General features: G+C 53.4%; 56 protein-coding genes (2 of these 56 cut by a window edge). 5 read left to right on the top strand and 51 right to left on the bottom strand.

The annotated features are described in order from the left end of the window. The 5 genes from DL346_RS17745 to DL346_RS17725 form a co-directional block, all read right to left on the bottom strand. Window positions 1–919, bottom strand: the 5' portion of a protein-coding gene (locus DL346_RS17745) for an ROK family protein (RefSeq protein WP_112883483.1). Its footprint begins 59 nt before the window's first position; the window shows 919 of its 978 coding nt (coding positions 1–919); the start codon lies at window positions 917–919; the stop codon falls past the left edge of the window. Further along, window positions 916–1,548, bottom strand: coding sequence for a D-sedoheptulose-7-phosphate isomerase (locus tag DL346_RS17740; RefSeq protein ID WP_112883482.1), 633 nt, complete (start codon window positions 1,546–1,548; stop codon window positions 916–918). Before DL346_RS17740 ends, DL346_RS17745 begins: the two co-directional genes overlap by 4 nt. A gap of 167 nt (window positions 1,549–1,715) precedes the next feature. Then, complete coding sequence (locus tag DL346_RS17735; RefSeq protein WP_240633307.1) at window positions 1,716–2,969, bottom strand: ROK family protein; 1,254 nt, start codon at window positions 2,967–2,969, stop codon at window positions 1,716–1,718. A gap of 143 nt (window positions 2,970–3,112) precedes the next feature. Beyond that, window positions 3,113–3,514, bottom strand: coding sequence for a hypothetical protein (locus tag DL346_RS17730; RefSeq protein ID WP_112883480.1), 402 nt, complete (start codon window positions 3,512–3,514; stop codon window positions 3,113–3,115). Window positions 3,515–3,628: 114 nt separating this feature from the next. After that, the gene (locus DL346_RS17725) at window positions 3,629–4,519 is read right to left on the bottom strand and encodes a hypothetical protein (RefSeq protein ID WP_112883479.1); all 891 of its coding nucleotides are present in this window, start codon (window positions 4,517–4,519) and stop codon (window positions 3,629–3,631) included. Between the two features lie 68 nt (window positions 4,520–4,587). Here DL346_RS17725 and DL346_RS17720 point away from each other — a divergent pair, with 68 nt between their 5' ends. After that, window positions 4,588–5,580 carry a helix-turn-helix domain-containing protein gene (locus DL346_RS17720; protein WP_165822557.1) on the top strand — a complete coding sequence of 331 codons (993 nt, stop codon included), beginning with the start codon at window positions 4,588–4,590 and terminating at the stop codon, window positions 5,578–5,580. A gap of 67 nt (window positions 5,581–5,647) precedes the next feature. Here DL346_RS17720 and DL346_RS17715 read toward each other — a convergent pair whose 3' ends face one another. The 3 genes from DL346_RS17715 to xylA all read right to left on the bottom strand — a co-directional run bounded on the left by DL346_RS17715 (window position 5,648) and on the right by xylA (window position 10,432). Beyond that, window positions 5,648–7,375 carry a methyl-accepting chemotaxis protein gene (locus DL346_RS17715; RefSeq protein ID WP_112883477.1) on the bottom strand — a complete coding sequence of 576 codons (1,728 nt, stop codon included), beginning with the start codon at window positions 7,373–7,375 and terminating at the stop codon, window positions 5,648–5,650. A gap of 224 nt (window positions 7,376–7,599) precedes the next feature. Next, window positions 7,600–9,099 (bottom strand): xylulokinase, encoded by a 1,500-nt coding sequence (gene xylB / locus DL346_RS17710; protein ID WP_112883476.1) that lies wholly within the window; start codon window positions 9,097–9,099, stop codon window positions 7,600–7,602. A 19-nt stretch (window positions 9,100–9,118) separates the two neighbouring features. Then, window positions 9,119–10,432 (bottom strand): xylose isomerase, encoded by a 1,314-nt coding sequence (gene xylA, locus DL346_RS17705; RefSeq protein WP_112883475.1) that lies wholly within the window; start codon window positions 10,430–10,432, stop codon window positions 9,119–9,121. A 168-nt stretch (window positions 10,433–10,600) separates the two neighbouring features. On the opposite strand from xylA, the gene DL346_RS17700 reads away from it, so the two are divergent. After that, on the top strand, window positions 10,601–11,764 hold the full coding sequence (locus DL346_RS17700; RefSeq protein WP_112883474.1) for an ROK family transcriptional regulator: 1,164 nt from the start codon (window positions 10,601–10,603) through the stop codon (window positions 11,762–11,764). Window positions 11,765–11,771: 7 nt separating this feature from the next. On the opposite strand, the gene DL346_RS17695 is transcribed toward DL346_RS17700, so the two are convergent. The 6 genes from DL346_RS17695 to DL346_RS17670 all read right to left on the bottom strand — a co-directional run bounded on the left by DL346_RS17695 (window position 11,772) and on the right by DL346_RS17670 (window position 19,276). Then, window positions 11,772–12,863, bottom strand: coding sequence for an alpha/beta hydrolase family protein (locus DL346_RS17695; RefSeq protein WP_112883473.1), 1,092 nt, complete (start codon window positions 12,861–12,863; stop codon window positions 11,772–11,774). Between the two features lie 79 nt (window positions 12,864–12,942). Beyond that, entirely contained in the window at window positions 12,943–13,827 is an 885-nt protein-coding gene (locus DL346_RS17690; protein ID WP_112883472.1) for a carbohydrate ABC transporter permease, read from the bottom strand. A 10-nt stretch (window positions 13,828–13,837) separates the two neighbouring features. Beyond that, window positions 13,838–14,725 carry a carbohydrate ABC transporter permease gene (locus tag DL346_RS17685; RefSeq protein WP_112883471.1) on the bottom strand — a complete coding sequence of 296 codons (888 nt, stop codon included), beginning with the start codon at window positions 14,723–14,725 and terminating at the stop codon, window positions 13,838–13,840. Between the two features lie 12 nt (window positions 14,726–14,737). After that, complete coding sequence (locus DL346_RS17680; protein WP_165822556.1) at window positions 14,738–16,060, bottom strand: ABC transporter substrate-binding protein; 1,323 nt, start codon at window positions 16,058–16,060, stop codon at window positions 14,738–14,740. A gap of 203 nt (window positions 16,061–16,263) precedes the next feature. Continuing rightward, the gene (locus DL346_RS17675) at window positions 16,264–17,070 is read right to left on the bottom strand and encodes a helix-turn-helix domain-containing protein (RefSeq protein WP_112883469.1); all 807 of its coding nucleotides are present in this window, start codon (window positions 17,068–17,070) and stop codon (window positions 16,264–16,266) included. Window positions 17,071–17,311: 241 nt separating this feature from the next. Then, on the bottom strand, window positions 17,312–19,276 hold the full coding sequence (locus tag DL346_RS17670; RefSeq protein WP_240633269.1) for a glycoside hydrolase 5 family protein: 1,965 nt from the start codon (window positions 19,274–19,276) through the stop codon (window positions 17,312–17,314). 230 nt (window positions 19,277–19,506) lie between these two features. On the opposite strand from DL346_RS17670, the gene DL346_RS17665 reads away from it, so the two are divergent. Then, window positions 19,507–20,868, top strand: a complete 1,362-nt coding sequence (locus DL346_RS17665; protein ID WP_112883468.1) for an MFS transporter — start codon at window positions 19,507–19,509, stop codon at window positions 20,866–20,868. Between the two features lie 36 nt (window positions 20,869–20,904). Here DL346_RS17665 and DL346_RS17660 read toward each other — a convergent pair whose 3' ends face one another. The 16 genes from DL346_RS17660 to DL346_RS17585 form a co-directional block, all read right to left on the bottom strand. Then, a complete protein-coding gene (locus DL346_RS17660; protein ID WP_240633268.1) occupies window positions 20,905–22,059 on the bottom strand; it encodes a glycoside hydrolase family 88 protein in 1,155 nt (384 codons plus the stop codon). A gap of 8 nt (window positions 22,060–22,067) precedes the next feature. Next, the gene (locus tag DL346_RS17655) at window positions 22,068–22,943 is read right to left on the bottom strand and encodes a carbohydrate ABC transporter permease (protein WP_112883467.1); all 876 of its coding nucleotides are present in this window, start codon (window positions 22,941–22,943) and stop codon (window positions 22,068–22,070) included. A gap of 12 nt (window positions 22,944–22,955) precedes the next feature. After that, window positions 22,956–23,867 carry an ABC transporter permease gene (locus tag DL346_RS17650; RefSeq protein ID WP_112883466.1) on the bottom strand — a complete coding sequence of 304 codons (912 nt, stop codon included), beginning with the start codon at window positions 23,865–23,867 and terminating at the stop codon, window positions 22,956–22,958. Between the two features lie 77 nt (window positions 23,868–23,944). Then, window positions 23,945–25,603 (bottom strand): type 2 periplasmic-binding domain-containing protein, encoded by a 1,659-nt coding sequence (locus DL346_RS17645; RefSeq protein WP_112883465.1) that lies wholly within the window; start codon window positions 25,601–25,603, stop codon window positions 23,945–23,947. 210 nt (window positions 25,604–25,813) lie between these two features. Further along, the gene (locus DL346_RS17640; RefSeq protein WP_240633267.1) at window positions 25,814–28,177 is read right to left on the bottom strand and encodes a helix-turn-helix domain-containing protein; all 2,364 of its coding nucleotides are present in this window, start codon (window positions 28,175–28,177) and stop codon (window positions 25,814–25,816) included. A gap of 98 nt (window positions 28,178–28,275) precedes the next feature. Next, entirely contained in the window at window positions 28,276–29,406 is a 1,131-nt protein-coding gene (locus DL346_RS17635; protein WP_112883463.1) for a cation:proton antiporter, read from the bottom strand. A 719-nt stretch (window positions 29,407–30,125) separates the two neighbouring features. Next, the gene (locus DL346_RS17630; protein WP_112883462.1) at window positions 30,126–30,611 is read right to left on the bottom strand and encodes a CBO0543 family protein; all 486 of its coding nucleotides are present in this window, start codon (window positions 30,609–30,611) and stop codon (window positions 30,126–30,128) included. Window positions 30,612–30,827: 216 nt separating this feature from the next. After that, window positions 30,828–32,147, bottom strand: coding sequence for a glycoside hydrolase family 125 protein (locus DL346_RS17625; protein ID WP_112883461.1), 1,320 nt, complete (start codon window positions 32,145–32,147; stop codon window positions 30,828–30,830). A 19-nt stretch (window positions 32,148–32,166) separates the two neighbouring features. Then, window positions 32,167–33,078, bottom strand: coding sequence for a carbohydrate ABC transporter permease (locus tag DL346_RS17620; protein ID WP_112883460.1), 912 nt, complete (start codon window positions 33,076–33,078; stop codon window positions 32,167–32,169). A gap of 18 nt (window positions 33,079–33,096) precedes the next feature. Next, window positions 33,097–33,987, bottom strand: a complete 891-nt coding sequence (locus tag DL346_RS17615; RefSeq protein ID WP_112884030.1) for an ABC transporter permease — start codon at window positions 33,985–33,987, stop codon at window positions 33,097–33,099. A 127-nt stretch (window positions 33,988–34,114) separates the two neighbouring features. Further along, on the bottom strand, window positions 34,115–35,617 hold the full coding sequence (locus tag DL346_RS17610) for an ABC transporter substrate-binding protein (protein WP_112883459.1): 1,503 nt from the start codon (window positions 35,615–35,617) through the stop codon (window positions 34,115–34,117). Between the two features lie 180 nt (window positions 35,618–35,797). Further along, the gene (locus DL346_RS17605; RefSeq protein WP_112883458.1) at window positions 35,798–37,321 is read right to left on the bottom strand and encodes a response regulator transcription factor; all 1,524 of its coding nucleotides are present in this window, start codon (window positions 37,319–37,321) and stop codon (window positions 35,798–35,800) included. After that, a complete protein-coding gene (locus tag DL346_RS17600; RefSeq protein ID WP_112883457.1) occupies window positions 37,311–39,134 on the bottom strand; it encodes a sensor histidine kinase in 1,824 nt (607 codons plus the stop codon). The genes DL346_RS17605 and DL346_RS17600 overlap by 11 nt, the downstream gene beginning before the upstream one ends. A gap of 149 nt (window positions 39,135–39,283) precedes the next feature. Continuing rightward, window positions 39,284–39,682: a RidA family protein gene (locus DL346_RS17595; RefSeq protein ID WP_112883456.1), complete on the bottom strand. Its 399-nt coding sequence runs from the start codon at window positions 39,680–39,682 to the stop codon at window positions 39,284–39,286. Window positions 39,683–39,704: 22 nt separating this feature from the next. Then, on the bottom strand, window positions 39,705–40,793 hold the full coding sequence (locus DL346_RS17590; protein ID WP_112883455.1) for an alanine racemase: 1,089 nt from the start codon (window positions 40,791–40,793) through the stop codon (window positions 39,705–39,707). A gap of 37 nt (window positions 40,794–40,830) precedes the next feature. Continuing rightward, window positions 40,831–42,438, bottom strand: coding sequence for an alpha-amylase family protein (locus tag DL346_RS17585; RefSeq protein ID WP_206098545.1), 1,608 nt, complete (start codon window positions 42,436–42,438; stop codon window positions 40,831–40,833). A 166-nt stretch (window positions 42,439–42,604) separates the two neighbouring features. On the opposite strand from DL346_RS17585, the gene DL346_RS17580 reads away from it, so the two are divergent. Continuing rightward, window positions 42,605–42,943 (top strand): AMP-dependent synthetase and ligase, encoded by a 339-nt coding sequence (locus DL346_RS17580; RefSeq protein WP_240633264.1) that lies wholly within the window; start codon window positions 42,605–42,607, stop codon window positions 42,941–42,943. Between the two features lie 53 nt (window positions 42,944–42,996). On the opposite strand, the gene DL346_RS17575 is transcribed toward DL346_RS17580, so the two are convergent. From DL346_RS17575 to DL346_RS17490, 18 genes are all read right to left on the bottom strand, one after another. Further along, window positions 42,997–43,362, bottom strand: a complete 366-nt coding sequence (locus DL346_RS17575; protein WP_112883454.1) for a YuzC family spore coat inner layer protein — start codon at window positions 43,360–43,362, stop codon at window positions 42,997–42,999. Window positions 43,363–43,454: 92 nt separating this feature from the next. Continuing rightward, complete coding sequence (locus tag DL346_RS17570; RefSeq protein ID WP_112883453.1) at window positions 43,455–43,739, bottom strand: gas vesicle protein; 285 nt, start codon at window positions 43,737–43,739, stop codon at window positions 43,455–43,457. 14 nt (window positions 43,740–43,753) lie between these two features. Further along, window positions 43,754–44,038: a gas vesicle protein K gene (locus DL346_RS17565; protein ID WP_112883452.1), complete on the bottom strand. Its 285-nt coding sequence runs from the start codon at window positions 44,036–44,038 to the stop codon at window positions 43,754–43,756. 23 nt (window positions 44,039–44,061) lie between these two features. Continuing rightward, window positions 44,062–44,250: a gas vesicle protein GvpJ gene (gene gvpJ, locus DL346_RS17560; RefSeq protein WP_112883451.1), complete on the bottom strand. Its 189-nt coding sequence runs from the start codon at window positions 44,248–44,250 to the stop codon at window positions 44,062–44,064. Between the two features lie 2 nt (window positions 44,251–44,252). Continuing rightward, entirely contained in the window at window positions 44,253–45,044 is a 792-nt protein-coding gene (locus tag DL346_RS17555; protein WP_165822555.1) for a GvpL/GvpF family gas vesicle protein, read from the bottom strand. A 1-nt stretch (window position 45,045) separates the two neighbouring features. Beyond that, window positions 45,046–45,303, bottom strand: a complete 258-nt coding sequence (locus DL346_RS17550) for a gas vesicle protein GvpG (RefSeq protein WP_112883449.1) — start codon at window positions 45,301–45,303, stop codon at window positions 45,046–45,048. Further along, window positions 45,300–46,061, bottom strand: a complete 762-nt coding sequence (locus DL346_RS17545; protein ID WP_112883448.1) for a GvpL/GvpF family gas vesicle protein — start codon at window positions 46,059–46,061, stop codon at window positions 45,300–45,302. Before DL346_RS17545 ends, DL346_RS17550 begins: the two co-directional genes overlap by 4 nt. Then, entirely contained in the window at window positions 46,058–46,972 is a 915-nt protein-coding gene (gene gvpN, locus DL346_RS17540; RefSeq protein ID WP_165822554.1) for a gas vesicle protein GvpN, read from the bottom strand. The genes DL346_RS17545 and gvpN overlap by 4 nt, the downstream gene beginning before the upstream one ends. A gap of 16 nt (window positions 46,973–46,988) precedes the next feature. After that, a complete protein-coding gene (locus DL346_RS17535) occupies window positions 46,989–47,249 on the bottom strand; it encodes a gas vesicle protein GvpO (RefSeq protein WP_240633263.1) in 261 nt (86 codons plus the stop codon). A 66-nt stretch (window positions 47,250–47,315) separates the two neighbouring features. Then, window positions 47,316–47,534 (bottom strand): gas vesicle protein GvpJ, encoded by a 219-nt coding sequence (gvpJ, locus tag DL346_RS17530; protein ID WP_112883445.1) that lies wholly within the window; start codon window positions 47,532–47,534, stop codon window positions 47,316–47,318. 134 nt (window positions 47,535–47,668) lie between these two features. After that, on the bottom strand, window positions 47,669–48,409 hold the full coding sequence (locus DL346_RS17525; RefSeq protein WP_112883444.1) for a glycerophosphodiester phosphodiesterase: 741 nt from the start codon (window positions 48,407–48,409) through the stop codon (window positions 47,669–47,671). 23 nt (window positions 48,410–48,432) lie between these two features. Then, window positions 48,433–49,365: a carbohydrate ABC transporter permease gene (locus tag DL346_RS17520; protein ID WP_240633262.1), complete on the bottom strand. Its 933-nt coding sequence runs from the start codon at window positions 49,363–49,365 to the stop codon at window positions 48,433–48,435. A gap of 16 nt (window positions 49,366–49,381) precedes the next feature. Continuing rightward, the gene (locus tag DL346_RS17515) at window positions 49,382–50,257 is read right to left on the bottom strand and encodes a carbohydrate ABC transporter permease (protein WP_112883443.1); all 876 of its coding nucleotides are present in this window, start codon (window positions 50,255–50,257) and stop codon (window positions 49,382–49,384) included. Continuing rightward, complete coding sequence (locus DL346_RS17510) at window positions 50,254–51,318, bottom strand: ABC transporter ATP-binding protein (RefSeq protein ID WP_112883442.1); 1,065 nt, start codon at window positions 51,316–51,318, stop codon at window positions 50,254–50,256. The genes DL346_RS17515 and DL346_RS17510 overlap by 4 nt, the downstream gene beginning before the upstream one ends. Beyond that, window positions 51,290–52,168: an HAD family hydrolase gene (locus tag DL346_RS17505; protein WP_112883441.1), complete on the bottom strand. Its 879-nt coding sequence runs from the start codon at window positions 52,166–52,168 to the stop codon at window positions 51,290–51,292. Before DL346_RS17505 ends, DL346_RS17510 begins: the two co-directional genes overlap by 29 nt. A 30-nt stretch (window positions 52,169–52,198) precedes the next feature. Continuing rightward, a complete protein-coding gene (locus DL346_RS17500) occupies window positions 52,199–53,554 on the bottom strand; it encodes an ABC transporter substrate-binding protein (protein ID WP_112883440.1) in 1,356 nt (451 codons plus the stop codon). 168 nt (window positions 53,555–53,722) lie between these two features. Further along, the gene (locus DL346_RS17495; protein ID WP_112883439.1) at window positions 53,723–54,349 is read right to left on the bottom strand and encodes a glycerol-3-phosphate responsive antiterminator; all 627 of its coding nucleotides are present in this window, start codon (window positions 54,347–54,349) and stop codon (window positions 53,723–53,725) included. Then, a complete protein-coding gene (locus DL346_RS17490) occupies window positions 54,346–55,203 on the bottom strand; it encodes a metallophosphoesterase family protein (protein ID WP_112883438.1) in 858 nt (285 codons plus the stop codon). The genes DL346_RS17495 and DL346_RS17490 overlap by 4 nt, the downstream gene beginning before the upstream one ends. A gap of 206 nt (window positions 55,204–55,409) precedes the next feature. On the opposite strand from DL346_RS17490, the gene DL346_RS17485 reads away from it, so the two are divergent. After that, window positions 55,410–56,237, top strand: coding sequence for a peptidoglycan-binding protein (locus DL346_RS17485; RefSeq protein ID WP_112883437.1), 828 nt, complete (start codon window positions 55,410–55,412; stop codon window positions 56,235–56,237). Between the two features lie 39 nt (window positions 56,238–56,276). Here DL346_RS17485 and tatC read toward each other — a convergent pair whose 3' ends face one another. The 3 genes in view from tatC to DL346_RS17470 are tightly spaced (at most 12 nt apart) and all read right to left on the bottom strand, a layout consistent with a single transcriptional unit that may run on beyond the window. Next, the gene (gene tatC / locus DL346_RS17480; RefSeq protein ID WP_112883436.1) at window positions 56,277–57,014 is read right to left on the bottom strand and encodes a twin-arginine translocase subunit TatC; all 738 of its coding nucleotides are present in this window, start codon (window positions 57,012–57,014) and stop codon (window positions 56,277–56,279) included. Between the two features lie 2 nt (window positions 57,015–57,016). After that, window positions 57,017–57,232, bottom strand: a complete 216-nt coding sequence (gene tatA / locus DL346_RS17475; RefSeq protein ID WP_112883435.1) for a twin-arginine translocase TatA/TatE family subunit — start codon at window positions 57,230–57,232, stop codon at window positions 57,017–57,019. Between the two features lie 12 nt (window positions 57,233–57,244). Further along, a protein-coding gene (locus tag DL346_RS17470) for a PhoX family protein (protein ID WP_112884024.1) crosses the window boundary here: on the bottom strand, window positions 57,245–57,671 show its 3' portion. The gene runs 1,238 nt beyond the window's last position; only the last 427 of its 1,665 coding nucleotides appear in the window; the start codon falls outside the window, past its right edge; it ends in the stop codon at window positions 57,245–57,247.

The raw sequence follows: 57,671 nt of genomic DNA, 5'->3' as shown, positions 1-57,671 counted from the left end.
CGCCAAGCCCGGCAGGCACAATGGCGCAAGCAGCCAGCGATCCGCCGAGCGCCTCCTTGCGCAGCTCCTCCATCATTACGGGTTGAAGCAGCTCTTGCTGCCTTCCGTAAATGCTCCCGATCACGATCCGCTGCGGATTAAGTATATCGATCAGCATGGCGGCGCCTCGTCCAAGCATCCGGCCGACCTCCCGGAAAATACGCACCGCATCGGGGTCTCCCTGCCGCGCCGCTTCCGCGACGTCCTTGGTCGTAATGCTGTCGCACTCGCCGCGATAGAAGGACGGCAGCTTCCCGCCTGCTTCGAGCCGCTCCGCCGCGACTCGCTGCGCGAGCCTCGCGATTCCCGCTCCGCTGCAGAAGCCTTCGAACGATCCGGCTTTCCCATACCCTGCCGGCCCGTCTTCTGCCAGACGGACATGCCCGACCTCGCCGGCGTTGTCGTTCGTCCCGGCGTAGAGGCGGCCGTCCAGAATGAGCCCCGCGCCCATGCCCGTACCAAACGTCAGAAAAACCATGTTGCGCGTCCCTCGGCCAGCGCCCCACTTCCATTCTGCGAGCGCGCATGCGTTGGCATCGTTTTGCAAGCCGACCGGAACGCCGAAGCGCCGCTTGAACGGCGATACGACATCGATTCGGTCCCATTCCGGCAAATTCGGCGGCGACAGAATCAAGCCCCGCCCGCTGTCCAGCGGTCCCCCGCAGCTGATGCCGATGGCAGTCAGCCGGGCCTTCTCCGCAGGATGCCCTTTCAGCAGCAGCTCCAGCTCCGTGCCAAGCCGCTCGATGGCGGCTTCAGGCTCCGGCGGGGTAGGAAATGAAATCTTATCGATCAGTTCAATCTTGTCGCCGATCGAGCGTCCGATCGTCGCCGCGCATTTCGTTCCGCCAATATCGAGGCCGGCAAACGTCAGCTTCATCCGAAGAACGCCTCCTCCAGCATGATGCAGAGCGTATGGTAAATCGGCAGGTGCCGCTCCTGAATAGCTGGCGTCCCTTCACCGGGCACCGCTATCGTGCAGTCGCAAAGCGCTTTCATTTGTCCGCCTGCGCCGCCGGTCAAACCGATGCTGACCATCCCTTTCGCTTTGGCCACTTGAAGCGCGCGCAAGATGTTGCGGGAATTGCCGGAGGTGCTGATCGCGATCAACGCATCGCCGGGTCGGCCGTAGCCGTATACCTGCTGCGCAAAGACGAGCTCGGCGGACACATCGTTCGCGAACGCCGTCATGAGCGCGCCGTGGCTGACGAGCGAAATAGCGGGCAAAGCGCCTTGCAGGCCGCTGCACAGCGCTTCCCCTTCATCCGGGAACAACTGCAGGACGGTATCCCGGAACGGCTGCGGAACCGGACGCGGCAGCATGAACCCTTTCATCAATTCGCCGACGATATGCTCACTGTCGGACGCGCTGCCGCCATTGCCGGCGACCAGAACCTGACCGCCTTGCCTGTAGCAGGCCTCGAGCAGCTCGAAGCTGCGCCGGATGTCGTCGAGACAAACCGCCAGCTCAGGATACTTGCTGTGGAGCGCATGCAGATGCTGATTCATAATCCATCGGCTCCTTTCGGTGAAGAACGTATTTGTCTAACTTATTAATATGGTATTAAAAAGTGGCGACTATAGTTTACATACTACAGTCGATTCCAGAAAACCGTCAATAATATTTCGCCGACTTTTCAATATTAATTTAAGAATCGAACAAGCAAAGAGCCGCCTTATTCCTGCAGCAGCAGCGGCGGCTCCGATTCAGCCCATTCACTTACGTCTTTGCCGAAGAAATGCTCCAGCACCAGCGTACCCGCGCCGATTGCCCCTCCGAGCATGCCAAGCTCCGCTTTATGAATGCGGACCTTGTCGGCGAAGGCGGCGAAGATCCGGTTCATGGCGATGTCCCTCGTTTGCTCGACATACGGTTGGTAACCGTGCGCAAGCGTTCCTCCGATAATGACGATCTCCGGCATCAGCAAATGAATGACGTTGCCGAGCGCAATGCCGACATAGCGTGCCGATTCCAACAGAAGCTGATTTGACAAGGGGTCTCCGGATTTCGCTTCCTGCAGAATCGTATAGATCGATACGGAGTTCTCATCCGCAAGATAACGTTCCCGGAATGTCGTTTCCGCGCCGCGTCGGATTTCCTCCCCTGCCCGCCGTTCGATCGCGATACCTGACGCGACGGCCTCCAGGCAGCCGTAATTCCCGCAATTGCAGCGGGGACCATCGAGATGAATCGTGCCATGCCCTACCTCGCCGGCGCCGTAGGGAGAGCCGTGATGCAGCTTGCCCCCAAGAATCATGCCGCTTCCGATGCCGATATCGGCATCGAGATAGAATACGTTCTGCTTCCCTTGCGCGGCGCCGTGCCAATATTCCCCGAGGGCAATCAGGTCTGCGTCTTTCTCGATAAAGGTCTCGATGCCAAAATGGTCCGCGATCCGCCGCTTCAGCGGAACGCCCGCAAGCCCCTGCATGTTCGGCGGCGACAGCACGATGCCTTCGAACGGATCAAGCGGCCCTGGGATCGCCATCCCGATGCCGAGTATGCGGCTCCGCTCCACCTCGGACGATCGGATCGCTTCCTCGATACAGCCGATCAGCTGCCCTACGATCGCATCCGATTGCAGCGTATCCGGATCCGTCTCGGTCTCGAAGCGGGCTTTTACGCTGCCTTCAAGATTAAGGACGGCAACATGAATGCGGGAAACGCTGAGGTGCAGCCCGATGGCGTAGAAACGGTCTTCCTTTAATTTATAAAGCAGCGGCTTGCGGCCGCCGCTGGATTCGTCGTAGCCGACCTCGCCGATCAAGCGGCAGGAAACGAGCTCGTCGATCATATTTTTGACCGCCGTGAAGCTGAGGCGCGTATGTCCGGCAATGTCTGCCCTCGAGGCTTGCCCCTGCTTGCGGATATATTGAAGCGCCGCGGTCCGGTTCATGCTCTTGACCGTTCGGTTGTTCGCGCCCCTCATCGAATGCACTGCCATCCGCTCCTTGCCAATTGCTAGATATCGGCATTATAGCATAAATGACGCTCCGTCACGCTCCGCGCACAGCAAAAAAGCCGACCGGCATTGGCTTACCGATCGGCTTTTCAAGCGCAAATACAAATCGCTTACGTATGCACGTCTCCCGAGAAATAACCGTACGACCCGTCATCCGGGATAAAGCTGTCTTCCTGCGGGGCATCGTCATCCCAGTTCCGAAGTCCGCTCTGCGCTTCCTCTTGCGCGATTAAATCTTCGTTGACGACATGCGCCGGAATCGTAATGCTGTCCATATTGTAGGCATTATTCGTGAGCTCGATATCCGGAATGGAGGATTGTACAGCGAGCTGGCCGCCATGGGCTTGAGCGATTTCCAAAGCAGAGGTGAGATCGCTGCCTCTCATGTGAATATGGACGCCGGCATCCTGCTGGATGACAGGATCGTAACCAAGCTCCCGCAGCGTACTGCACGCCAGCGAGGCGGAATTGTTGTCACCGAATTGAAAAAATAATGCAGTATCGTTCTGCATCGATCAGGCACATCCTTCTCAGACTTCAAAATGATCCATCTCCCAATTAGAGTGCCCAATTCGCGCCAAGCCATTCCTGAGTTTCCCATTCCGTTTCAGATCGCATAAAAATCATTAGGCCGCTCGGCGAATGCGCCATTTACGCCAATCAATCGGATGTACCGAATCGAAGCCCGGAAGCGGCTCCTCCCCATCGATCACAAGCTGCGGATGATCGCCTTCGGCCATCCGGTTCAATACAGACCAATACGACAAGTCCCCCATGCCCAGCATCGGCAGCGCTGCCGACACTTTGCCGAACAGCTTGTCCGGGGTCATGGCCTGTTCCGCAGCGAGCGCCCGCAGGGTTTCCCGCTCCACGACGCCCAATCCGTCCGCTGCGAAGGCAGGCAAACGCTCCAGTTCGAAGCGCAGCGCAGCAGCCATGACGGGAAGGACTGAGCCATCCTCGCGAAGCCATGCTTCGATCGCCGATGCGCTCCCGTCCGCGTAAGCCGCCCAAGCCCTGGCTCCGGCCGCTAGCTCCTTCTCGCTAACCGGCTTGCGCTGCGGCCACAATCCGGTCAGCTGCTCCGGCGTCAGCTGACCGAGCCCGCGGAAATCCGGGACGCCTTCGACCGTCTCGGCAATGACCCAGGAGAGCTTCAGAGGCGCCGTTTTTTCCGCTGGCCGATTCAAGCTCCACAACCGATATAGCAGTGCAGCCAGCATGGACTGGTCGAATAAATCGTATTCGAACCAAAGCATAAGCTCCTCGCCGGCCGCAGCGCCTTGAACCAGCTCGGCGTGCTGCTCGCGGCACTGCGCGATGTACCGTGCCATCGGGACGCCGAACTCCCGCTCAAACCAAGCGGCGCGTGCTTCGGCTTCTTCCGCCTCCCACCACCTCAACGGCCTGGGCCCATCAATCCAGCTTTCCCGCCAGGGGATAACGCGATGCGATGCCGCAAAGCTGCACCTCCGAAGCAATTCAGCAGCCGCATCGCCGTTTGTGATAAGTTTCATGACATCCATTCCCTTCCATAATGTTTACTGCTATAATGGACAAACAACAAGAGCAGGGGTGCATGAACGTGGAGGAATTATTTTTTTATTATACCGACGCCATTATGATCATCCGGCAGCAACAAGACAAGCGTACCATAACCAGAATCAACCGTGCATTCACCAATGTATCCGGATTTTCGTCCGAACAACTGGTCGGCCGCAATTTGGCTGACTTGTCCAGCCTTTATCCATGCGAGCTCTGGGAGCTGATCGACAGGCTGTGCAGTTCGATAACAGACAATCAGTTCACCGTCAATGCCGAGCGTAAACTAACCGTATACGAGAATAAACCGATTTACGCCGAGCTCTATGTAACGCGCATCAATCAATCGGAAGGCATGAAATACACGGTCACGCTGCATGACCGAACAGAGTATAAGTGGATCGAACGTGCGGATAAGAAGAGCATTTTGAGCTCCGCGATTTTTACGAGCACCGGATTGATGAAATCACTGCGTTATTACCATGCGGAGCCTCCCTTCGATAGAAGCCGGCTTTCATTATTGAACCGGAGGGAAATGCTGGCCCAAGAGGATTACGACCGCGTCCGCGGTTTCATGCTTTCGCTACGAGATTCGCAGGAATCCGGTCAAATCACGTTTGCGCTGCAAATCCTTGAACATAAATTCCAGACAACGATCCTGGCCAAACCGTTTTACCATGTCGACGGCTGCTTCAAGTGCTATGCGGTTCTGGTCCTTTCCATGATCCCGATGCACGGATCCAAGTATAAGGTCGCAATCGAGAAGAAATCCTTAAGCGACAACACGGAACTAATAGAAACAAGCCCGGAAGGAATCGGCAATTTTTCAGCCCAAGAGGCAGATCCCGCCTACAAGCTGCGGCTGTTAATGCTTGAGAATAACGTGTCCGTCACCCAGCTGGCCGAGCGAACGCAAATCTCATTAACGACCATTTCCAATATCCGCAACGGCAAAATCAGAAAGCCCCAGCGCCTGACGGCCCATCTGATTGCAACCGAGCTGGGCGTCTCGCCGGAAGAAATTTGGGGCGATTAGCCGATAGAAGAAGAACCTTCAATCCCGCTGATTCAGTGGAGTTGAAGGTTCTTTTCGCTTGTTCTTCTTATAGTTTAAACTTCGCCGTCAATTCATTCATTTCAATCGCAATATCGCTGAGCGATCGTGAGGAGACCGCGATCTGCTCCGCAGATGCCGTCTGCTCCTCCGTCGTGGCTGCAACGGTCGTTGCAGTCTCGGAGCTGCTGCGGGCGATGTCCTGCAGGCGCTCCATCGCGCTGATGACTTGCTCGGAGCCGGCTGCCATCTCCTCGGATGCCGCCGCCACTTCCTGCACCTGGCCCGTTACCCGCTCCGAGGCGGCTGCAATGCCGGCGAAGGAAATGCCCGCTTCGCGAACGCTGCGCAGGCCAGCTTCGACTTCCGCGGAGCTTGCTCGCATCGTGTCGACAACGACGAGCGTGTCGCCCGTCACCTGCTCGATGACTTGCTCAATCTCTTCAATCGCCGAGCTCGTTTGCAGCGCCAGCTTCCGCACTTCGTCCGCTACGACCGCGAAGCCGCGGCCGTGCTCGCCGGCCCGCGCCGCTTCGATCGCGGCATTCAAGGCCAACAGGTTCGTATGCTTCGAAACTTCGCCGATCAGCTTCGATATCCCCCCGATGTTGCGCGTGTGCATCTCCAGCCGATTCACCTGCTCGGCAGCTTGCTGAACCGTCTCATGAATCGCCGCCATCCGTTCCATCGCATGCGTTACCGCCTCGTGACCGACAGCGGCCTGACGGCTTGCATCGGCCGAAAGGCTGGCGACCAGCGAGGTGGATTCGGCGATCCGGTTAATCCCGTCTCCGAGATCCTTCGTCGTCTTGCTTACTTCCTCAAAGCGCTGCAGGGTCAGTTCCGTGCCGGCCGCCATCTCGGCAACCGATTCGGCAGCTTGCTGCGAGGAGCCCGCATTCTGCTCCGAAATCGCCAGCATCTGCTGGGAGGAAGAGGCGATGCCGGCTGCCGCTTCTTGTACGCCCTGCATAGCGGTGCGCAGCTGCATGATCATGCCGGAAAGAGAAGCGAATAGCGCGCCGATCTCGTCCTTATTGCGGATCTTCGGCATGTCGGCCACCAGATTGCCGCTAGCCACCTGGTTCAAAACCTCGGCTGCCTGCTTGATCGGTTTCGAAATCGTCCGGCGTACGTACCAGGTCAGCAGAATAACCAAAACCGCGCCTGCCGCGAGCGCGGTCTGGCTCATTTGCTGCGCGCGCTTATTCATGCTGAAGCTCTGTTCCTTCGCTTCTTCTGCACCGCTATGATCGTTGCGCACAAGATAATCGATGCTGCTTTGAATCGCGTCGAAGGCATGCTCGGAATCCTTCATGAGCGAAGAGATTTCATCCGTGCTGTACTTCTTTTTCGCATTCGCGGAAACCTTTGCGTAGAGGTCCTGATAGCTCTTCCAAGCTTCCTCCAGGTTCTTAATCAGCTCTTGATTAGTCTGCACATCCGACATATTTGCTTTATAGGTCGCGAGACTGTCGTTCACTTTCGTGATGGTTGTCTCGGTATCCGACATATATTGCTCTTTCAGATTCTCGTTTTGCTCAATCAAAATCTTGTATTGCAGGGTAAGCACATGATCCGCCATGTAGTTGATGTTGTTGATCGTCTCCAAGCCGACAAGCCATTTGTCCGCAATCAGCTTCGTGTTATCGTTGATTCGGCTCATCTGCAGGGCACTGAATCCGCCGCTCACGACCAGCAATAGCAGAACGCTGATAAACGATACCATCAACTTGGCTCCTACTGTCCATCTAAACTTGCCGTTCTTCTTCCCCATGTGATCTCCGCCTCTGCGCTAGATAGAATCATGTATGTATAGCTGCATAACAATTCCAGTATACTTGGAAAGTTAGCGCTTTAAAAATCACATTTTTCTACATTTTTCGACATGCGGAATTCGTATCTGACATCGTGTCACCGAACAAATCATAAATCCGTGCAACGAAAAAAAACCGCTCCTCTCGCTAGGAAAGAAGCGGTTCATAAGCCAATGCTCCAAATCTAATTCCGGTACGCTTGCAGCCCTTCATTCAAGCTGCGGGTTTGACTGTAAACCTTTTGATAAATCCGGAACAAGCCCGCATAAGCATCGACAGCGGCCGGATCCGGACGATAAACCGAAGCCCGTTTCACGAACAGTTCAGCGCAGGCCTCCAGGCTCTCGAACCAGCCGCAGCCGAATGCGGCGAGCATCGCCGCGCCAAGTCCCGGTCCTTGCTCGTTCTCCAGGGAGACGACATCCGCATTGAAGATATCCGCCTGCATCTGCAGCCAAACCGGATTTTGCGCGCCGCCGCCGATGGAGATAATCGTATCGACCGTCTTGCCGGCCTGCCGGAACAGATCAACGGATTCGTTGAGCGAGAACGTAATGCCTTCCATCACCGCGCGGGCAAAATGAATCCGCTCATGCGAGCCGTCGATGCCGATGAAGCTGCCGCGAATGACCGAATCGGCATGCGGCGTACGCTCTCCGACCAGGTACGGCGTAAACAGCAGTCCGTTCGCGCCGGGCTTCACGCTGCCAATGCCGTCCAGCAGCTCATTAAACGATTCGCCCTTGGCAAACGTATTCTTAAACCAGCTGAGGCTGTAGCCTGCCGCAAGCGTTACGCCCATTGCGTAAAACGCGTCCGCCTTGCCATGGTTGAAGAAGTGCACCTTGCCGCGGAAATCGTTGCCGCTGTCTTTCTCGTACGACAGAATAACGCCGGAGGTGCCGATGCTGCACATCGTCAGTCCTTCCTGCAAAATACCGGAGCCGATGGCACCGCACGCATTGTCGGCGCCGCCCGCGAACACCTTCGTGCTCGCGGAAAGGCCTGCTGCTTGCGCCTGTTCCGGCAGCAGCGTGCCGGTCAGCTCATGCGACTCGACGAGAGGCGGCGCGAAGGATGCGGGCAGGCCTACCGCTTCGAGCACCTCGCTGCTCCAGCATTTATTCGCGACATCGAGCAGCAGCGTGCCGGCCGCGTCCGAATAATCCATGTGAAGCGCACCGGTCAGCCGGTAACGGACATAATCCTTCGGCAGCAGAAACGATACCGCTTGCGCGAACACTTCCGCCTCGTGCTTGCGCACCCATAGGATCTTCGGCAGCGTGAAGCCTTCCAGCGCCGGGTTGCGCGTCACGGTCAGCAGCCGCTCCTGGCCGACAAGCGCTTCGATCTCGCGGCATTCCGCGGTTGTGCGCGTATCGTTCCACAGAATCGCTCTGCGCACCGGCTCGCCGGCCGCGTTCAGCAGCACAAGGCCGTGCATTTGGCCGGAGAAGCTGATGCCTTCGATGGCATCGGCCGGTACGCCGGACTGCTCGACCAGCTCGCGCAGCGCGCCGATCGTACCGGTTACCCAGTCCTCCGGCTCCTGCTCGCTCCAGCCGGAATGCTCATGATACAGCTTATAATCGCGCGAAGCTTCGGCCGCTACCGTACCGTTGCGGTCCAGCAGCAGCGCTTTGACCGCGCTTGTGCCAAGGTCAATACCGATTACATAGGACATGCGGGATTGGCCTCCTCTTTTATACGCTGTAGATAACTTCGTTCAGTACCAATTTGATCCGCTCCAGGCGGCCGGACTCATTCTTGATGACGTTGTTTTGCAGCGCGTATTGCTCAAGCGATTGCAGCGTAGCGCGGCCAGCGACGATTTCGGCGCCGATGCCGTCTTTGAAGCTGCGGTAGCGGTTGTCGATGATGTTGTCGATAATTTTCTCTTCGATCAGTTTCGCAGCCGCTTTAAGACCCCAAGCGTACGAATCCATGCCTGCGATATGAGCAAGGAACAGATCCGCATCCTCGAAGGAGCTCCGGCGGACTTTCGCGTCGAAGTTTACGCCGCCGGTGCCAAGGCCGCCTGCTTTAAGCACTTCGAACATCGTAAGAGTCGTAGCGACAAGGTCTGTCGGGAATTCGTCGGTATCCCAGCCCAGCAGCAGGTCGCCTTGGTTCGCGTCAAGCGAGCCAAGCATGCCGTTGATCGCAGCCGTGCGGATTTCGTGCTCGAACGTGTGGCCGGCAAGCGTCGCATGGTTCGCTTCCAGGTTAAGCTTGAAGTATTCTTTCAAATTATATTTTTGCAGGAATGCAATCGTAGTCGCCGCGTCGAAGTCGTATTGGTGCTTCGTTGGCTCTTTCGGCTTAGGCTCGATCAGGAATTGAGCGCCGAATCCGATTTCTTTGGCATACGCAACACCCATGTGAAGCAAGCGAGCCAAGTTATCGAGTTCAAATCCCATGTCTGTGTTCAGCAGCGTTTCGTAGCCTTCTCGGCCGCCCCAGAATACATAGTTCTCCGCGCCAAGACGCTTGCCCACTTCAAGGCTTTTCTTCAATTGTGCGCCGGCATAAGCGAATACATCCGCGTTGCACGTCGTGCCTGCGCCGTGAACGAAGCGCGGGTTCGTGAACATGTTCGCCGTATTCCACAGCAGCTTCGCGCCGGAAGCTTTCATGTTCTCTTCCAGCATATCCACGATTACGTCCAGGTTCTTGTTCGTTTCCGCCAGATCAGCGCCTTCCGGTGCGATATCGCGGTCATGGAAGCAGTAGTACGGAATGCCGATCTTGCTCAGGAACTCGAAGTTCGCTTCGACGCGCGCTTTCGCCTGATCCATCGCATCGGCGTAATCCCAGCCGCGAACCGCAGTGCCGACGCCGAACGGATCGGAGCCTGCGCCTGTGAACGTATGCCAGTAAGCGACTGCGAAGCGCATATGCTCTTCCATCGTTTTGCCGAGTACAACCTCGTTAGGATTGTAGTGTTTAAATGCAAGCGGATTGTCCGAGCCTTTGCCTTCGTATTGGATCTTGCCGATATTCTGGAAATATGCCATTATGATTGCCTCCTAAATTTGATGTAAACGTTCTTATGGCTATATTCTAGCATCACAAAACTTTGTTTGTCTACTAAACAAAGTAAGTTTTTTTTAACAGGTGCAACTTCGATAGTCTCGTGGTAAAATCGTACCCAAATCATTCGCGGAGCGGATTCGGGGGACATTATGGCTACTAAGAAGACCGGAGATTTGGCGCTTGTCAAAAAAATAAATACATCTATTGTGCTGGAGGCGGTGCTTCGGCACGCGCCTCTCTCTCGCGCGCAAATATCGGAGCGGACCGGACTGAATAAGGCGACGGTATCGAGTCTGGTACAGGATTTAATCGACCGACACCTCGTGCTGGACATCGGTCAGGGCGAATCGAGCGGCGGGCGCAAGCCGTTCCTGCTCGTGTTTCATGCCAGAGCGGGCTATGCTATCGGTATCGATTTGGGGGTAAACTATATCCGCGGCATTCTGACGGATCTCGAAGGCGTAGTGATCGAGGAGCGCGAGCGGCCATTAAACCGGCATGAATCGGATATTGTTCTCGAACAGCTGACAGCGTGCATTCAAGAGCTTAAGGATGCGATGCCGGAGAGCCCGTACGGCCTGGTCGGCATCGGCGTCGGCGTGCCCGGCATCGTGAACGGCGAAGGGACGATTCTGTTCGCGCCGAATTTGTCGTGGTCGCACATCCCGCTGCGCGGCATCCTGGAAGAGCGCTTCGGCGTACCGGCTACGATCGACAACGAAGCGAATGCCGGCGCTCAAGGGGAGCAGAAATACGGCGCCGGACGCGGCATCGCCAATCAGATTTACGTCAGCGTCGGCATCGGGATCGGTACGGGGATTATTTTGAATAAGGAGCTGTATAAAGGGGCAGCCGGCTTCTCGGGCGAGCTTGGCCATCTCTCCATCGAGGCGGAGGGCCGGCCGTGCCGCTGCGGCAACTTCGGCTGCTGGGAGCTGTACGCATCCGAGAACGCGCTGCTCGAGCAGGCTGCGCAGCTGGGCTACGGTGATTTGGATGCGCTTATCGGCGCGGCCGAGCAAGGGGATGAAGAGGTCATCGCCTTGTTTCACCGTATTGGAGAGTGTTTGGGCACGGGAATCGCGAATATCGTCAACGTATTCAATCCCGATGTAGTCATCATCGGCAACCGGATGCGCCGCGCGGAGCCATGGATCCGCGCGGCCGTCGACGCGACGGTCGGCAGCCGCGCCCTCGCCCTGCACCGCGAAAGGTTCCGCCTTCTCTATGCGGAGCTGGGGGACAAGTCGGCGGTGCGGGGCGCGGCGCATTACGCCATTTCCGCGTTTCACGACAAGATGAAGGACGCTTAAACCGGCACTATCGCTCAGCCAACCACCGCTCCGCAAAAGGATACGCAGCAGCGCCGTCCCAGCGGTGTCCCCCTTCAAAGATATGATGATGCAGCCGATCCTCTCGATCCCATAGACAGTAGGCTTGACGCGTGATCGCAAGCTGCTCGGTTACATTCGCCAGTCCCCGGCTGCCGTTCAAGGGATCCAAGGTGCCGCTTTCGATCAGCAGCGCCCTCGGGGCGATCAGTGCCCCGATATCCCCCATATCGACATAGTTCCACAGCCGGGGCACATAGTTGCAGCCGCAATGGTAGGGCTGCTTCAGCAAGGAATCTCTATAGCCGTAGTAATAACCGCTGACCACCGCGCATTGAATGCGTTCGTCCAGGGCGGCAAGCCATAACGTTTGCAGCCCGCCCCCGGACAAGCCGGCACATCCGATCCTCGATGCATCGCACTCGTCTCTCTCCTGAATGTAATCCGCAAGCCGCATTAAATCCCATGTCCACATCCCGGTTAATGAACGTCCCAGACTGATCGCGATATGATTTAACGCGGTACATGTACTGTTCAAGAAGGACGACTCGCCGTCGCCTTGAAGATGGGCCTCTCTCCGTTCGCCGAAGCCTCTGGCATCCGGGCAGAAAACGATCATGCCGCGCCGGACGTACGCTTCTCCATACCCGTAATTGTAGGTCTGGACCGCTTCCGCGATCGCCGGAATATCGGTTCGAGCCGCCGGCGAGTACTTCCCCCCGCTGGCATGGCCGTGCGGGGTAATCATGCTTGCGCGCCGCTCGCCCGGCTTGATGCCGTCCGGAATGAGAACATAGAAGGGCATCCAGACCCCTTCCTCGGTTTGAATAAGCCGCTTTTCTCTAACGTAGCCGTCCATCTGCTCGATGCCGATCAATTTCGGTTCGAGCGGACAGCGTACCATTTGATTCAGACCTGTGAGCTCATGGAGGTTGGTCACCGTTTGTTCCTTCCAGGTCTTATATTGTTCCAACGTCGATGCTTCCATGCCGCTTCTTCTGGCGGTGGATTCAAACAGCTTGGTCAGCCGTTCCTCGGATGTGTAATAAGCCGTCGTTGAAATGGTGCGCTGCTCGGACATTTCAATTCCCCCTGCTCAAATGAAATACCGCCTGACTGGAAAAATTTCCGCTCAGACGGTATTCGCTCTCTTATCCCGATTATCCTTTTATCGCTCCTGCCGTGAGTCCGTCGACGAAGTATTTGTGCCCGATGATGCTGAGCAGAATCAGCACCGGGACGGACATCAGCAACGCTCCTGTTATAGGGGAGGCATAATCGATCTTGTATGGATTGCTCATCGTCGTGATTCCGACGGCCAGCGGCATCTTGGAGCCCGAGCTTAAGTAAATAAGCGGTCCCAAGTAATCGTTCCATGATCCCATGAAGGTCAGCAAGGCAACAATACCGACTGCGCTGCCGCTAAGCGGAAGGGCAATCCGGAAAAATGTCCCCAGCTCCGAGCATCCGTCGATCCTTGCGCTGTCGAAGATTTCCTTCGGAATGGACACCATGATCTGCCGGATCAGAAATATGCCGAACGCTCCGACGGCACCGGGAAGAATAAGCGGCCAGAACGTATCGAGCCACCCGAACGCCCGGAACATGACAAATGAAGGCACAAGCGTGATTTGACCCGGAATCATCATGGTCACCAGCATGGCGACGAACAACCCGTGCTTGAATCTAAACTCATAGCGGGCAAATCCGTACGCAACCAGCGCATTGAAAACAATGGACAGCAGGGTCAAGGAAACCGCGATGATCAAGCTGTTTATCAGCATAGCGAAGAAAGGCAGCTTGTCAAATAGATGAATGAAATTTTCCAAGGTCGGGCGAAGCGTGAACGGATTTAACGGGTCGCCTACAATATCTTCGTACCTCTTAAAAGCCGTGCCGATCATGAAGAGGAAGGGCGTCAGGAACAAGAGGCTTAAGAAAATGAGAACCAGGTAGGCGAAGATGCGGCCGACTCCTTGCATAATCGGCGCGGAATCTTTCGTAACCGGAAGCCGGCTGCCAAGCGCAACGGCTGATTTCTGCATAAGTGCCCTCCTATCCCTCTTGGTCCTTAAGATTGAACATTTTCAGCTGTATGAATCCGATGACCAGCATCATCAAAGTGAACACGTAACCTAACGCCGACGAGTACGTAAAATCTTGGCGCCGGAAAGCTTGATCGTACAAGTAGGAGGTCGGGAAGACCAAGGAGTTTTCCGGTCCGAAACCGCTGTTTGCCAGAATGAACGCCTCGCTGAACATCCCATAGGAACCGAGCAGACACTGGAAGACGATAAACGTCATGATCGGACGCAGCAGCGGCATCGTCACATACCATAAACGCTGTGCCGGCGTGGCGCCGTCAATCTTGGCCGCCTCGATCAGCTCATTGGGGACGTTCTGCAGCCCGGCAAGGAAGAACAGGATGTTGACGCCTAGATACTTCCATCCGCACAGAATAATGAGCGCCGGAATCGTCCAAGCCGGATCCTTCAGCCACCCGATCGGGTCTACGCCGAATACGCCGAGTATGCTGTTGAGGAAGCCGCTGTCCCGCTCCAGCAGCAGCTTGAAGATAATCCCCACCGCAACTGCCGACGTGATATTCGGGGTAAAGAAGAACGTTGCGAAGAACCCCTTTTTCTTCGAAATATACGGCCGGTTCAGCAGCAGAGACACGCCAAGCGCAACCGGAAGGATGAGGAACAGACTGCCCAGTGCCAGCTTTGTACCGTTCCACATCGCTTTCCAGAAGAAGCCGTCCTTAAAGACGAACAGGTAATTGGACAAACCCGCAAATGTATAGCTGTCCGTGCCTTTCATTAAACTGAGCCAGAACCCGTAAAGAATGGGATACAGCCCGAATATCGCATAGGCAATAAAGAAAGGGCTGATAAAGAGAAACGGCGCAATTTTCAAGCGGGCAGATGCGTGCGAGGTCATCGGTCGTCCTCCTTACTTCCGTGCTTGTTCCGCATCGATCAGGCTTTGGAGTTCTTTCTCCACATTCCCGAGGAACGCTTCCGGCGTCATTTTGCCGTTCTGATAATCAGGTTCGAATTTGTCCCATGCCTTCCCGACCAGCGAACGCCACCAAGCTTGGTTCTGGCTCGGCGCTTGCGTGCCGAGATCCGCGTACAGCTGCGCGATATCCTGGCCGCCGAAATATTTGGTCGTGTCGCTCTCCTTGTGAAGATCCGGAGACTGCGTCGCGCTTGTCAGCGCCGGGAACAGATTGATGATACGGAAGCTTTCAACGATATTGTCCGTGTCCAAATGCGTGTATTTCAAGAAATCCCAGGCCGCGTCTTTATTGGCGCTGAATTTGCTGAGCGCAAGACCCGTACCGCCATTCACGGACGTTTGAACCGAGCTCGGTCCGCCGAGCGGCATCGGAACCGCTGCCCATTTGCCGCTTAGATCCGGCGAGTTCTGGACAAGCTGCCCTGCCCACCAGTCAGGACCGAATGCCGCAATGAATTTTCCATTCGTGAACGCTTCCCAATACTGCGGGCCTTCCGGCATCGATTTGCTCAAGAAGCCTTGATCCTTCCAATCCTTGATTCGCGTCAATACCTCAATGCCTGTCGGCGTATTGAAGCCGATTTTTCCGTCCGACGTGACGACATCACCGCCTTCTTGGCGCAGCAATTGTTCGAACAACCCTTGGTCTTTCTCCGAACCGCTTAACACGAACTTGTCCTTGTCAATCAGGGGCTTGGATGCTTCCATGAAGTCATTCCAGGTTTTCAGCGAAGGCACGTCGATTCCCGCCGCGTCGTAAAGATCTTTCCGGTAATACAGCGCGGAGACGCATGCCGCGATTTCAATGCCGTAGATGTTGCTGTTCACGGTGTATAGATCGAGCCGCCCCTTTGGAATCGCATCGGACAGCCCAGCCGTTTCCATGTAATCGTTCAGCGGCTCGAAAGGCACGTCCCCTTTGATATATCGCGGAAATGCGCCCTGTTCGACGTCAATCAAATCCGGCGCGCCTTTACCGCCGGACTGCGAGATGACGGTATATTTATCAAACATAGCCGAATATTCAAGCAGCTCGATTTTGATGTTGATATCCGGATGATCCTTCTCGTAATTTGCTTTCATTTCGTCATAGTACTGCTTGTGCGTATCTGCGAAGGTCCACAATGTAATCGTCTTTTTGCCGCTTGATTCCGAGCCGCTATCCGATGACGAGCTGGTGCCTGTGTCCGTGCTGCATCCTGCCAAGTAAACGCAGAAGCTTAAGGCCGTGAGCAAACTGATCGCTTTTTTCAAGGATACCCCTCCACGAATGTGCATTTTGTAAGCGTTTTATTTCCTTCAAACAGAAGGATACCACCCGTCTGACAGGTGGACAATACCACCCAATTGACTGAAAATGAACCGGAATTGATCTGGCTTATTGCTTCAAAACGCTTCTGTAAACAGACAAAAACCCGGGCAGTCATTGCCCGGGTAATAGAGATGATAGGTTCCGTTCACTTGTAATTCCGAGCTTCTCTTCTAATTTCGGAAGGCGACTTCCCTGTGCGCTGCTTCAAGCATCTGGAAAAATGGACCGTTGACTTGAAGCCGCATCGCTGCGAGATCTCCGCGACCGGATGATCGGTGGCGGACAGCATCTCCACGGCTTGCCTTACCCGATAATGCCACAAATATTTAATCGGCGTCGTATTTTCATGCGCATTGAACAAGCGGATTAAATGCTCCGGGGTTACATTGACGTGCTCCGCAAGCTCATTTAACGTCCAATCCTCGGCATAGCGCTCGTGAATGAAGCTTTTCGCTTGCATGACCGATGGGTGAACATGCTGCATGCCCCCCTCTCGTGAATGCTCATATGAGAATTGATACAAGGCAGCGAGTCCCATACATCTCATCTGCGGGCTCTCCGATGAAGTGCCAGTTTTCATATCGAGCATGAGGTCCGTGAGTTTATTAAGCTCCGCTGAAATTGGCAGGATGAACGGCAGATCGTTCAGCTTCGCTTCATATTCCTCTTCAAATCCCGGAACCCTAACCGCGATCCAGCGGTGCCATGTCTCTTGGTCATCCGCAAATTCGAAGTACTCCCGATGGCCCGGCTTTAACAGTACGGCATGGCCAGGGGTAACGGAGTGGCATGTATCGTCGATCGTGACATTCAAACGACCCGTATGCAGAAGCACGAGCTGAAGGTACTCCTGGTCGCGCGGACCATATTTCCCGCCCGGCGAGTAAACAATCGTCCCGCAATACGCCTCGCTGGCTTTATCGATTGGAAGATGTTCAACAATACTGTTCATGTACGATATCCTCCTGTGAATGCATGGATTGAGCAGTCTCGTCGATTGGACGCGGTTTATAACCTTTATTTTATCTCCGCGTTATTCATAGACAAGGATTCGAGGTCCTGTTTTAGATTGGATAATAAAGGTACTTGAACGACAAAAAAAGCCCTCAATTGAGGGCTTGTGAAAAGACGACGACTTTATATTTCAAATTACGACCAATTTCCATCTTTTATTCAGGTCTAAAAGACTAGATTTAGCGGATGTCAGACATGAGCAGCAAGACCGCTCCATCGTTAGCAGAAAGGCTTACATCCATATACGCCGCGCCCGCAGCCTCTGCCTGGCCTCGCCAGCATGCTTCCAGCTGCCAGCCTTCCTTGAGCCGCAAGCGGACGGTTTTTGCCTCCGGCGTGTGGTTAATCAGGACCGCCACTAGCTTACCGCCATCGTCCAGCGGATGCTCTGTCAGCCCGACTAGCGGATCTTCCTTGCTAAGGATGCGGCCGCTCGCCGCTTCCCGAGCAACCTCACGATACATTCTCCAATAAGGGTTCACATCCGGCGAAGAGCATGTCTCTTTCCCCATCGTCATGGCCAGCTCGATCGGCAGCGACATGAAATAGACGGTACCTTTGCCGTAGGAGGCACGCGTCAACACCGGGTTGCCATCCTCCTCGGCAGCCAGCACCTCAGCCCGGTCGCAGCGCAGCGTCCAACGGAAGGACGAAGGAACCGTGATCGTGCTGTCTTGCTCATCCGTGGCGAGAAGCGCGGCCTTGGCCGCCTCCGCCCGCCGCTGCCGGTTCTGCACCGAAAGCCCGGTCACCTCGGAGAAGTGAAGCAAATAGCCATCATCGACGGAAACGTAGAGCGAAGCCCCTTCCTCCACGCGCTTCAACAGCTGCTCCCATCTGCGCTTTGGCACACCTCGAACGCCGGTTACGGATGGGACCATGTAAAGATCGGCAGCTGGCAGCGGCTGGTCTTCGAAGCGAAACGCCAGATCAAATCCGGCTTGCTTGGCCAACACGAAGCTGCCATAGGCTACCGCCCAATGGTCTTGATCCGAGTTCAAGATGCAGACGGCTTCGGTTCGTCTCGAAGGAAGCGCCGCGATCGGCAATTCCGCGATTTCCCGCTTCAGCTTAGCCATCTCCGTCAATACAAGCTTGACGCGGCCATCCTCGGTCAACAGCCCGAGCTCGCCTTCGCACGCCACCTCATCGTACGGCGCATGCTGCAGCCTTGTCTGATCGTTCGCGCACCACCACTGCAGACCATGCAGGCCATGCGCCCACTGGGTCAGCATGCTCGTTCGCGCGAATGCAGCTGCGACGTCATCGCTGCAAACCATCGGACCCATCGTGCCCATCTCTTCCGCGAAGCAAGGCTTGCCGCCAATGCCGCCGTAAAATAAACTTTCCGCCGTCGCATGCAGTGTCGGCCTCATCGTATCCATCGGGTCGTAATCCATGTAAGGCGTCCAGAACGGATAAGGGTGCGTCGTCAAAATATCGGTCAGCTCCCCTTGATCCTGCATCGTCCAGCTTCCTTTCGGAAAGAGGCAATGCATGCCGGAGACGAGCGGGCGGCTAGCATCGGCGTGCTTAATCGCGTTGGACAAGGAAGCCGTCCACACCCAAGCTTGCTCCCTCGACTGCACTTGTCCCATGCTATTGCACTCGTTGCCAAGATCCCAGGCGATGATGGCCGGCTCCCGCTTCATGCGCGAGACAAAATACGAAACGAATTTCACCTGCCACCGAATGGAATCCGCATCCGTCAGAATCGATTTGCCGAGTAGCGCAGGAGGAACGAACAGTTTTCCGCTCATCCATCCCGTAATGAGGCCGACAATCAGCTTGATCCCGTATCGGTTCGAGAGCTCAGAGAATTGCTCGAAACGCTGCATCATCACTTCCGATACGCCTGCCCGGCCCGCCTCGTCATCGGGCACATGCGCCTCCCCGAACCGGTAGGTCGAGTGAGCGCCGAATTCCCGGTAATGGCTTTCGATCGGCTGGAAATCCGGCCAAAGCGGGAACACCCGCAGCACTTCGATTCCTTCGCCGGCAAGCTTGCGCAAGTCCGCTTCGACGACTTCGGGCCTCCAATCCGACCACATGGCCGTTCCGGCGTGCAAAGCCCAATAGTTGCATCCGACGAAAAAAGGACTAGATAGTTGAGGGAATAGACGATTATTAGCATTAGCGGTCATGTTGACGCTCCATTTCCGATTTTCCTCTACCATACCGCAATGCGTCGAAGCAATTAATGGACCTATCAACGAAAAATGGACTAAACCGGCATCAAACGCCGCCTCTCACGCTTTCGGTTGAATTCTCGGAAGGAGTCGATTATCCTTATATCATCTTGATGAACTCCTGATAGAAGGAATTGTAAGCGGTTGCAACTAGATCATTAATATTAATAGGGGACGAAAGCTATATGACAACCAAGCAATTTGCTGCAACCCGTTTCGAGAGAACAAGCTACGACGTGTTTTTCATCGGCCAGAACATCGTCTTCATGATTCTTACTTCGTTCTTAAGCGTTTATTACACCAATGCGCTCGGCATACCGGCCACCATCGTTGCGGGGATCCTATTGGCGGCACGGATTTGGGATGCTTTTGCCGACCCTCTGCTGGCGACCTTTATCGAACGTTCCAAGCTGAAGGGCGGTAAATTCAAACCGTGGGTAAAGCTAGCCTCCATTACGGTCCCGCTCTTTACCGTGCTTTGCTTCGGCTTCGAAAGCTTCCTGATTGATCAAAGCCTAGCCGTGCGAATCGCGTACGCGATCGTTACCTATATCGCATGGGGTACGCTTTATGCAGCGTCCGATGCACCCGCTTATGCCCTATCTACCGTCATGACCCCTTACCCCGAAGAGCGCAACCTGCTGTTGTCCTTTAACAAAATTACCGGTTTGATCGGCGTTCTCGCCGCAATGGTGATGTTTCCTCTTCTGCTTTCGAGTACGGATAATAACTGGTTCATCAGCGTCCTGATTTTCTCGGTGATCGCTTTCCTGACCATGTTCCTGATTCGTTTCACGAAAGAACGGGTCACGCACGAAGGAACGAAGTCGCCTGCGATCAGTGAGATATTCAAGGCAGTGACGAGCAATAAATATTTAGTCGCCATTGTTGTGATCAGCATCATCGCGAACGGGACGAACTTCGCGACTACGCTGACGCCGTTCGTCGCAGGTGACATCTATGGCGATCCGAACGCAACCGCGAGCATGCTGGCGATCGGGATTTTGCCGATGCTCTTAGTCGCGCCTCTCGCGCCGATGCTGATCCGTAAATTCGGCAAAATAAAGCTGGTTCAACTGTCTTTTGCCGCTACGGTCGTATTCTCGCTTCTTAGTTATTGGTTTGCCAGAGACAACGTCACCTGGTTCCTTGTCATTACTTTCTTAAAAGGATTGCTATCCTCGCCGTTTCTCATCATCTATTCGTTATTCTTCTCGGACTGCATCGAATATGATGATTATACAAACGGCAGAAGATTCGAAGCGATCACGTTCGCGGCGCAAACCTTTATGGCCAAAATTAGTACCGCCATCTCAGGGGGCCTGAGCATGTGGATCATCGGCATCGCGGGCTATGCGGCCGCCGTTTCCGGACAAACCGTGACTCAGTCGCCTACCGCTCTGAACGCGCTTTGGGCCACGCTGAATATTGGCCCAGCCATTGGCGGCGCGATTGCGATGGCTATCATGTACAAAGCGTATGATCTGACCGAGGACAGAGTCAAAGCCATGGTCGAGGCCAACATGAAGAAGGCGGTTAAACAGTAAAACAAAAGATCGCCATAGGTTGGCGATCTTTTTATATTACCAATAGAGTTGCCAATCCTTCGTAATCCGCACAAGCGCTTCGAAATAGAAATAGTCTCCCCAGATGCAGCACTCATCGACCCCATTGCCGTGCGGCTTGCTGTAAACGGCATGCAGCAAGATCCCGTTGGAGCTTGGATCGCTTTTGGCGGTATAACGTTCGGCGAGTGACTTCATAATCAGCAGCGCCGCATCCTCGTACTTGCGTTTATTCGGGTTCGACAGCGGCAGATGCTTGGCAAGCTCCAGCAGCCCGCATGCGGCGATGGATGCGGCTGAACTGTCCCGCTCCTCGCTCCCTTCCGTGAATGTCAAATCCCAGTAACAGACGTGATCCTCCGGGAGCCGGTTCAGCAAATAATCCGCCGTCCTCTGCCCAACGCCGATCAACTCCGCCCTCTTGCTGTACTTGTAGCTGAGCGGAAAACCGTAGAGCGCCCAAGCCTGCCCGCGCGACCAGCAAGAGACGTCGGAGAAGCCCTGCGCGGTTTTGCCGTACCTTGGCTTCCCGGTCTCGACATCCATATAAAACGTATGGTAGCTGGAGTCGTCCTCTCGGATCAGGTAAGCGGCGGATTGCCGGACATGGCGATCGGCGGCCCGGAAATAGCGGTCGTCTCCGGTGATTTCGGATGCCCAGTATAGCAGCGGCAGGTTCATGCAGCAGTCGATTATCATCCGGCCCCGCTCGTTCGGATTGTCGAGGTTGCCCCAGGCCTGGATGATGCCCGCCGGCTCCCAATAGCGCTCCATCAGCAGATCGGCCGCCCGCAGCGCCGTCTGCTTCGCTTCCTCGTTCCCCGTCAGCCTGTAAGCGGAGACGCATGACAGCGTATAGAGAAAACCTAGATCATGATGGTTCGTATGGATACGATGATCGATCCTGTTCTTATAGCTCGCCAGCTGACGCTCGGCTGCCAAGCGATATTTGGCATTGCCGGTCACTTCATAGGCCAGCCATAGCATGCCCGTCCAAAATCCGGGCGTCCATTCGACGTTGCCCCACTCCTCGTACCGGTTGTTCACGCTGGCAGGCGACGGGAACGTATCCCGGAATGTCGGCATGTTGCGGTCAATCTGAGACAGCACGTATTGAATCGCTTCCTCGCAGAAGGCGCGGTCGATGACCGGCGCCGCTACATTTTGGCTCAACTGGATCACTACTCCTTTATGGCTCCGATCATGACGCCTTTAACGAAATATTTCTGCAGGAACGGATACAAGCAGATAATCGGCAGCGTCGAGACGATGATCGTCGCGTATTTGATCGTTTCTCCAATCGCATACTTGTCGCTCGCACCGGCGTCCGTCATCATGGAGTCGGTGTCGTTGGCGATCAGAATTTCGCGAAGCACAAGCTGAAGCGGATAAGCTTCGCGGTCCCGCAAATAAACGAGCGCGCTGAAGAAGGAATTCCAATGGCCTACCGCATACCACAGGATCATGACGGCCACGACGGGCATCGACAGCGGCAGCACGATGCGGAACAGAATCGTCCAATCATTGGCGCCGTCCATGCGGGCGGATTCATCCAGGCTGACCGGGATGCCTTGAAACGCGGTGCGCATGATGATCAAATTGAACGTATTGATCGCCGTCGGGATAAGCAGCGCCCACATCGAATTCATCATGCCGAGTTGGTTCACGAGCAGATAGGTCGGAATCAGCCCCCCGTGGAAAACCATCGTCACGACGATGAAGAACATGACCGCATTTTTGAAATACAGGTTCGGCCTGGATAACACATAAGCCCCAAGCGCGGTCATGAAGAGATTGATCGACGTGCCGAGCACCACGTACAGCAGCGTGTTCCGGTAGCCTCTTGCGATCATTGGATTGTCGAATACCGCGCGGTAAGCGTCCAGATTAAAGCCGGCCGGGCGCAGCATGATGCCGCGGTGCTGGATGAATGACGCCGCGTCGCTTAGCGATGCGAACAGTACATATATAAACGGATATAGCATGACGACGCAAAGTCCGATCATCAGCAGCGTATTGATGCTGCCAAACGCTCGCTCCCCAGAGGTCGGTCTCATCTTGTAATCTCCTCACCACAATTTGTTCTCGCTAAGCCGCTTAATAACCGAATTGGCGCTCACGATGAGCACGAAGCTGACAACGGAATTAAAGAGACCGACGGCGGCCGTGAAATCGTAGCTCGCTTCCATGATCCCTTTGCGGTACACATAGGTCGAGATCACATCTGCCGTCTCATAAGTGAGCGGATTGTACAGCAGGAGCACTTTCTCGCTGCCGACGGTCAGCAGGTTGCCCATGTTCAAAATAAACAAGATGACGATCGTCGGCGCAATTCCCGGCAGCGTCACATGCAGCATCTGCTTCCAGCGGCTCGCTCCGTCCATGCGCGCGGCCTCATAAAGCGTCGGGTCGATCGTCGCCATCGCCGCCAAATAAATAATCGAGCCCCAGCCGATGCCCTGCCATATTCCCGAGCTGACATATAAGAACCGGAACCAGCCTTCTTCCTTCAGAAAATCAATCGGCTCGATGCCGAAAACGCCGATCAGCTGGTTTACAAGCCCGGTCCGGCCCAGGAAATCGACCATCATCCCCGCCACGACGACAAGTGAAATGAAGTGAGGCAAATACGAGATGGTTTGCACGAACCGTTTGAACAGGACGGCCCGGATTTCATTCAGCAGCAGAGCCAAAATAATCGCCGCCGGAAAGCCGAACAGCAGCTCGTAAAGGTTAAGCAGCAGCGTGTTGCGGATAAGCCGCCAGAAGTAGATGCCGCCGAAGAAATCTTTGAAATGCTCGAAGCCGATCCATGCGCTTGCTCCGATCCCTTTGGCCAGCGAGAAATCTTTAAATGCGATTTGCAAACCGTACATCGGTCCGTAATGAAACAGAATATAATAGGCGATGACGGGTAACGCCATAACATAGGCGGCCCAATTGCGCTTCCAATCGGTCCGGATCGTTCTAAGCTGCTGCATCGCTTCTACCTGCCTATCTGTTGAATTTCGGGAGGCAGGAGATGAACGTTCATCTCCCGCTTCCGCCTAGATCAAGATTACCGTTTGTTAAACCGTTCAAGTGCCGCCTGCTGGATTTGGATCGCATCTTCAATGCCCATGCTTTGAATCTTCTTCACGTATTTGTCGAAATTCTCGATAGGCTCTGCGCCCATGATGAACTTGAGCAGCATTTCATCGCGGTACGTCTGAATGTCCGTCATCACGGAAGCGAACTTGCCGCTCTCTTCCTGCGTCGGCGTTACGAGGGGCATTTTCCGTTCAACCGTCGGCTGCGACCATACTTCCAGCGCTTTCTTCTGCTCCGGCAGCACGAGATACTGCATTTGGAAATTGTCGCTCAGCACGTAAGGAGCGCTCCAGGTCGAGCGGGTGTATTTCGCGATCGATTGCTGAACGGACACGCCCCCCGGCGGATTCAGAAGTTCCGGCATGAGGACGGCTTTGCCATTCTCCATCTTGTAGCTGACGCCTTCCAACCCATAGTTGAACAGCATTTCGCCTTCTTGGCCGTACGCATAATCGAGCCATTTGACGGTTTCGGCCGGATTCTCGTTGCTCGTCGTAATGGCGGCTCCAATGCCGGTATAGGCAAAATCCTTCTGGCCCCAGATCGGCGTATCTCCGGCTTTGAGCACCGGATACGGAGCGGCGGTCAGCTTGAAGCTCGGATCGGCGTCCTTCATCAGGTTGGTGTACTTCGCAATGCCTCCGCCATTATAGAGCACGGAGGAGCCGAGCAGGTTCGTCGTCATTTTGTTGTCGAAAAGCTTTGCGTTCGGAGCGGCGAAATCTTGATCGAGCAAGCCTTCCTTGTACCACTTGTTCATCGTGGTCAGGAATTCCTTGTACTCCGGCTGGATCGGGCCGTATTTGACGGTACCGCCGTCTTGATAGAAGTTGTAATTGATTCCCCATGCGCCGAGGAAAGGCGCGTCGACATTCAGGAGATCTTTATCGATATAGAACGGGATTTCGTCCGCTTTGCCGTTGCCGTTCGGATCCTTTTCTTTAAACGCTTTCAAAACGGCATACCACTCGTCGACCGTCGTCGGAACGGACAACCCAAGCTTATCGAGCCAATCTTGGCGGAGAGCGGGACCGAAGAACACCCGGACCTTATCGTCGCCTCGCAAGAACGGGAACGAATAAATGGTGCCGCTATCCGTAGTGATTTGCTTCTTCCAGTCCGGGTGTTCTTCAAGGAGTTTTTTCAAATTAGGCGCATATTGATCGATGAGGTCGTTCAGCTTCATGATTTTGCCGTCTTCAATCGCTTTTTCCGGTCCGCCGGGATATCCGTCGGTCCAATAGGTCTCGATTACATCCGGCAGCTCATTAGAAGCTATCATCAAATTAAACTGCTCCTTGGCCTGCTGAGGATCCAGCGGCGGATGCTGGAATTCGACCTTCACGCCGGTTCTTTTTTCAAGTTCCTTGTACATTTCCATCTCGGCATAGGTTTTCATTTGCGCGGAGGCGGCCGAATGGTTGGCTACCCAGTACTTCAGATTCGTTAGCTTCGGCTGATCCGACGCATTGCCGTTCTGCTTCGTTTCCGTCCCCGAAGCGTTCGTAGAAGAGTTAGCCTCTTCCTTCTGATTCCCATTGCCGCCGCACCCGGCGACCGCGGCTGCGAGCGCAGCAACCAGCATAAAGGAGCTTGCTTGTTTCATTTTTGTGTTCACGACCCTCATGTACTTGCCTCCCTTAGAAATGTGATCGAATAGGTTACCCGATTCCAAGTGTAGATGGGAGCCGGAGAGATTGAACACTTTCACTTTTTCACGTTCACTGTATTTCCGTAAGATAAAACGCCTCAGTTGAAAAGAAAGCAGTCGAGATGAAAGTTCGTCGGTGCCTTTAAAATCAACAAAAAGGCAGTCCCGGAGAGGGACTGCCCCTTATTAGTCGGAACCGGTCTTGTCCTGCTGCTGCAGCTCCCGGTATTTCCCAGGCGTCACACCCTCCAGCTTCTTGAATGCCCGGATGAAGACGACGTCATTCTGGTATCCGACTCTGCGCGCAATGTCCGCGTTCGTCATCTCCTTGTGACCCATCAGGCTCTTCGCCCGCTCCATCCGTTTGCGCGTGATGTAATCCATCAGATTATGGCCTTGGTGCTTCTTGAAGAATGTGGATATGTATTGCGGCGACATATCGAATTGGCCGGCGATCATGGCGAGCCCAAGGTCCGGATTGTCCACGTTGCGCCCGATCAATTCGAGGATGTCCTGCAGCAGCCGCACATGATGATCCGAGCGTTCCACATTGAACGAGCGCGCAAGCGTCTCGTACAGCTCCTTCGTCTTGACGTGCATGCCTTCTGCCGTCGGGTAGCTGAATACGGTTTTGATCGGATCGAAATCCGCGCCAAGCTCCGCTTCCAGACTCGTATTGGCGGAGTTTAAGATTTTGAGAAGCGTGCTCGTCAGGTTGAAGAATAAGCATTTGCCGAGCTCCGGCGTAATATGGGCCGCGCCGAAATTCATGGAATAGATCTTCTCCAGCAGCTTCCCCGCATTATCGGCATCGCCGCTGCGGACGAAATTGATGAGCTGGATTTCGATCTCTAGCGGATAGTAATAATGCTGCTTCGTATCGACGATATCCTGATAATGAATGATCGACTTCTTCCCCAGGATGAGCCTGTACTCGAGCGCCGCAACGGCTTCCGGGTAGGAATCGCGTATCGCCTTCGGCCCGTTTTGAATACCTCCTGCGGCTACGGTGAGCTCGATGCGGAACTTCTCCGCGATCAGGGTGAACAGCGCTTCGGCGAAGCTGCGGATATCGGCTTCGGCGCGGCCCGCATCCGCCCCGTTCAAATTGATAAGAAAGGCCAGGCTGTCGCGGTTCAACTCAACGGAATAGCCTCTGTGGGCAGGCTCGATCAAATCGGCGCCGATGTTGGAAACGATGAACCGGGCATGCGCCCATTGCCGCTCGGATTCATCCTCCGGAATGCCCGAAATGCTCTCGATCTTGACGAGAACGACCGCGAACCGGTCGCTGATGAACGACAGCTCCATGAAGCCCAGCTTCCCCGCGCTTTCCGCGGAAACGTCCACATCCATGTAGCCGTGGATAAGCCGGGACAAGTAGTTCGCCCGAATGAACGGCGTTTGCTGCGCAAGCGCGTTTCGCAAGCTTTTCTCTTCCAGGATCGAGCCGGCGATCGTTTCCCGGATAAATTCGTATTCGTTGAAGGCCGGCCGGCCGATGATTCCTTTGCCGCTCATGATCGCATGGACCGTCTTCTGCAGCGGTTTATAGTTGCGGTAAGCGCCTGCCGACACGGCAATGAGTCCCGCGATTACGCAGAACGCGAACAGCCAGGATGACCAGTTCTTGATTTGGTCCACCTGTTGCATGAACACGCCATTCGGGGTGACCGATATGTACTTCCAATCCGTTTTCTGGGAAGAGTTGAAGGATACCATCTGATCGGCGCCCTCAAGCCGGTATTCGAACGGAGCGTTCGTTAGCTCGATGTTGCCAAGAAGCTCGCCCGGGAGCGGCCTATCGCTCGTACTCATGATGGTTCGGCCCTGACCATCCACGATATAAATTTCGCTGTGGCTGGCCGTCTCGATCTGCGCGAACATCTGCTTCACTTGTCCGACATCAATCAAGGCGAAGAAATTGCCGAGGCGATTGGATGACGAGATGAAAGGCAGCGTCTGCGCGTACAGGACGACATTCTCCGGCATGTATTCGGCTCCGCCGGCTGACGATTCGGGACGGGCCAGCGCTGCCGCAGGCAAATACGTCATCCGATACTCGCTTGTCAGAAGCTCATCCCTCCATTGCGTGTAGGACATGCCCTTGAAAGAATAGTAGGTGTCGTAAAACGAGCGTGAATCGGCAACCAAGTCCTCTTTCACAATCGTATCGCTTGTCGCGAAATAGACGTAGTAATCGAAAATAAAGCTGCTGACGAGGTTGCGGTACCGCCGCATTTTGTCATGAAGATCGACGAAGTTGTATTGGTCGGAGCCGTCGGCACCTGCTGGAATTTTCAGCATGTAATCCAGCTTTGGGTCGAGTGCGACCTGGCGCATGAGCTTGTCCACTTCAGACAGCTTCTGATCCAGCGACAGCCTGAGCTGCTCCAGCATGGCCGTATTGGAGAGGTTTGCGTTCGTCCTGAGGCTTTTTTCCACTTTGGCGTACAAAAAAAGGCCCATCGCGAGCGGGATGAGCAGAATGAGCAGGTTAGTAACGATCATTGTCGTTAGCGCGCTCTTGCGGCTACCGATTTGCAACAAGCGTAGCGGCTTCTTCAATCCGGCAGCCCCCATTTCGAATAGGATTTCTTTTATTCTAAATGAAAACGCTGTCTTGAAAAAGCCTCAAATGACCTATTCTAGCTATTTTTTGGGAAGAATGCCTTCATCATGGGCGGCGTAACGATGGTCGTGATCAGTACGACGACAACTAATACCGTTAACAGGTCCGCGGTCAGCAGCCCTGCTTCTTGACCGATCGCGGCGATAATAAGGGCAACCTCGCCTCGCGAGACCATTGCCGAACCGATACCCAATGAATGTTTCCAGTCGAACTTTGCCAGCCTGGCACCTAACGAAGAGCCGATTATTTTAGTTAATATCGCAAGCAAACTCAGTCCAACGATTAACCCATACTGTGAAGACACCCCCTCAAACTGAACCTTCACGCCGATCGACGTAAAGAACACGGGAACGAATACGGCATAGCTGATCGTTTCCACCTTTTCCGTCACCTCATGCTTGTAACCCGTCAGACTGATGGACACCCCTGCAATATAAGCGCCGATAATCGCGGCGACGCCTGTATACTCCGCAAAATAAGAAAGGGAGAAGCAAACAATGAGCGCTGCCGAAATGATGCTTTCCGTCACGCGCAGCGGGGCGAATTTATGTAGAATCCATGGTACGGCTTTCCACCCGAATGCGATCGCAATCAGAAAGAAGGCGATTTTCTTCAGAATGACCAGTCCGAGATTCACATCGCCGCCGGCTAAGCTCATCACAAACGCGAGCGCTATGATAACAAGCACGTCATCAATGACAGCCGCCCCGAGAATCGTCGTTCCTTCCCTCGATTTAAGCCGTCCCATTTCCTTCAGCGATTGTACGGAGATACTAACGCTTGTCGCGGACAGCAGTAACCCGAGGAATACGGCTTGCAGCGGCGGAAGATCAAGCAGCGCGCCCGCCGCATAACCGAGTGCAAGCGGTACGATTACGCCGCCTATACCGACATATGCGGATGCGATGCCGGTTCGTTTAAATTCATCCGTATCCGTTTCCAGTCCCGCGATAAACATCAGCAGGATAACGCCGATCTGGCTAATCTCATCCAAAACTTCGGTCCCTTTGATGATTCCTAGCACAGCGGGCCCTAACAAAATTCCGATAAGCAGCTTCCCGAGCACTGCAGGCTGGCGAAGCTTGACGCTTAGCTCTCCCGCAAGCTTGGAAGCTAATAAGATGACTGCGATTTGAAGAATCAGCATGCCGCTCACTGTCCTATCTGTGTGGTTTTGAGCAAAAAATAAAAACCTAAGCCTATATCGGCTTAGGTTTTCTCCGGGTCAGTTACGGTATGCAAGAAGGATTGAATGTCCCTGTAATATCTCCAGTAATCACAGGATTCATTTTCTGGGTACATCCGAATAGAAATATCAGCGCAAAAACTGAAAACCATATCTTTAGCATTAAACCATCACCCCAACGTGTCCCGCTAGTTTAAAAAATCAACTTTATAAACTCTTGTGCTGATTCCGATTTCAGCCTGTAAAGATTAGTGGTTCCCTGTTGAATCGGTGCAATTTTCACTTCTTGTTTTTCTTTATCAATCCAAACAAAGTAAGAGTTTAATGCATCAACTTTAACATCTGGGTCATAGTTAATTCTAAGAATATAGTCTTCTTCAGGTGTTCGATTCGGAGTAGTAGGCTTTAATAATTCCCCAAGCCGTTCTGCTTCCTCAATAGCAATGCAATCAACAAAATACTTATTGAGAAAATGGATAATACCAGTTCCACGATTTTTTTCAATATTAGTCCTTCTCCTATTCCATCAATCGAAAAATTCCCAAATTTCTGTAACACACCTTGAATGCGGCAGATAGTAAACTCTCAGCCTTTTCCCTTGAGCGCAACAGACCGCCCACAATAGGCGGCCTGTTCTTGTTGTGCCATCGTACCCATTAGCGGAACGAACTTCGCTTCGTTTATTGACTATTAATACCTCCCGTTTCTTTTTTGATAAACCAAAGGTAAAACTGACGTGAAATATAGAATGTAACCAGCAACGTGATCCAAGTCCAGTACCACTGCCAGCGAATGAAGTGAATTAGTTGTGTGTAGTTCTCTAATAAAACCTCCAACGCTGTCATCCAACTCGGAAAAAGCATATACCAAAAAAGCTTATGAAATGGGCCCTTGTCTTTTGGAAAACGTAGGTTAAACACAATGCAAATGGCTGGGTAAATAAAATATTCAAATGAAAAACTGGTCCGAGTTGCATAGGCAAACTCGCGAACAGGGTATTCAATAAGTTTTAACTCGACTACAGAAAGACCTAACGTCCACGTTAAAACTTGCTTAAACATAAAAATGATCCATGCTTCACGAATTTTTTTGCGCGGGGTTGTAAACACCACAAGACCTATGGTAACGATCCAGATCAAAATAAGAATTATACGTTCAAGAAGCATCAATCAGCCATCCTTATTTCTTGTTTATCCCTCATTTTCCCCTTGTTTTATCCAGATAATCAAATTGGTTCTGTTGGCAAATAATTTGGTATGCCCGTATCGACTACCCATGGCGGAACCAAGGAGAAAAAGCCTGTATCTTCGATTACTTGGTAATCGAAGATACAGGCTTTTAATTTCAATATATTTAACTAATAAGCGGTTTTCGTTTCCTTTTTACAATATGCCTTCTTTCATTGCCCCGTAAACAAGCTGGGAGAATAAGCTGTTCGACCAAGCGAACCAGCTCCGCGTATAGACGGACGGATCATCCGCAAGGAAGCCTTCGTGCATGTATCCCGTATCCGCATCGGTCCGTTCCAGCGTTGCGATCATCGCCAGCTTCTCCTCCGCAGTGAGCGCGGTTATCCCCTGCATGGATAAGGCCATGTGCCACACATAACCGGGAGGCGTATGCGGACTGCCGATCCCGCGGGCCGCTTTCCCCTCGTAGTAGAACGGGTTCTCTTGACTGAGGGCAAACGCTCTCGTCCTTTGATAGATCGGATCATCCGCACCGGTATACCCGATATACGGAATGGACAATAGCCCCGGCGTTCCGGCATCGTCCATGAGACAATAGTTGCCAAAGCCGTCCGTCTCATAGGCGTAAATCGGCCCCAGCTGCGGATGGCGGTAGATCCCGTACAATTGAATGCCGTGCCTGATCTCTTCCTCCAGCTTCCGTAGCGAAGCTTCCAGCTCCAGATCGCGAAAAACCCATTGAGCCATCTCGCGCATGCGGCTAAGCGTTACGGCTGCGAACATGTTCGAAGGAATATTGTAATGAAAGTCGCAGGCATCGTCGCTTGGACGGAAGCCCGACCATATCATGCCCGTATAGTTGACCGGCATGCCCAAACCATCGTTGCGGATCGAATCCTCCGGAATGCCGTTGTCGCGGGTAAACCTGTACGGCGACAGCGCTTCGTGCCGCTGTTCCGTACGCCAAAGCTGCAGAATGCGGTTCATGGCAAGCTTGAATTCCGAATTAAAAATATCCGTAAGGCCGGTTTCCTTCCAATACGCGTAAGCCAGCTTCATCGAGAAGCAGATCGAATCCAGCTCAAACTTCCGCTCCCACACCCAAGGCGACATTTCCGTCTGGTCAGCTGCATCCCAATGCCAGTCATTCGCGGTTTCATTGAACGCATTCGCATACGGATCGATCAGAATGCAGCGGACATGACGCTTGATCAAGCCGCCGATGATACGCTGCAAATCAGCGTCTTCCCTAGCAAGAGGGACATAATGAATGACTTGCTCGACGGAGTCGCGCAGCCACATCGCCGGGATATCGCCCGTAATGATGAAGGTCGTCCCATCGTCCATCAGCTTCGTCGTCGTATCGAGCGTATTCGGATAGCAGTTCCGAAACAGCCGCGCCAGCTTAGGCCGGTGGGCGAGCTTGTTCTCCGCCTCCGCCAAAACGGCTTCAACCGAGCGCGGCAGCGCTAGAGGCGGCATTGCAATCTTAGGCAATCTGAATTGTTCCATGCTGCGAGTCCCCTCTCTCCTATTCCTTCACCGCGCCGATCGTCAGGCCTTGCACGAAATACCGCTGGAAGAACGGATACGCCAAAATAATCGGACCGGTTGCCAGCACGACCATCGCCATCCGGGATGTATCCTGCGGCATATTTTGCAAGATGCCGGAGCTGAGCGATGCGTTGTTCGAGTTCTGCAAAATAAACTGCATGCTGTTCTCAATCCGCATCAGCATCGACTGCAATGGAACCAAATCCGGATTGTCGATATAAAGCAGCGCATTGAACCAATCGTTCCAATACCCGAGGGTGCTGAACAGCGCGATTGTCGCGATGCCCGGCAGGGAAAGCGGAAGCACGAGCCGGATGAACGTCTGAAACTCTCCGGCTCCGTCGATCCGGCCGGACTCGATGATGGCGTCCGGCACCATCGTGCTGAAGAAGGTCCGCATAATCATGATGTAGAACGCGTTGACCGCCATCGGCATGATGAGCGCCCAAATGGAATCCTTCATATCCAGCAGCTGCGTCACGACGATATAAGTCGGAACCAGGCCGCCGTTGAACAGCATGGTGAAAAAGGCGATGAAGCTGAAAAATCCGCGGTATTTAAAGCTTTTCCGGGAAATGGCGTAGGCGTACAGCGTGATGATGCACAAGCTGATCAGTGTGCCTACGATGGTAACGAACAAGGTCACGCCGTAAGAACGAAGCAGCGAATCTCCGGTTTGGAAAATATAGTGATACGCGTCAACGCTCCACTTCTCAGGGATTAACCGGTAACCATTCCGGGCGAGCGTATTTTCATCGGTAAATGAAATGATGAGGACGAACAGAAACGGAAAGACGGCGATAATCGCCAGCGATGCGGCGATCACATGAAACAGAGCGTTCGCAACCGGCGACAGCTGATGAAAATCACGGGTTCTTCTCTTAAGCAAAGCGGTTCCTCCTTCCTGTTACAATAAAGCATTGTCCTTATTGAATTTGCGGACGATAGCATTCGATGCGATGATGAGGACAAAGCCGACGAAGGACTGGTACAGGCCCGCTGCGGTGCTCATGCCGATCTCGCCCGTCGTTTTCAAGCCGCGGTACACGTAGGTGTCGATGACGTTCGTCACGCTGTAAAGCGCGCCGGAATCGCGCGGCACTTGGTAGAACAAGCCGAAGTCGGCGTAGAAAATCCGGCCGATCGCGAGCAGCGTCAGGATCGTCATCAGCGGCGTCAGCATCGGGACGGTAATGCTGCGGATTTGCTGCCACTTGTTTGCCCCGTCGATCATCGCCGCTTCATAGAGCGACTTGTCGATCCCCATGATGGCCGCCAGATAGACGACGCTGTTATAGCCGATCGACTTCCATAAACTAATGAGAACGAGCATATACGGCCAAGCGGTGCTCTCGGAATACCAGCTCACCGGATCCTTGCCTAGGGAGGTCAAAATATGATTCAATACCCCGCGATCCGTGCTGAGAAAGCTGAATACGAAGTAACCGACGATAACCCAAGACAGGAAGTACGGCATGAACATGCCGGTCTGATACAGCTTGGACAGCCGCTTATTGACGATTTCCGAAAGAATGACCGCCATCGCGACGGAGAAGAATAAACCAAGAACGATAAACACGACGTTATACAGCACCGTATTGCGCGTAATGATGTAAGCGTCGCTCGTGCTGAACAGAAACTTGAAATTTTGCAAGCCGACCCATTTGCTTTCCAGAATGCTCGCCAGAAATCCGTCGCGGCTGTAGCGGTATTGCTTAAAGGCGATCACCGTGCCGGCCATCGGCAGATAGGAGAAGAAGAAGAACCAGATTGTCCCCGGGAGCACCATCAGTAGCATCGCTTTATTTTTGATCAGATCTTTGAAAAAGGTTTTAAGCACGGCTGTCAGGCTCCTTCCTGCATGCTTGACTCAAAGTGAAGGAGGCGGACGCATGCATCCGCCTCCGTTCTTTGGGTTTCGCTTCTTATTGTGCTGCTTTCCATTCATCCAGCTGACGCTGCGCTTCTTCGATGATCTTGCCGAAGCCTGCCGCATTCAGCTTCTCTACCGCTTTCGGCAAGTACTCGTCCGGTTCAACGGTACCTGTATAAAGCGCGGACATGAACTCTTCCTTCACGTTCTGAACGGCTGCAAGCTCTGTCGCTACTTTGGAACTGTCAAAGTTAAAGCCGAGCGTAGGCGCTTTCTTGCCTGCGGAGTTAAACTCCTTAAAGCTTTCCCACTTATTATCCGGATCGCTTGGGTTGAGGTATGTCAGCATAATGTTTCCAAGCGAGAACGTCGGCATATCGTAGTTCTTGGAATCCGCCAAGTTCTCCATCCGGTTGTCGGCTGTCTTCTTGTAGTGAACGCCTTCAATACCGGAGTCGACCAGGTTGCGCAGGTATGGGTCCGTGTTCAGCAGGTTCAGGAACGCCATTGCTTTGTCCGGATGCTCGGAATTCGCGGAGATCGTTTGCAGCGAGCCCATAACCGACCAGTTGTAGATGATCGAGTCGCTGGCCGGCGTCGATACGACCGGATAGCCGTAGCTGGAAGACCATGCGTTGTCCGCAAACGGTTGCGTCGCCGCACGGTCCAGGAACCATTTGCCCGCTGTTTGCAGGTCGCTGACGGAGGTCGTTGTCGCCGCTTCCGCGGAAACATAGCCCGCTTTGTAGTACTTGCGCATCGTTTGCAGCGCTTGCTTCATCTCAGGCGTTTCGAGTACGTTGACCACTTTCAGGTCGGTGCTGTCGAGCTTAACGCCCATCGGCAGACCTTGAATAATGTAATCGTACGGCACATACGGCACGTAGTTCTTATCCAACGCGAATGGCGTAACCGTTGGCTCGTTTGCTTTAATCGTTTTGAGCAATGGCTCCAAGCTCTCAAGAGAGCCTACGCCCTTGATGTCCAGCTTGTATTTATCCAGCAGGTTCTTGTTAAAGCGCCATACTTCTTGAGCCGGAAGCTCCTTGTTTGCCGGGATGCCGTAGTTGTGTCCGTCAACCTTGGAGCCTTGGAGGAACGCGGGATCAAGAACCTCCGTGATGCCTTTGCCTTCCTTCTGCAGCAGCTCGTCGAGGCTGGCGAAAGCGCCTTTTCTCGAATTTTGTACGTAATCGAACGCCCATGATGCCGAGAACATGATATCCATCGGCTCGCCGGAAGCGGTCATGACCTTCATTTTCTGGTCGTAGTCGCCCCAGTCGAGCATGTTCATTTTGACCGTTACGCCGATTTTCTCGGACGTGTATTTATTGACTTCAGCCATAACTTTGTCTACGTCTTTCTGTGGAGTACCGATGGTGTACCAAATGAGTTCGACAGGCTTTTCAGTTGACGTTTCCGTATTCGAATTGCTTGCCGCCGTATTGCCGCCGTTATCCGCGTTTTTCCCGCATGCGCTAAGCACCATGCCTGCCGAAAGCAGCAGTGTCAGACCGTACAACACGCTCTTCTTGCTCTTGCTTTTGATTCTCATTGCTTGACCCTCCTCGTAGGTGATGAAGCTTATATGTGATTACTGCTTGTCTTTACTTTACGCCGTGAAAACACTTTCATATAGACAACAAACTAAATATAAAGTGTACAAAATAAAGAAAGGGCTTTCAAAATGAAAAAACGGCCTTGCCCGAAGCAAAGCCGTTATATGCCGCAGCCGTCACAGCAGCTCTCTGTACTCCATCGGCGAGATGCCGACGTATTTTTTAAACTGCTTATAGAAGTACCCGGCTTCCCAGTACCCGACTTCTCTGGCGATATCCTGAACCTTAAGCTGAGACTCGCGCAGCAGCAGCTTCGCTTGCTCGATCCGGTATTTGTTGATATAGTCCGTGAACGATTCCTTGACCTCTTTCTGGAACAGCTTGCCTAAATAGACTGGATGAACGTGAAACTGGCTGCCCAGCCCCTTCAGCGACAGCTCCTTGGCATACGATTCGTGAATATGCTTCAGAACGGTCTTTACGATCGGGCTCTTGCTGTCCTGAACAAGCGATTCGACGACAACATCCGCCGCCTGCTTGACGGTGTCGGCCAATTCGGTGATGTGCTCCAAGCTTTGCGCTTGCTCGAACCAGCTTCGGAACAACTCCGGCTCCTCCAACCCTTTGATCTGCTGCAGCTCCATCTTGAAACGAATCAGCATCTCGACAACGGCCTGCCGGACATCATCCGGGGTCATGCCGCCGATTTGCTGCATGCGCTTGAAATCATCGTCGATTTGCGCGAACAGCGCCTCCTTATCTTTGGCAACTATCCACTTGGAATATGCGGACCAATCGAGCGCAAACTGCCCCTCTGCTTTGTCCTGCGCTGCAGGAAGCTGCTCGTAATCGACCATTTCATCGCTCGGGTAGAGAATAAAATATTGCTGTGCCCGCTTCGCCTCCTCATAGCTGAGATGCGCCTCATCCGACATCCGCCGCGGGCTTCCCAACGATAGGAGCGCAGACGGCACTAGAGCTTTGATCCGGCTTAACAGCTTGACTTCATGTCTCTTCCCTTCTTCTTTCTCTTCAATTGGAATGATCAACACACGGTCGCCATCGATATCGCGAAACGGAATGATGGCAGGCAGCCCTTCTTCGGCATGCGTAGAAACGAGGCTCGATTCCAAGAGATGCGAAGCCGGCTCATCCGCACGAACAACCGCTATCAGCACATAGGGAGCATCCAACTTTAGCTGAAGCAGCCGCGCGCGCTCCTCGAATTCCTGGGCGGCAATCGATCGGGTCAACCAACGATAGAGAACATTGTCGGTTAGAATCCGAATGTCGTACGGACTAGGTTTCCGTTCCGGCACTGCCGCATCCAGCTTGTTAACCGTGCTGGCCAGCGTTGATTTCAGCTCCTCCAGATTGATCGGCTTCAGCAAGTAATTCTCAATGCCAAGGCGCATGCCTTCCTTCAGGTAGGCAAACTCATCAAATCCGCTGAGCACGATGACCTTCAGCTCCGGCTTCAGCTCGCGCACGCTGCGAATAAGCTGCAACCCGTCCATCATCGGCATCGAAATGTCCGTTATGAGCAGATCCGCGGGCGTGTGCCGAAGCAGTTCCAGCGCGTCCTTGCCGTTGCCCGCGTTCCCTACGATTTCAAGGCCGTAGCCAGCCCAGTCCACAATGTCGTACAAGCCTTCGATAATAAACGGTTCGTCATCCACAATAAATACTCTATACGTCACCGGTTAATTTCCCTCCAGTCGTCGGAAACCAAAGCGTAATTTCAGTGCCTTCGTTCTCCGTGCTGTTCATCTCGATACCATACAGATCGCCAAACAACAGCCGCAGCCGTTCGTACACGCTGCTGATGCCGAAGGATTCGCTGTGCGGCTCAGGCTGATTCAGCATCCTCCTAACCTTCGCGAGCTGCTCGCTGCTCATCCCTTTGCCGTTGTCCTCGATTAGCACATGAATGAATGCCGGGTCATCCTGCTTCACCCGAATCGCGATCGCATTATCGATGCGATCCGTGCGAATCCCGTGGACGATGTAATTTTCCACGAGCGGCTGCAGCAGCATTTTAACGATCGGCACGCTTTCAAGCCGTTTATCGCATTCGATCGTGTAGGCAAACTTATCTTTATACCGGATCCGGAACAGCTCCAGAAACATCCGGCATACCTCCAGCTCATCCTTCAGCGTGTAAACCTTCTTGTTTTGAACCGTATTCTTGAACAGCACGGACAGACTGTAAATCATCTCGCCCACATCGCCCGCCCCCTGCGAAATGGCGCGCATCCGGATCACTTCCAACGTATTGTACAGAAAATGCGGATTGACTCTCGCCTGCAGCGCCGCCAGCTCCGTGTGCTTTTGCTTGATTTCCGCTTTATACACGCTGTCGATATACCGGTTCAGCTCGTCGAGCATATCGTTGAAATTCCTGGATATTTGGCCGAGCTCGTCCTCTTTCGTATCCTGGATCCGTTTGGTCAGCTCTCCGCCCTTCACCAGGTTCATGAACCGCAAAATTTGATTCGTCCGTTTGGCGTAATTGATGACATAGACCGACGGAATCAGAATAAGAACCAAAATACAGATCAAGCTGATCATGATGGTCGTTCTCTTCAAGACACCGTAGGATTCAGCAAGCTCGCTAATCGGCGTAATGCCGACAACGCGGTAGCCGGCCTTATTCGAAGCAAGCATGTTGATATAGGACTCTTCCTCCAGCATGACCTTCTGGTAGGCATTATTGTTGATCTTTTCGGCGTACGGATATTTCTTGCCGTAATAGACGCCTGACGAATCAAAGACGACTTGTCCGTCTGCCGTAAGCACGAGCAGGCTGCCTCTCAAATCGTTCTTGTAGCTGGAAAGCGCCTTCATCAAGCCGTCCGAATTGTAGTAGACGACCATCTGGCCGATTTTCTTGAGCGTAATGATATCGGTAATCGGCACGTCCACGGCGTATAGCCTCGGATCCTGTTGTCCGATTAATTTCCGCACCCATTTGTTCGGTACGGAGACATCGTTATGTCCCATCGCCATAGCATCCGGAATATAGGACAAGCCGGCTTTGGCCGTGTACTGCTTCAACGTCTTCTGCGTGTTATAGGCGTAGAGTAGCTGCTGTTCGTCGCTATACAGAATGAGATTCCGGATATCGTGATCCGCTTCGATCTTCTTCCGAAAATATTCGATGCTGTCTCCCGAAGCCTTCGCGCCGCTTATATCGAAATGGTCGAGCCGGTATTTCAAATATTGCTCGATCGGATGCCGCAGCAGGTAAGTCACGCTGCCGTTCAATGCGTTATCCGACAGCACGTCCGTAATGATCGATTGAGCGGACTCATATTTCCCGCCCAAATAGACGTCGACGCTCTCCATCGCTTTCTTCTGTTTGTCGAGCTCGCTTCGTATAATCGACTGCGACATGAAATCATACATCAGATAAGAAAAGGCAATGATCGTCGTAACCGTGATAAAAGCAAACAGCAGAATCATCCGCGAGAACGATTTATTCTGAAGATATTTCTTATACATGGCGCGCATACGGTATTCACACCCTTCTAAGCCCATTATTGTACCCATTTGGTGCTGCTTACACAAGTGTAGGTTGCTGGGTGGGATGTTAGGGGTGGCAGTATGCAAAAAAAAAGCCGAGCATCTTTGACGATGCTCGGTTTCGTGAATGAGATGGACTAGCCTTTGCTGCCAGAACGGGGAGAAGGTGAGTAAGCAACCGCGTCGATTTCGATCAGGTAGTCGCCGATGCCGCTGACGACGGTCGTTCTGGCCGGATAGGGTTTTGTCATCAGCTCCGCATACACGCGATTGTATGCCGGCAAATCGTCCGCTTTGCTCAGATGGACATCCATCTTGACGATATGTTCGAGCGTGAGACCGGCCTCCTTTAAAATGATCTCGATATTCGCAAACGCCTGTCTCGTCTGCTCCTCGATCGTTGGCCCCGCAAGCTCGCGGTTATGCGGAAATACGCCAACCTGCCCTGAAACATACACCAGATCGCCTGCGATAACCGCATGCGAGAACGGCAGCGGAAATTGCGGCGCTTTATCGGACCATATTGCAATAGACATGGGTTACATCCTCCCTAGATGGTTATGTGATTTTTCCTCGAGCATCCACGGCAATTTCATGCTCCGCTTGGCCGCCTCGCACGCCGATCAACCGCTCATGCAAATTGATCATCGGGCACACGTGATTAGGCACAATATGAAGCTGCTCGCCGATTTGGAAGCGCACGCCCGGAGGAACATGCAGCCAGCCGTGTTCTTCGTTCATGCGTTCGATATAAACGTCCGGATTGTCCCGGAGAATGCCATAGCCGGAGCGGTGTGCATTCAGATCGCTGGAGAACGTTTTCGAGCCTCCGTCGACGAGATAGGTCCCCTCGCGCGGGTGGCCGACTACCGTCACGGCTACATGCACGGCGCACTGCTCGTTCGTCATCGAACCGAGCGACAGCTGAATGCCATCGCCGAACACATAAGTGCCTGGCCGCATTTCAGTCACGCCAGTCAGCTCGCCTATGAACATAGAGGTCGGTGTGGAGCCTACGCTGATCTCCTCGATTTCAATGCCCTCCCTCTGCAGCATGCGCTGCGTCTGGACCAAGCTTTCCGCCTCATTACGGGCGATCGCGCGCACCTCTTCGGCATCCGGCTTGCCGTACGAATGCCCCGCATGGGTCATCAGTCCGGCAACCGTTACGCCAGGCATCCGGGAAATGTGCTTAACGAGCGCCGCCGTTTGCTCGCCCGGTTCTCTCCCGCAACGATTCAGCCCCGTGTTTACATCCACGTACAGCCGGATCGGACGCTTCAGGAACTCTCCGAGATCGGACAACCCTTTAGCCGTCAAAGGATCGTCCGTACTCACCGTAACGGCTGCCTTGGCCGTCAATCGGCCGAGCCTCTCCAGCTTCGGCTTGCCCACGATCGGATAAGCGATCAGAATATCCGAGATGCCGGCATCGGCCATAATCTCCGCTTCGCCGAGCTTAGCTACAGTAATGCCGGCCGCTCCATACCGGAGCTGCTGCTTTGCGATCCATACGCTCTTGTGCGTCTTCACATGCGGTCTTAGCTTCACTCCCGCTTGCCGCGCCTTGTCCGCCATAGCGCTAATGTTGCGCTCCAGGACATCCAGATCGACGAGTACAGCGGGCGTATCCCATTGAGTTTCCACCCAAGCCACCTCCGATGCGTTCTTATCGCTTATCCAGTTACCGCCACCAGCTGCTTTCCTTCTCCTCAAGCACTTCGATGGAAAGCTTGTTCCAATCGTAGTCGATTTCCTTCCCGTTCATCAGCCATCGGCTCGGACAAGTCGTCTCCAGCCAATCCAGCGGTTCGGCGGGCTGCTGCTCTATCGCTGCCATTTCGAAGGCGCGGCGAAGCTCCGCTTGCTGTTCCCGGGTCGTTGAATTCGGCGCAACGGACACAAAGAGCGGCGTTCCGCTGCCCGCCAGCAAATGCAGCCACTGCCGGTTCAGCTCCCACGGCACTTCCTTCGTAAGTCCCAGACAATCCGCGTCATGGCTGTAAAAGGTGTTATGCTGCGGCATGCGGAATGCCATCGTATTGACGCCCATGTAACGCGTCCGCTCCCACCATCTTCCGCTGGTGTCGTCTCCCGTGCGCTGGATTTCGAACAAACCGGCCGACAAATGGCTGAACGTATTGCAGCCGATCACGTCCGCTTGGCCGGAAGCTTCCGCGATTGCCCGATACAGGTCCAACGTGATCTCCGCGGTAGTTCGTGAACCGTCACGGAATGCTTGCGGGAGCGAGTTAGGCTTCGATTTCATCGTAAATCCCCATTGGCCGAGCAAATCGAACGTTGTAAAATCATGCTTCAGAAGCTCAAATCCCCAGCCGACCATACTCTTCACCGACCCGCGGACGTGTTCGATCACCTCAGGGATGCTCGGGTCCAGCACGTGGCCGTCTGCCGTCGTGTAACGAATCCAGCCGGCCGGCACGTCTTCCGCCGTCAGCAGCGGACGGCACCAGAGCCCTGGCTTTACGCCGAGCCCCTTCATCTCTCCAGCCAGCCTTTCCATGTCCGGAAATTTGGCATTCCCTACCCAAGGTCCGCCGTTGCCGCCTTTACCGCTAATGTACTGCCATCCATCATCAATCACCATGTAAGGGCGGTTACTTGCATGCGACGACAGCGACGAGATAAAACGAGAGTCTTCGAGAATGGCTTCATGCGAGCTGTTTCCATAGGCATAGTACCAATTGTTTCCGCCGTAAACAGGCTGCTTCGGCAAGACGGGCTTCTCGCAAAGCACCGAACAAAAGCGTTTGGCCGCTTCAAACGGGGATTCGCCTTCTTTGCCGCGCATCGTCATTATTGTGGCAGCCTGCAGCCGGCGCTTGCCTAACCGCACGCCCGCGTTTCCGCTTGTGACATCGGCAGTAAGAGTCAACCCGCCCGTATCCAACTGCCAATAACAGAACGAGCGGGCTCCCGTCATGACGCCAAAGCCATCCGTCCGAACCCCGTTATGGGCCAGGAAATACCACGGCATCGCCCGTTCCGCCACGATCCCGCGCCATTCCAGATCGCCGTACGCCCGCTCCCAATGATCGCCTAAAATTCTCAAACTGCAGGGCGGCGGCTCGTTCCAGCGAAGCTTGATCGTTCGAATTGGCGTAACGGGCGCTTCCAGGACGACCGCAGTAGCGTCTCCTTCTTTTTCCAAGCTGATTGCAATTCCAGTTGTTCCCCATTCTCCTTCTCGAACCCGTTCCAGAGCCTTCCATTCGGTATCCGTTTGCACAAATACTTGGGACGGTTCGGTTTGAGCGGTTATTTCGATCATCTATGTCAGCTCCTTGTGGAAGATTCAGGATACCTTCATCATGCGGCAGGCCTCAAGAAAAGTAAATAACGTTTTCGGTAGAGACGACGACTCAATCGCCGAATATTTCACTGGACAATCAATCATAATAGCAGGGTCTTACATTTAAAGGAGGTAATTAACACCCATGCATCAAAACCAGCTTCTCGCCCAATGTGAAAGCTTGATTCAGCAACTAACGCATCAAACGCAGCAAGCATCCATGCAGTATCAGCAATTGCTGAGACAGGAGCAAGCCAATGCCATGCAGCTTGAACAGCTGGCGCAACGCGAGCACCAAGCTTCGCAAATCATTCAAACTGCCTTGCAAGGCCATCAAACCGCCATTCAGCAGCTGCAGCAAATTTCCCAATTGTGCAACCAGCTCTCCAACTCAGCAATGCATATTCCGCCTAACTATATGACCGCTCCTCAATACAATCAGTCTCCTGGCCTATACAACAGATCCAATCCAACCTTGATGTAGGTCCGGATCATGAACAAGCCCGATGCATATAAGATGCATCGGGCTTTCTGCATTTACCAGCACAAGGAAAGTCTGATCGCAAAGCAAGCGTTTGAATCCAAAGGGCTCAATGTCACTTGCAAGCCTTCCGGATTGTAGGAAACCGAAACAGGCGTCTTGAAGCCTGAGGAACGAATCAAGCTCTCCACTTTCTTATGATCGCTCTTCGAAGCCGCTTCTTTAATCTCCGTTGCTAAATCAGGGCTATGGGCTAACAGGTTCAGGAGATGATACATCTCCAAGGTCGGCACCAGAAATTGACTGGCCGAATGCTTAAATTGGGTGACATCGGCCGGATCCGGCGATGGCGACCGATCAGCGTAACCGATCCAATAAGGATAAGCATAACTTGCGCTAGGATAGCCGTAATAATAGTTCATCGCGGTATTCCTCTTCTCTTTCGTGCGGCAAATTTCGAAACTTCCACAGTATATGGGCCATGCGGAGAATGAGTTCCCGCGATACATCCTTATCAATCGCCAATGTGTCCGCTATCATTCAGTAGGTCTCTTAGCCGGTTGTTTTCCTCCTTCAGCTTCTTGGCCTGTGATGAAAAATAAGCATCATGCTCCCACCAATCAATGCCGATTTGTTTGGCTTTATCGACGGAAGCAACGATTAGGCGGATCTTGATGCTGAGCAGCTCCACGTCGGCGAGGGATATTTTGATATCCCCGGCAATGACGAGCCCTTTATCCAATATTTTTTCAAGAACCTCCAATAAATTGGCGGAGCCTGCGGAATGTTGAACGGACATGATTCTGATCTCCTTTACATTAAATTCCCGATAGGGCCTAAGTTGATATTCAAATCCTCGCTTTTCAAACCAAAAGCGTCTTTCAGCTCTTCCATTTTCGCTTCCAGCTGCATCAGCGTTTCACCAAGCATTTCGATTTGCTCATCGGTTAAGGAGCCGGCTTCCAGCCGCCTGAGCGCCTGCCGTTCCATCAGCTGTCTGATCAATTCGATCAGGGTGAGGACAAGCTGGGCCAACCCATGCTCTACATGAGCCGGATCCAACTGGATCCGGCTGCCGGAATGAGGTGTATGTTCCAACTGAATACCACCTGCCTTACCTTTTAGATTCGAAGTTCGGTATGCCGCGCAATCGACTCTACGGCCGTTACGAGCAAGCGCAGATCAATGTAGACCAAGTCGATATTGGCAACGGTTAGAATCAGTTCCCCCTGTACTACGATGCCTTTATCAAGAAGTCCGTCCAGAATGTCCAGCAATGTGATTTCTTTATTCGCGTACCAGTCCTTCATTTTTATGCTTCCTCCGGGCCGATCCGGGCAAAATGATAGACGGGCCACGGGCCTGTCGCCTCAAAAGTGAGTCCAAAGGCTTGAAATTCCTCGCCGAATTGTTTGACGAGCTGCAAGAAGGAGTCGACCCTTTGACGATCCGTTAAATACATGCTGTTCCAGATCATCTCTTCCTTCCTCCCGGTCACCTTCCGTTCCCAAACTTTTTTCTCTATTTGTTGAAGCGTTGATGAAGATAGGGATTCATGCGCTTCCAGGCAGATTCGTTTCATTGCGTTCTCGGTTTCGCGCTCGAGACTCGCGTTCAATTGCTTTTTCATTAAAAACTGCTTCCCTGGCGAAAGACCGCTCAAGTCCGCCGATAATTTCGCCAGTTCAAGACTGCTTTGCATCACATGCGTTTTTAACTCCTCCTTGTCGCAGTAAACCTTCAGGCTCCATTCTTCTTTCCCGCGCAGCGCCGCGAATAAATCCGTTATCTCGTCATAGTGGCGGATTAGCATCGCCTCCAGGCTTTGTTCGCTTTCATAGATCGTACAAAATTTTAATGGAATGACGGTGTGCCGTTGTTGGAGCATCGCAAGCACGTTGTGATGGCCGACAGCCTTTTCTTTCACCCAGTTCGGGTCTTCAACATACCGCTGGATCGATTGTTGAGAGAAAACTTGCGGATCGACGGCCTCCAAGACGGCAATGATGTCTCCGTGACGTTTCATCCGGCAAGCAACCTCGTTAGCCGGGTCTATTTCATGGGCAGGAATGAGTCCATATACGTAGAGCAGCTCTTTGATCATGTCAATCCTCCTCTTCTGCGAACGAGTACAAAGCGGCTTGCTCACGCGCTTTGGCGATGGCGTAGCGGCGCAGCAGCTCCGCTTCTTTCTGCTCATATTCCTCGATGGAGATGTCTTCAAACTCCAGCTGCAGTTCCAATTGGAGAAGGTGCTTCTGAATCGAGCCTAGATCATACAATTCCCGGTCGACTTCCTCCGCTATTTTCTCCCCGAGCTTGACCAGAGCATGGAAAGGAAACGTAAAGAGCTTATGAATCATGGCTGTTCCTCGATTTTCAGCTTGATGTTGATAAAGTTGTAAGGCGGCCACGGACCGGTATACTTAAAATCGGCCGTATCCTTCCACTTCTCATAGAGAACGTTTACTTGCTCGTCAAACTTCGATTCGTCCGCCTTATCGATTAAGAAAGCAGCGTTTAACAGCATGCGCTCGTTCACCGCTTCATTTAATTTGGCCGACACGGCCAGCTGCGCCAAGGGCATATAAACCTCCTCGGTCAGCTGCTGCCTTTTCATCGCAATAAACTGTACGGCAAGCTCTCCAAGCTTCACTCGGTCGTAAAAGGCGGCAGCATGGGATTTCCCCGCTATCTCCTTGGCTGCTTGTTGAATGTCGCCGTCCTGTTTGATTTCGCGTTCCAGCCATTCTTTTTTTCCGATGACTTTAAGGCCGACTTCGAGTTTGTTTGCAAGGGAGGGGAAAATCGAGGCGAATTGCGGGTATAGCTTCTTCAGCAGAATCAGCACATCGGCTTCGGTTTGGAGGACATTGCCGAAACTCATCGGGATCACCGTAAATTGCTTCATGATATCGGAAACGACTTGTTCATGAGCAAGCACGTACTCTCTCTTCGGCGGATAAATCTTGAGCGGGACTTTCGCCGCAACCATCGCGATATCCCGGTAGAGTATGGTATAAAGCTGCCGTTCCGCCGAGTCGAGCTTCACGGAGCCAAGCTGCTGCGGCTGCACTTCAGGAATAGCGCAAAACACGTATATCCCCCATGGTCCGCTCATGTTGCCGTTTCTCCATTCGTTACGCGAAGCATAGCCTCTTGAATGATCCGCTGCGCTTCATGTTTTCCGCTTAGGCTCAAATTCCGGGATACCGGATACGTCAAAATGTCCTTGCATAAGCTTTGGAAAGCTTCATCATCCGAATGAAACGGGATCTGATTCCGCTTGGCAATGGTCGCGATCATGATCGCGGCACGCAGGCCGGGGCCATAGTTACCGTTCCCCGCGCTTTCTCTTACAGCCGCAACCAGTCCAACAACAAATCCGGCATCCTCTTGGGAAATCTCCGCCTTCTCCGATACAATGAGCGCTTCCTCTTCCAAGGAGTAGCGATCCAAATGGATGGTAATCAAGCGGTCTAATAATGCGTCCTGCGTTTGAAATACCCCGGCATATTCCGCAGGATTACTTGTAAATATCATGGAAAAACCAGGGTGGACGGGTACATAAGAAACCTTCTCTGTTCTACCGTAGAGGGGAAGCACCTTCTCTTCAAGTATTGAGAGGAATAGATTGTTCATTTCGGGACGGGACCTTGTAAATTCATCGTAAATCACGGTATGCCCGTTCTTGACCGCCTCGATCAACGGGCCGTCTACCCGCAGCTTCTTGATTTCTTCTTCTTTCTTATAGACGGTGCGGATGTAATTATCCACCGTTTTTTTATGAGAAAACCCGATTGCGGCGCCAAGCAAATCGTCGTTCGCCATTTCATGGTTTCCATGGATCAGCGTAACCCGGCGATTCAACTGACTCGCAATATAGAGTGCGTAAGTGCTTTTCCCGACACCGGAAGGTCCCGTGAGATGCACGGGGAAACCCGCTTGCAAATATTGCAGGGCCCGTGCGGCTAACGCACCGAAATAAGGCGGTACCACCAAATCGTTAGCCAAATGGAATTGATTCTCCACGGCTTTAAACCTCCCTTCAGTTCTTCGGAATCGTTCCTCGAGAACGCAATTCAATTCGGCTAAAGGAGCAAATTTCAAGATCTTCATTCAATATAACGGCATACACGCCGATCATTTCATCCTTCGCGTGAGCCTTCATATACTCTTTCTCCTCGATGACTTCCAGCTGCACTTCCCACTTCTTGCCGTCGGTCCACTTGACGGAGGTAAATTTATGAACGGGCTGGAGATTGTCGATGAAGAAGCTTTTGACCGTTTGCATGACCTTGCTGACCATCAATCTTCCCCCCTGAGCTGAAACAAGGCATCCCGGGAATGCCTTGATTCAGTTGTTCAAAATCTATTAGGTTACTGCTTCTTCTTCGGGCAGCAGCAAGCCGACTGCCTCAGCGTACTTCAACCACGTATCAACGCTTGCAATGACGATCCGCGCCTCGATGGCGAGCAGCTCGATCCCAACCAAGGAAACTCTGACAAATGCATCTATAACGACACCTTTGTCCAATATCCGGTCGATAACATCCGCCAAGCTCGAGGAATCCACGCTTTTTTGAATAGCCATATCTATCCCCCCTTTCATGCAGAATGCTATATTCTATGAAAATGACGCTTACATTGCGAAGGACAAGTGTCTCAACAAACAACGTCAAAAAGCCTGAATCCAAGGAAGGATTCAGGCTGTTCAGTATTTAATCATTATCGCACAGCGGGTTGTTGTCTCGTAATACTCAGAAGCCGGTCCGGGTGATTGGTCGTGATGCGCATGTCGGGATATTGAGCCGCAATTCGGGCGAGCTTCTCCGGTTCGTCTACCGTCCAGACACCGATATCGATTCCGCGGGCATACATCTCCTTCATCAACTCATCCGTAACGAATTCGTGATGGATCGAAATGCTCGAAGCGCCCGTATAGGTGAGCTGTTCCCAAATGAGCGTCGGTTTGCCGAAGAGGATCAATCCGGTCATGACGGAAGGATCGATTTCATGCGCTCTCTTCATCGAATCATGATCGAACGAGGAAAGAACGACCTGATCTTTCATCTCGCGTTGCTCGATCAGCGCCAGCACTTTCCGTTCGATTCCTTCATAGTTGCCGCCCATCGTCTTCAGCTCCACCGCCAGCTTGCAGCGGCCTTTGGTCAGCTCGAACACTTCCTCCAGGGATGGAATCTTCTGCCCTTCGAATGCCGGGCCAAACCAGCTGCCGGCATCCAACTCGCGCAGCTGCTCATAAGTATAGGACTCGACCGGCCCGGTCCCATTGGTCGTACGGTCCAGCGTATGGTCATGAATGACGACGGGTACGCCGTCTTTGGACAAGTGGACGTCCAACTCGATAAAGTGAATGCCAGGTTCCTTCAGCGCAAGCGCGAATGCCGCCATCGTGTTCTCGGGCGCGGCTCCGGACCATCCCCGGTGCGCGACGATTGTAATCATGTTTATCTCTCCCTTTCGATCGTTTATTTAACGCCATTGTAGACAAAAGCTCGGATAATTTGCCGCTGCGAGAAGAAAAACACGACGAGAATCGGCGCTACGAGAATCAGGTTGCCGGCCATCAGCGTATTCCAGGTTGCGACGCCTTCGACCTCGCGGATCTTGGCGATGCCGATCGGCAAGGTACGAGCCGTTTCGTTCGTCGTCATGACGAGCGGCCAGAAGTAATCGTTCCAATGGGCAATAAAGCTGAACAGCATGAAGGTGACCAATACCGGCTTAGCAAGCGGAACCATGATATGAACAATAATTTTCCACTCGCTGGCTTGATCCAGCCGTCCTGCCTCGACCAGCTCATCCGAAACCTGCATGAACGCCTGTCGAAGGAGAAAGATGCCGAACGCGCTTGAAGCGAACGGAAGAACGAGACCGAGATGCGTGTTCAGCAGCTTCCAGGCGCTGAGCTCCAAATAGACGGGCAGAAAAATCAATTGGGCCGGAATCATTAGCGTAACCATGACGATCCCGAACAGGAAGCCGGAGCCCGCGAACTTGTAGCGCGCAAAAGCATAAGCGGCCGGAATGATGGTGGCCAGCTGCAGAATCAGAATGCCCGCCGCGATGATGATGCTGTTCGTGAAATAATGCAGGAACGGGCCGGTATTCCAGGCATCGGCGTAATTTTGCCAGACGGGGCTGCGCGGGATCCATTCCGGGGGAAAGATCATCGTTTCCGGCAGCGTCTTCAGCGAGGTCGACATCATCCACGCGAACGGCAGAGCGAAGACGAGCACAAGCAGGAGCAGACCGGCGTAATTGACCGCTTGCAGCGCATACCTCACCGTTCTATTTAACAAGGCCTGCTTTCTAACTGTCCCGGTACCGGTACCGGACGGCAATTCGCCCATGGCTGACCCTAGTCCGCTTACGCTGACTCTGCGGTTTACGGCTTTCACAAAAACTCACCTCTTCCTATCGATAATGAACGCGCTTGGAGAGAAGACGGAAATAGACCAGCGTCAGTACGCCGACGATGCCAAGGAGGATGACGCCCGCAGCCGAGGCGTAACCGATCTTGAAGAAGCGGAAGCCGTTCTCGTAAATGTAATAAACGAGCGTATTGGTCGAGTTGATCGGACCGCCCTGCGTCATGATCGCGATCGTTTCGAACACTTGGAACGAACCGAGCATGTTGATGATGACCAAGAAGAAGATCGTCGGCGAAAGCATCGGCAGAATCAGCTTCATGAACGTCGTCCAAGGCTTGGACCGGTCAAGCGCGGCCGCTTCGTAAATATCTCCGGGTATGCTCTGCAGGCCGGCGATAAAGACGAGCGTGTTGTAGCCGACGCCTTTCCATACCGCGACGATGACCAGCGAAATCAGCGACGTGCCCGGATGCGAGAGCCAAGCCAGCTTGCCGAAGCCGAACAGTCCGATGACCCAGTTCATCAGCCCGTATTCGGGATCCATGAGCCAGCTCCACAAGAGCGAGATCGAGACGAGCGAAATAATGTGCGGACTGAAGATCGCGCCTTGCACGAAGCCGTGCAGAATCCCCTTGCGGTTCAGCCAAAGCGCGAGAAGCAGCGCCAATACCGTCGTGAGCGTCACCGTCATAATCGTATAAATCGTCGTGTTGGAGAGCACCTTGCGGAAATCGGCGTCCGTCAGCAGATCCCGGAAATTTTGAATGCCGACGAACGACTTCGTCGGGCTGACGAAGTTCCAATCGAATAGGCTTAAGTAAATCATGTAGAAGATCGGATAGATAAAAAACAAGGAGAAAATGATGATCGCCGGGGCGACCATTCCGTACGGACGCAGCTTATCCCATGCCGTCGTCATGTCACATTCCCCCCTGCCGCGCGGGCGGAAATGCCGCGCAGCCGCTCGCCGTTCGGAGCGAAATAATAGAGCTGGTCGTACGGGACAACGACCGTGACTTGCGCATCCTCCACGAGCGGTTCGAGAAACGTCTTCACGAAGAAGATGCCGGTTCGGGATTGGATCTGGTAAATATTTTCAGCGCCTAAGCTCTCTCGCGTAATGATCTCGCCTTCCAGCTTATAGCCGTCGCCAATCATGCCTGCTTCTTGAATGTGCGCCTGCTCGGGGCGGAAGCCGACGAAGCCGACTTGTTCGCCCGCCGTTAAACCAAGCCCTCTCACATCCCGAATGTTCATCATGTTCATAGCGGGCGTTCCGATAAACTGCGCCGTGAACAGATTGGCCGGGTCATGATACAGCTTCAGCGGCGATTCGGCCTGCTGGATGACGCCGCCGTTCATGACGACGATTTCGTCGCCCATCGACATCGCTTCCACCTGATCATGGGTCACGTAGACAAAGGTCGTGCCAAGACGCCGATGCAGCTGAATCAGCTCCGTTCTCATCTGGTTCCGCAGCTTGGCGTCCAAATTCGACAGCGGCTCGTCGAGAATGAACACCTTCGGCTTCTTCACCATCGCCCGGGCAAGCGCAACCCGCTGGCGCTGTCCGCCGGACAGGCTTTGCGGCTTCTTATCCAAGTGAGGCTTCAAGCCGACGATTTCCGAAATGTCGTTCACGAGCGCTTCCCGCTCGCTCTTCGCCACGCCTCTGTTCTTCAGGCCGAATTCGATGTTGCCTCGTACCGACATGGTCGGATACAAGGCGTAATTTTGAAACACCATCGCGACGTCGCGCAGTCCGGGCGCCGTATCGTTGACGCACTCGCCCCCGATCCAGATTTCGCCGCCGCTTGCTTTCTCCAGCCCCGCAATCATCCGCAGCGTCGTCGATTTTCCGCATCCGGACGGACCGACGAGCACCGTGAACGATCCGTCCTTGATCGTTAAGTTCAAATCCTGAATGATCGTTTCATCCTTGAACTTCTTGCTAATATGCTTGAGCTCGATCTTCGCCATCCGAGAACTCCCTCCTTGTCTTGTTCGTCTGAATGTCTTGCAGCAGCTTCTTCAGTTCATCAAGCGTCGTCAGTCGCCAATTCCAAGGCTCCGGATCCGCGCTTTCGTAAGGCGAAATAAAGCAGGTCATGCCGCCTAATCGCTTGACGGGATGCAGGTCGTTCCACGGATTGTCTCCGATCGACAAAATTTCATGAGACCGATAGCCCTCCTGCAGAAGCGCCTTGAACAGGCGCTCAATGCCGAGCGGCTTCTCCGCGCCGCAGAACACCCCGTCGAAGATATGGGATATCCCCATGTACTCAAGAAACTCGATTCCGGATTCGAGATAGGTGTTCGTCATGACGATTTTCCGGTCCACCGCATCCAGCGCCTCGATCGCCTGAAACAAATCGCTGCGGTAGGCAAACCGGTACGGCTCCGCAATCATTTCCTTGCGGACGCGTTCGAACGCCAGCCTCAGCTTCTCTTCGGGAAGCTTGTATTTACGGGCAAGCACCGCCGCGATGCACCACGGATCGCCGATGTGGATCAGGTCGGGGGAAGGAGCGCCGGGATTTAACCCGGCAACGCTCTCCCCTTCCCATGTAAGTCCATGGACGAAGCCGTCTTCCTGTCCTACTAGCACATTATCGTCCTGCGCGTGATAGAAATGGCCGAACCGGAAAGGATGGCTGTCGGACAAAATCGCTCTGCCGATGCCGATTGCCGCTTCCGTCTCGTGCTCCCGGTCCGTATCCTCCAGCATGTAGCGGATATAGCGGTTCAGAAACGTATCCTCCTGATAGAGCGTGCCATCCATATCGAACAGAATGACCTTGATCGATGACAACCGATTCTCGTTTCCCATATTCCGCTACCTCTCGTTGTTGTGACTTATTTATTTCGCGAGCAGTTTGTTCGCTTTATCCGCCGCTTCATCCAACGCTGCCTTAGGCTCGACATCCGGGGTCAAGATCGCTTTCTCGATCGCTTCCCTGATCAGCTTGGCGACTTCCGGATAAGCGGTCTCCATCGGACGAGGCCGCGCATATTCGAGCTGGTCGAACGCTACTTTGTACTGCGGGAATTGCTTGAAGTGCTCCTGCATCTCTTCGCTTTCCACCGCGGACATGCGGGTTGGCAAGTAGCCGACATGCTTATGCTGATAGATGGTATTTTCTTTGGTCGTCATGAATTTGATGAAAGCCCATGCCGCTTCCTTCTCTTCGTCGCTGCTCTTGGACGTCATGACCAGCTGGCAGCCGCCCGTCGGAACGCCGTAGCTCTTGTTCGAAGGCATAAACGCCGTTTCCATCTCGAAGCCGTTCGCTTTGGCGATTTCCAGCGTGCCGGTTACGCCGGCCGTCGAGGCGAATTTGAACGCGGACAGCTGGTTGGCGAAATCTTTATCCGCCGTCGCTCCCGCTTCGTCGCCTACAGGAATCTTGATCAGCTTCTCGGTGGCCAGCTTCTTCCAGAACGCCACCGGCTCCACGCCCTCCGGCGAATTAAACAAGACCGATTTGCCGTCATCCGAAAGCATTTGTCCGCCGCTCTGAGCGACAAGTCCTTCATAGAACCAAATGTCGGCAGGCACCGTCATGCCGAGCTTGCCTTTTTCCTTCAGCACTCGGGAATACTCCTCCAATTCGCCCCACGTCTTCGGGCCGGCCGGATCGAGTCCCGCTTCCTTCAGCATCGTGACGTTCTTATAGAGAATAGGGGTGCTGCGCATGAACGGAAGGCCGAACAGCTTGCCGTCAACGTACGCGTTCCCCATCAAGCCTTTGTTGAAATCGTCCAATTGCAGCTCGTCCTTGTCGCGCTCGGCGTACTCCGTCAGCTCCTGCAGCATGCCGGACCGGGCGAACACGCCGGTGGAGGCGATTTCGAGATCGGTAACCGCCGGCGCATCGCCTGCAGCGAACGCGGCTTGCACCTTGGCGTGAAGATCGTCGTAGTTGCCTTGATGCTCGGCAACGACTTCGTATTTGTCTTGCGAAGCGTTAAACTCTTGAACCAGGTGCTGCTTGGCTTCCTCGATTTTCTCCCCGAAGGCGTACCAATATTTGATCTTAATCTTCTCCGCCGGAGCAGACGCCGTCTCGTTGGCGTTAGCGTTGACATTGGCGGCAGCGTTACTGCTTGCGCCCGTCGTTTCTCCCCCGTTAGCCGAATCGTTCGCCGCTCCGCATGCAGCCAGAACCGTAGTCATCATAATCGAAAGCGTGAGTCCAGTAAGCTTCTTAACCATTTTCTCCATTCCCTCCATTAATGGATTGCAGCATAAAAAAACCTGAATCCAGCCGCTGACGATGGACGTCTGCAGCTTGACCAGGTTTCTCCGTTACTCCAACCTATTTCTATTTACTTGACATCACTTATGATAAGCGACATTTATTAATGCTGTGTTACCGGATTGCTAAGAAATCATAAACGCGCCCGCTCCTTGAAACGCGCTTGCGCATGTCCATAGCTCCGGCTTAGAGGACGTGATGGCCGTTGCCCCATGATTCAGGCATTCCAACGCCTGATCGCATTCGAACAGCAGCCCTCCGGTAATTACCGGGAGATGGGTAAACGCTTTAACCCTGCCGATCATTTCCGGAATTCGCGCAGGCATGACCTCAATGATATCGGGCTCGGTTTGGCATAAGCTTTTGGAGATGTTGTCGAGTCCCTCGGTATCGATCAGGAAGAATCGTTGGATGGTGATCAAGCCCATTTTCTTTGCCGTTTTCACGACGTTCGTCTTCGTCGTAATGATGCCGGCAGGCTTAATCACCTTCGCCAAATAATCGAGGCCGTGCAGGTCCGTGCTCAAGCCGCCGATCTTTTCCAAATGGAGAAAGACGGGCAGGCGATGGGCGTTGAACAGGTCGACATAGCCTTTCAAGACGCCGATGTGACCGGTCAGCAGAAAAACGCCGCTCAGCTGGTGCCGGTGCTTCAACGCGATTTCAATATGCTTCGGTTCTTTAATCGAGGCGATCATCCGATGGGCGGCGAGTCCGCTAAAGAACGTCTCGCGATGATTGAAAGGCTTCATCGCTTCTGCCCCAGCGGCGATTGAACGGTCCGCCGAAGAGGAATAATGAGCTCCCGGTCGGCGGCTGACCCGCGTGCGTCCGGGTTAGGGGTAAAATACTTCATGTGGCGGTGAAGCGTCGCCGCATGGTCCGCAAAGCCGCCATCCGCAACATCGACAGCCGAGATGCGAATCTCTTCCCCATCCATGTCCACGACCCGAAACCCGGGCTGATCCAGACAGGCGGATAATTGGACAAACACCCAATTTCCTTGATGAGCGATCGAGTCGACATGGGTATGGCCGTTGAAGTAGATGCCCGTTCCTTCTTTCTGATTAAGGATCCGCCACATATCGATGCTCGGATCGATCGATCCTTTATCTGTTTCCGATCGTTTTGTCGTGTTATATACCGGGTGATGGCCAAAGACGAGAAGCGGCTTCGTACCGGAAGCTTTGACCATGCGCTCCAGCCACTCCAGCTGTTCCTCGTCGACCCAGCCTCCCCAGTCTTCGAAATCCATCTCTTTGGCCGTATCCAGAAACACGAGCATCGCCTTATCGGTCATGATGGCTTGATATCGCTGGCCCCCGGTGATTTCAAGCACGTCGCGTCTCGGCTGCGCATAGAGATCGTGATTGCCCAGCACATGGATAAATGTCCGGTCGCTGCGCCGCAGGTACTCATAGACTTCCCGAAGCTCTACGGAAGACCCGAAATTCGTCAAGTCGCCAAGCGAAATATGGAATTCGCCATCCTCGTCCATAAATTGCCCAAGCAGCGTCTGATAAAAGACGGCACGCGCCTCCAGCCATCCCGGAAACGCCTCATCGCTTTCGTGATAATGCAAATCTCCCATCAGTACCAGTTTCATGCTCGCTCTCCTCTCGGTTACAAAACGATTTTTACTTTCCTCCTTCATGATATCGAGCCTGTATTTTATATTCGTTAAATGAGTGAGCGGTTTTTGTAAATTCGTCTTGCAGCGCCGACTTGTACTTTGGGGCCGCTTGTTGGAACCGGACAAGGGCCTTTGCCCATACACTAGTGGTACAATGATTCTAGGAGGGTAAAACATCCGTGTCGACTCTGCCCATCATTCAATTAGGTTCAACGGGCTATTACGTTAGATTGTACCAAATGAATTTAAATGGATTAGCCCTGAATTATAACGGTTTTGCCATTGACGGTAATTTTGATATCAAGACGAGTAATGCAACTAAAAACTTTCAAGACCGATTCGATCTCGTTTCGGACGGCATCGTAGGCCCCGATACATGGAAGGTCTTAACCGAAAATGTTAAAGCGGTGCAAAAATTACTAAACTCAAGGGGGTATAGAGCAGGATATCCTGACGGATGGTTTGGGGCAAATACCACGCAAGCCGTGCAGCAATTCCAGAGAGATAACGGGCTGTATCCGTCGGGAATCGTGGAGCCGAGGACACGGCGCAGATTATTTGATCCGCATCCTAAACATAGCTATGAAGTTCGTCCGAGCTCCAATGACCTCAGTTCGTTGAATCCGCATGTTGCGGCTCTGGCAAGAAGATTTCTTGACTTAACCCGGCAAAATCAACTAGATGTTCGCATTACCTATGCATTTCGAAGCTGGGACGATCAAGACCGTTTATTCGCTCAAGGCAGGTGGCTGCCAGGGGATATCGTAACCAATGCCAGAGGAGGAGACTCTTATCATAACTGGGGGTTAGCCTTTGACGCCGCACCATACGAGAACGGCGAGATCACGACCGATAACGAAAAGTTCATAAAAATGGGACGTCTTGGACAGCAGGTAGGGTTGGAATGGGGCGGAACGTTCAAGAGCATCGTGGATTATCCGCATTTCCAATATACGTTTGGACTGAAGACCTGGGATCTTCTTAATGGCGTTACCCCGCCTGCCTAGGGCAGAAAAAGAGCAGCCTGTGGGGCTGCTCTTTTTTGACTATGCTTGCGCTGTCGCATCATCTTGCATGGCCAGCTGCTTCCGGTACACGAACTTGGAAATCGAGATGCTGATTTCATAAAGCAGGAACAATGGAACAATGACGATAATGTCCGATAAAATATCCGGCGGGGTGATCGTAACTGCAACGATTGCCAGTATAAAGTAGGCCAGCTTGCGTGCTTTGGCCAGCCGGGCAGGGTTGAGGATGCCCAGCTTCGTTAGAAACATGACGATGGCCGGCATTTCGAATAGAAAACCAAACGGAACCGTCATATGAATCATGAATGTAAAATATTTCTGAGCGGTGTACAGCGTCGAGAATTCTTCCCCGGCCATTTGGTCCATGAAGTGCAGCACCATCGGGAACAAAATGAAGTAACCGAAGCAAATGCCGATGATGAACAGCGCGCTGATGCCGGGAATAAAGATTAAGGCTGCACGCTGCGCCTGCTGAGGCATGGCAGGAGTTACGAACTTCCATGTCTGATAAGCCGCGATCGGCAATGTGATGGCTATTGCAACGACCCCCGATATCATCATGTAGACCCAGATGACATCGGAAGGGCCGAGCAGGACCAATTTCTGATCAACGTCTCTTACCAGCCACTGATAAATATCCTTCACATAAATGAAGGCCGCCGCCATTGCCACGATGAAAGCAACCAGCGTTCGGATCAGTCTAGATCGCATCTCCTCCAAATGACCAATTACACTTTGCTCATTCGGATTTTTCATTTTTACTTGCCTGCCGCAGCGGTAGTCTTCGGCTTTTCCTCGAGTTTGTCGTCTTCGTTGTCTTCGCCGTTTACAAGACCGCGGGTAGCCCCTTTAAACTCGCTCAGCGTCCTGCCGAATGCGCGGCCAAGCTCTGGCAGCTTGGATGGCCCAAACACGATGAGCGCGATGATGAGGATCAAGACTAATCCTCCGATTCCAATATTACCGAATGGCATAATAACCTCTCCTTATTGACCTAGTTTAAAACCGCTGATTGCTACAACGCCGCAGCGAGCCATATTCTCGCCTTTACGATGCGGCCACGTGCTAGTCGGATTTTTAAGGTCCGTCGTATTTTCTCCTGGATGCTGTACCGAAAGGAATAAAGTCTGTTCGTCCGGCGTAAAGAACGGGCCTGTTAATTCCGATTCTACCGGAGCCGAAGCGAATTGAAGCGCCGTGCCTTTTGCTTTGCCGCCGGTCGGAACAACAAACAATCCGTTGTTCATGAATGTCTTGAATACGCCCTTATTTTGGCTGCTGGAGGAGATATCCGTAACGACCCAGAGATTGCCGTTCGAGTCGAATGCCAGATTGTCCGGCGAGCTGAACCCCGACTGTCTGCCGCCGACCGCGAAAATTTCAAAGTCGAATTCCAGCGACCCTAGATCATTG

Origin of the sequence: Paenibacillus montanisoli (assembly GCF_003268025.1) — a bacterium.
GTDB classification, from domain to species: Bacteria; Bacillota; Bacilli; order Paenibacillales; family Paenibacillaceae; genus Paenibacillus_Z; species Paenibacillus_Z montanisoli.
This window is presented reverse-complemented; position numbering and strand designations above follow the sequence as displayed.

Coding starts and splice junctions, on each gene's coding strand:
- DL346_RS17580 (WP_240633264.1), top strand. CDS start 42,605: ATGCATCAAAACCAGCTTCTCGCCCAATGTGAAAGCTTGATTCAGCAA.
- DL346_RS17585 (WP_206098545.1), bottom strand. CDS start 42,438: ATGATCGAAATAACCGCTCAAACCGAACCGTCCCAAGTATTTGTGCAA.
- DL346_RS17690 (WP_112883472.1), bottom strand. CDS start 13,827: ATGCAGAAATCAGCCGTTGCGCTTGGCAGCCGGCTTCCGGTTACGAAA.
- DL346_RS17675 (WP_112883469.1), bottom strand. CDS start 17,070: ATGAACAGTATTGTTGAACATCTTCCAATCGATAAAGCCAGCGAGGCG.
- DL346_RS17700 (WP_112883474.1), top strand. CDS start 10,601: ATGGCTACTAAGAAGACCGGAGATTTGGCGCTTGTCAAAAAAATAAAT.
- DL346_RS17685 (WP_112883471.1), bottom strand. CDS start 14,725: ATGACCTCGCACGCATCTGCCCGCTTGAAAATTGCGCCGTTTCTCTTT.
- DL346_RS17695 (WP_112883473.1), bottom strand. CDS start 12,863: ATGTCCGAGCAGCGCACCATTTCAACGACGGCTTATTACACATCCGAG.
- DL346_RS17650 (WP_112883466.1), bottom strand. CDS start 23,867: ATGCAGCAGCTTAGAACGATCCGGACCGATTGGAAGCGCAATTGGGCC.
- DL346_RS17490 (WP_112883438.1), bottom strand. CDS start 55,203: ATGAAACTGGTACTGATGGGAGATTTGCATTATCACGAAAGCGATGAG.
- tatC (WP_112883436.1), bottom strand. CDS start 57,014: ATGAAAAATCCGAATGAGCAAAGTGTAATTGGTCATTTGGAGGAGATG.
- DL346_RS17665 (WP_112883468.1), top strand. CDS start 19,507: ATGACAACCAAGCAATTTGCTGCAACCCGTTTCGAGAGAACAAGCTAC.
- DL346_RS17535 (WP_240633263.1), bottom strand. CDS start 47,249: ATGGTCAGCAAGGTCATGCAAACGGTCAAAAGCTTCTTCATCGACAAT.
- DL346_RS17545 (WP_112883448.1), bottom strand. CDS start 46,061: ATGAGCGGACCATGGGGGATATACGTGTTTTGCGCTATTCCTGAAGTG.
- DL346_RS17515 (WP_112883443.1), bottom strand. CDS start 50,257: ATGACGACGGCATGGGATAAGCTGCGTCCGTACGGAATGGTCGCCCCG.
- DL346_RS17550 (WP_112883449.1), bottom strand. CDS start 45,303: ATGATTCATAAGCTCTTTACGTTTCCTTTCCATGCTCTGGTCAAGCTC.
- DL346_RS17730 (WP_112883480.1), bottom strand. CDS start 3,514: ATGCAGAACGATACTGCATTATTTTTTCAATTCGGTGACAACAATTCC.
- tatA (WP_112883435.1), bottom strand. CDS start 57,232: ATGCCATTCGGTAATATTGGAATCGGAGGATTAGTCTTGATCCTCATC.
- DL346_RS17615 (WP_112884030.1), bottom strand. CDS start 33,987: ATGCTACTGATGGTGCTCCCGGGGACAATCTGGTTCTTCTTCTTCTCC.
- DL346_RS17505 (WP_112883441.1), bottom strand. CDS start 52,168: ATGGGAAACGAGAATCGGTTGTCATCGATCAAGGTCATTCTGTTCGAT.
- DL346_RS17740 (WP_112883482.1), bottom strand. CDS start 1,548: ATGAATCAGCATCTGCATGCGCTCCACAGCAAGTATCCTGAGCTGGCG.
- DL346_RS17575 (WP_112883454.1), bottom strand. CDS start 43,362: ATGAACTATTATTACGGCTATCCTAGCGCAAGTTATGCTTATCCTTAT.
- gvpJ (WP_112883451.1), bottom strand. CDS start 44,250: ATGAAGGACTGGTACGCGAATAAAGAAATCACATTGCTGGACATTCTG.
- DL346_RS17635 (WP_112883463.1), bottom strand. CDS start 29,406: ATGCTGATTCTTCAAATCGCAGTCATCTTATTAGCTTCCAAGCTTGCG.
- xylA (WP_112883475.1), bottom strand. CDS start 10,432: ATGGCATATTTCCAGAATATCGGCAAGATCCAATACGAAGGCAAAGGC.
- DL346_RS17570 (WP_112883453.1), bottom strand. CDS start 43,739: ATGTCCGTTCAACATTCCGCAGGCTCCGCCAATTTATTGGAGGTTCTT.
- DL346_RS17630 (WP_112883462.1), bottom strand. CDS start 30,611: ATGCTTCTTGAACGTATAATTCTTATTTTGATCTGGATCGTTACCATA.
- DL346_RS17595 (WP_112883456.1), bottom strand. CDS start 39,682: ATGTCTATTGCAATATGGTCCGATAAAGCGCCGCAATTTCCGCTGCCG.
- DL346_RS17625 (WP_112883461.1), bottom strand. CDS start 32,147: ATGGAACAATTCAGATTGCCTAAGATTGCAATGCCGCCTCTAGCGCTG.
- DL346_RS17525 (WP_112883444.1), bottom strand. CDS start 48,409: ATGATTACAATCGTCGCGCACCGGGGATGGTCCGGAGCCGCGCCCGAG.
- DL346_RS17715 (WP_112883477.1), bottom strand. CDS start 7,375: ATGGGGAAGAAGAACGGCAAGTTTAGATGGACAGTAGGAGCCAAGTTG.
- DL346_RS17500 (WP_112883440.1), bottom strand. CDS start 53,554: ATGGTTAAGAAGCTTACTGGACTCACGCTTTCGATTATGATGACTACG.
- DL346_RS17725 (WP_112883479.1), bottom strand. CDS start 4,519: ATGAAACTTATCACAAACGGCGATGCGGCTGCTGAATTGCTTCGGAGG.
- DL346_RS17645 (WP_112883465.1), bottom strand. CDS start 25,603: ATGAGGGTCGTGAACACAAAAATGAAACAAGCAAGCTCCTTTATGCTG.
- DL346_RS17495 (WP_112883439.1), bottom strand. CDS start 54,349: ATGAAGCCTTTCAATCATCGCGAGACGTTCTTTAGCGGACTCGCCGCC.
- DL346_RS17610 (WP_112883459.1), bottom strand. CDS start 35,617: ATGAGAATCAAAAGCAAGAGCAAGAAGAGCGTGTTGTACGGTCTGACA.
- DL346_RS17735 (WP_240633307.1), bottom strand. CDS start 2,969: ATGAGGGGCGCGAACAACCGAACGGTCAAGAGCATGAACCGGACCGCG.
- gvpJ (WP_112883445.1), bottom strand. CDS start 47,534: ATGGCTATTCAAAAAAGCGTGGATTCCTCGAGCTTGGCGGATGTTATC.
- DL346_RS17655 (WP_112883467.1), bottom strand. CDS start 22,943: ATGAGACCGACCTCTGGGGAGCGAGCGTTTGGCAGCATCAATACGCTG.
- DL346_RS17600 (WP_112883457.1), bottom strand. CDS start 39,134: ATGCGCGCCATGTATAAGAAATATCTTCAGAATAAATCGTTCTCGCGG.
- DL346_RS17670 (WP_240633269.1), bottom strand. CDS start 19,276: ATGACCGCTAATGCTAATAATCGTCTATTCCCTCAACTATCTAGTCCT.
- DL346_RS17510 (WP_112883442.1), bottom strand. CDS start 51,318: ATGGCGAAGATCGAGCTCAAGCATATTAGCAAGAAGTTCAAGGATGAA.
- DL346_RS17555 (WP_165822555.1), bottom strand. CDS start 45,044: ATGATCAAAGAGCTGCTCTACGTATATGGACTCATTCCTGCCCATGAA.
- xylB (WP_112883476.1), bottom strand. CDS start 9,099: ATGTCCTATGTAATCGGTATTGACCTTGGCACAAGCGCGGTCAAAGCG.